General features: G+C 38.7%; 41 protein-coding genes and 2 pseudogenes (2 of these 43 cut by a window edge). 21 read left to right on the top strand and 22 right to left on the bottom strand.

Translation table 11 applies throughout. The annotated features are described in order from the left end of the window. On the bottom strand, nucleotides 1-963 hold the 5' portion of the coding sequence (atpD, locus tag ACM03V_RS20315) for a F0F1 ATP synthase subunit beta (RefSeq protein ID WP_414622608.1). The gene continues 489 nt to the left of window position 1, outside the view; only the first 963 of its 1,452 coding nucleotides appear in the window; the start codon lies at nucleotides 961-963; its stop codon lies off the left edge, out of view. Nucleotides 964-2,066: 1,103 nt separating this feature from the next. Between atpD and ACM03V_RS20320 the strand changes: the two genes are divergently transcribed. Further along, a complete protein-coding gene (locus ACM03V_RS20320) occupies nucleotides 2,067-3,131 on the top strand; it encodes an NAD-dependent epimerase (protein WP_414622609.1) in 1,065 nt (354 codons plus the stop codon). 45 nt (nucleotides 3,132-3,176) lie between these two features. Here ACM03V_RS20320 and ACM03V_RS20325 read toward each other — a convergent pair whose 3' ends face one another. Then, nucleotides 3,177-4,061, bottom strand: coding sequence for a polysaccharide deacetylase family protein (locus tag ACM03V_RS20325; protein WP_414622610.1), 885 nt, complete (start codon nucleotides 4,059-4,061; stop codon nucleotides 3,177-3,179). Nucleotides 4,062-4,964: 903 nt separating this feature from the next. Here ACM03V_RS20325 and ACM03V_RS20330 point away from each other — a divergent pair. After that, nucleotides 4,965-5,789 (top strand): SirB1 family protein, encoded by an 825-nt coding sequence (locus ACM03V_RS20330; RefSeq protein ID WP_414622611.1) that lies wholly within the window; start codon nucleotides 4,965-4,967, stop codon nucleotides 5,787-5,789. Between the two features lie 115 nt (nucleotides 5,790-5,904). Here ACM03V_RS20330 and ACM03V_RS20335 read toward each other — a convergent pair whose 3' ends face one another. Continuing rightward, the gene (locus tag ACM03V_RS20335) at nucleotides 5,905-6,351 is read right to left on the bottom strand and encodes an SRPBCC family protein (protein WP_414622612.1); all 447 of its coding nucleotides are present in this window, start codon (nucleotides 6,349-6,351) and stop codon (nucleotides 5,905-5,907) included. A gap of 350 nt (nucleotides 6,352-6,701) precedes the next feature. On the opposite strand from ACM03V_RS20335, the gene ACM03V_RS20340 reads away from it, so the two are divergent. Continuing rightward, on the top strand, nucleotides 6,702-8,345 hold the full coding sequence (locus ACM03V_RS20340; protein WP_414622613.1) for a mechanosensitive ion channel: 1,644 nt from the start codon (nucleotides 6,702-6,704) through the stop codon (nucleotides 8,343-8,345). Between the two features lie 270 nt (nucleotides 8,346-8,615). Here ACM03V_RS20340 and ACM03V_RS20345 read toward each other — a convergent pair whose 3' ends face one another. Beyond that, entirely contained in the window at nucleotides 8,616-10,055 is a 1,440-nt protein-coding gene (locus tag ACM03V_RS20345) for a GTP-binding protein (protein WP_414622614.1), read from the bottom strand. Between the two features lie 272 nt (nucleotides 10,056-10,327). Here ACM03V_RS20345 and tpiA point away from each other — a divergent pair, with 272 nt between their 5' ends. Beyond that, the gene (gene tpiA / locus ACM03V_RS20350; RefSeq protein WP_414622615.1) at nucleotides 10,328-11,053 is read left to right on the top strand and encodes a triose-phosphate isomerase; all 726 of its coding nucleotides are present in this window, start codon (nucleotides 10,328-10,330) and stop codon (nucleotides 11,051-11,053) included. 145 nt (nucleotides 11,054-11,198) lie between these two features. Continuing rightward, on the top strand, nucleotides 11,199-12,029 hold the full coding sequence (gene folP / locus ACM03V_RS20355; RefSeq protein WP_414622616.1) for a dihydropteroate synthase: 831 nt from the start codon (nucleotides 11,199-11,201) through the stop codon (nucleotides 12,027-12,029). A 118-nt stretch (nucleotides 12,030-12,147) separates the two neighbouring features. On the opposite strand, the gene ACM03V_RS20360 is transcribed toward folP, so the two are convergent. The 4 genes from ACM03V_RS20360 to ACM03V_RS20375 all read right to left on the bottom strand — a co-directional run bounded on the left by ACM03V_RS20360 (nucleotide 12,148) and on the right by ACM03V_RS20375 (nucleotide 18,359). Beyond that, on the bottom strand, nucleotides 12,148-13,005 hold the full coding sequence (locus tag ACM03V_RS20360) for an SPFH domain-containing protein (RefSeq protein WP_414622617.1): 858 nt from the start codon (nucleotides 13,003-13,005) through the stop codon (nucleotides 12,148-12,150). A 336-nt stretch (nucleotides 13,006-13,341) separates the two neighbouring features. Next, nucleotides 13,342-15,000: an alpha/beta hydrolase gene (locus ACM03V_RS20365; RefSeq protein WP_414622618.1), complete on the bottom strand. Its 1,659-nt coding sequence runs from the start codon at nucleotides 14,998-15,000 to the stop codon at nucleotides 13,342-13,344. 483 nt (nucleotides 15,001-15,483) lie between these two features. Further along, nucleotides 15,484-16,932, bottom strand: coding sequence for an SLBB domain-containing protein (locus ACM03V_RS20370; RefSeq protein WP_414622619.1), 1,449 nt, complete (start codon nucleotides 16,930-16,932; stop codon nucleotides 15,484-15,486). A gap of 461 nt (nucleotides 16,933-17,393) precedes the next feature. After that, complete coding sequence (locus tag ACM03V_RS20375) at nucleotides 17,394-18,359, bottom strand: ABC transporter ATP-binding protein (protein WP_414622620.1); 966 nt, start codon at nucleotides 18,357-18,359, stop codon at nucleotides 17,394-17,396. A gap of 279 nt (nucleotides 18,360-18,638) precedes the next feature. On the opposite strand from ACM03V_RS20375, the gene ACM03V_RS20380 reads away from it, so the two are divergent. Then, a complete protein-coding gene (locus ACM03V_RS20380) occupies nucleotides 18,639-20,039 on the top strand; it encodes an AAA-like domain-containing protein (RefSeq protein ID WP_414622621.1) in 1,401 nt (466 codons plus the stop codon). Nucleotides 20,040-20,123: 84 nt separating this feature from the next. Here the strand turns inward: ACM03V_RS20380 and ACM03V_RS20385 are convergent, their stop codons facing one another. Beyond that, nucleotides 20,124-20,549, bottom strand: coding sequence for a hypothetical protein (locus tag ACM03V_RS20385; RefSeq protein WP_414622622.1), 426 nt, complete (start codon nucleotides 20,547-20,549; stop codon nucleotides 20,124-20,126). Between the two features lie 113 nt (nucleotides 20,550-20,662). Between ACM03V_RS20385 and ACM03V_RS20390 the strand changes: the two genes are divergently transcribed. After that, nucleotides 20,663-24,214: an AAA-like domain-containing protein gene (locus ACM03V_RS20390; RefSeq protein WP_414622623.1), complete on the top strand. Its 3,552-nt coding sequence runs from the start codon at nucleotides 20,663-20,665 to the stop codon at nucleotides 24,212-24,214. Nucleotides 24,215-24,220: 6 nt separating this feature from the next. On the opposite strand, the gene ACM03V_RS20395 is transcribed toward ACM03V_RS20390, so the two are convergent. The 4 genes and pseudogenes from ACM03V_RS20395 to fabI all read right to left on the bottom strand — a co-directional run bounded on the left by ACM03V_RS20395 (nucleotide 24,221) and on the right by fabI (nucleotide 27,438). After that, the gene (locus ACM03V_RS20395; RefSeq protein WP_414622624.1) at nucleotides 24,221-24,610 is read right to left on the bottom strand and encodes a hypothetical protein; all 390 of its coding nucleotides are present in this window, start codon (nucleotides 24,608-24,610) and stop codon (nucleotides 24,221-24,223) included. A 325-nt stretch (nucleotides 24,611-24,935) separates the two neighbouring features. Then, nucleotides 24,936-25,548 (bottom strand): annotated as a pseudogene (locus ACM03V_RS20400) (restriction endonuclease subunit R). A 65-nt stretch (nucleotides 25,549-25,613) separates the two neighbouring features. Then, a complete protein-coding gene (gene hisB, locus ACM03V_RS20405; RefSeq protein ID WP_414622625.1) occupies nucleotides 25,614-26,255 on the bottom strand; it encodes an imidazoleglycerol-phosphate dehydratase HisB in 642 nt (213 codons plus the stop codon). A 406-nt stretch (nucleotides 26,256-26,661) separates the two neighbouring features. Next, nucleotides 26,662-27,438, bottom strand: coding sequence for an enoyl-ACP reductase FabI (gene fabI, locus ACM03V_RS20410; RefSeq protein ID WP_414622626.1), 777 nt, complete (start codon nucleotides 27,436-27,438; stop codon nucleotides 26,662-26,664). Between the two features lie 374 nt (nucleotides 27,439-27,812). On the opposite strand from fabI, the gene ntcA reads away from it, so the two are divergent. The 3 genes from ntcA (at nucleotide 27,813) to ACM03V_RS20425 (ending at nucleotide 31,019) form a co-directional block, all read left to right on the top strand. Then, complete coding sequence (gene ntcA, locus ACM03V_RS20415; protein WP_010998529.1) at nucleotides 27,813-28,484, top strand: global nitrogen regulator NtcA; 672 nt, start codon at nucleotides 27,813-27,815, stop codon at nucleotides 28,482-28,484. Between the two features lie 386 nt (nucleotides 28,485-28,870). Next, nucleotides 28,871-30,403, top strand: coding sequence for a DUF3084 domain-containing protein (locus tag ACM03V_RS20420; RefSeq protein ID WP_414622627.1), 1,533 nt, complete (start codon nucleotides 28,871-28,873; stop codon nucleotides 30,401-30,403). 181 nt (nucleotides 30,404-30,584) lie between these two features. Then, on the top strand, nucleotides 30,585-31,019 hold the full coding sequence (locus tag ACM03V_RS20425; RefSeq protein WP_414622628.1) for a pre-16S rRNA-processing nuclease YqgF: 435 nt from the start codon (nucleotides 30,585-30,587) through the stop codon (nucleotides 31,017-31,019). A gap of 111 nt (nucleotides 31,020-31,130) precedes the next feature. Here the strand turns inward: ACM03V_RS20425 and ACM03V_RS20430 are convergent, their stop codons facing one another. Both ACM03V_RS20430 and ACM03V_RS20435 read right to left on the bottom strand, forming a co-directional pair. Beyond that, nucleotides 31,131-31,394: a DUF3146 family protein gene (locus ACM03V_RS20430; RefSeq protein WP_414622629.1), complete on the bottom strand. Its 264-nt coding sequence runs from the start codon at nucleotides 31,392-31,394 to the stop codon at nucleotides 31,131-31,133. 366 nt (nucleotides 31,395-31,760) lie between these two features. Next, nucleotides 31,761-33,914, bottom strand: a complete 2,154-nt coding sequence (locus ACM03V_RS20435; protein ID WP_414622630.1) for a polyribonucleotide nucleotidyltransferase — start codon at nucleotides 33,912-33,914, stop codon at nucleotides 31,761-31,763. Nucleotides 33,915-34,640: 726 nt separating this feature from the next. Here ACM03V_RS20435 and ACM03V_RS20440 point away from each other — a divergent pair. The 3 genes from ACM03V_RS20440 to ACM03V_RS20450 all read left to right on the top strand — a co-directional run bounded on the left by ACM03V_RS20440 (nucleotide 34,641) and on the right by ACM03V_RS20450 (nucleotide 39,862). Further along, a complete protein-coding gene (locus tag ACM03V_RS20440) occupies nucleotides 34,641-38,468 on the top strand; it encodes an SNF2-related protein (RefSeq protein ID WP_414622631.1) in 3,828 nt (1,275 codons plus the stop codon). 64 nt (nucleotides 38,469-38,532) lie between these two features. Next, nucleotides 38,533-39,372 (top strand): SWIM zinc finger family protein, encoded by an 840-nt coding sequence (locus ACM03V_RS20445; RefSeq protein WP_414622632.1) that lies wholly within the window; start codon nucleotides 38,533-38,535, stop codon nucleotides 39,370-39,372. Between the two features lie 190 nt (nucleotides 39,373-39,562). Next, the gene (locus ACM03V_RS20450) at nucleotides 39,563-39,862 is read left to right on the top strand and encodes a CU044_2847 family protein (RefSeq protein ID WP_414622633.1); all 300 of its coding nucleotides are present in this window, start codon (nucleotides 39,563-39,565) and stop codon (nucleotides 39,860-39,862) included. Nucleotides 39,863-40,599: 737 nt separating this feature from the next. Here the strand turns inward: ACM03V_RS20450 and psbC are convergent. Beyond that, nucleotides 40,600-41,985 carry a photosystem II reaction center protein CP43 gene (gene psbC, locus ACM03V_RS20455; protein WP_414622634.1) on the bottom strand — a complete coding sequence of 462 codons (1,386 nt, stop codon included), beginning with the start codon at nucleotides 41,983-41,985 and terminating at the stop codon, nucleotides 40,600-40,602. After that, nucleotides 41,969-43,027: a photosystem II D2 protein (photosystem q(a) protein) gene (gene psbD, locus ACM03V_RS20460; RefSeq protein WP_414622412.1), complete on the bottom strand. Its 1,059-nt coding sequence runs from the start codon at nucleotides 43,025-43,027 to the stop codon at nucleotides 41,969-41,971. Before psbD ends, psbC begins: the two co-directional genes overlap by 17 nt. A 421-nt stretch (nucleotides 43,028-43,448) precedes the next feature. Here psbD and ACM03V_RS20465 point away from each other — a divergent pair, with 421 nt between their 5' ends. From ACM03V_RS20465 to ACM03V_RS20475, 3 genes are all read left to right on the top strand, one after another. Then, nucleotides 43,449-44,018, top strand: a complete 570-nt coding sequence (locus tag ACM03V_RS20465; RefSeq protein ID WP_414622635.1) for a photosystem I assembly protein Ycf4 — start codon at nucleotides 43,449-43,451, stop codon at nucleotides 44,016-44,018. Nucleotides 44,019-44,229: 211 nt separating this feature from the next. Then, complete coding sequence (locus ACM03V_RS20470; RefSeq protein ID WP_414622636.1) at nucleotides 44,230-44,976, top strand: peptidylprolyl isomerase; 747 nt, start codon at nucleotides 44,230-44,232, stop codon at nucleotides 44,974-44,976. 190 nt (nucleotides 44,977-45,166) lie between these two features. After that, on the top strand, nucleotides 45,167-46,369 hold the full coding sequence (locus ACM03V_RS20475; protein WP_414622637.1) for a beta-ketoacyl-ACP synthase: 1,203 nt from the start codon (nucleotides 45,167-45,169) through the stop codon (nucleotides 46,367-46,369). Between the two features lies 1 nt (nucleotide 46,370). Here the strand turns inward: ACM03V_RS20475 and ACM03V_RS20480 are convergent, their stop codons facing one another. Beyond that, the gene (locus ACM03V_RS20480; protein WP_414622638.1) at nucleotides 46,371-47,582 is read right to left on the bottom strand and encodes an RNA-guided endonuclease InsQ/TnpB family protein; all 1,212 of its coding nucleotides are present in this window, start codon (nucleotides 47,580-47,582) and stop codon (nucleotides 46,371-46,373) included. Nucleotides 47,583-47,986: 404 nt separating this feature from the next. Between ACM03V_RS20480 and ACM03V_RS20485 the strand changes: the two are divergent. The 3 genes and pseudogenes from ACM03V_RS20485 (at nucleotide 47,987) to ACM03V_RS20495 (ending at nucleotide 52,081) form a co-directional block, all read left to right on the top strand. Further along, nucleotides 47,987-49,416, top strand: a pseudogene (locus tag ACM03V_RS20485) (folate/biopterin family MFS transporter). 199 nt (nucleotides 49,417-49,615) lie between these two features. Beyond that, nucleotides 49,616-49,909, top strand: coding sequence for a hypothetical protein (locus ACM03V_RS20490; RefSeq protein WP_414622639.1), 294 nt, complete (start codon nucleotides 49,616-49,618; stop codon nucleotides 49,907-49,909). 648 nt (nucleotides 49,910-50,557) lie between these two features. Next, nucleotides 50,558-52,081, top strand: coding sequence for a carotenoid oxygenase family protein (locus ACM03V_RS20495; RefSeq protein ID WP_414622640.1), 1,524 nt, complete (start codon nucleotides 50,558-50,560; stop codon nucleotides 52,079-52,081). Nucleotides 52,082-52,502: 421 nt separating this feature from the next. Here the strand turns inward: ACM03V_RS20495 and hemN are convergent, their stop codons facing one another. After that, the gene (hemN, locus tag ACM03V_RS20500; protein ID WP_414622641.1) at nucleotides 52,503-53,885 is read right to left on the bottom strand and encodes an oxygen-independent coproporphyrinogen III oxidase; all 1,383 of its coding nucleotides are present in this window, start codon (nucleotides 53,883-53,885) and stop codon (nucleotides 52,503-52,505) included. Nucleotides 53,886-53,979: 94 nt separating this feature from the next. Further along, a complete protein-coding gene (locus ACM03V_RS20505) occupies nucleotides 53,980-54,678 on the bottom strand; it encodes a heme oxygenase (biliverdin-producing) (protein WP_414622642.1) in 699 nt (232 codons plus the stop codon). 421 nt (nucleotides 54,679-55,099) lie between these two features. Between ACM03V_RS20505 and ACM03V_RS20510 the strand changes: the two genes are divergently transcribed. Next, the gene (locus ACM03V_RS20510) at nucleotides 55,100-55,300 is read left to right on the top strand and encodes a hypothetical protein (protein ID WP_414622643.1); all 201 of its coding nucleotides are present in this window, start codon (nucleotides 55,100-55,102) and stop codon (nucleotides 55,298-55,300) included. 57 nt (nucleotides 55,301-55,357) lie between these two features. Here ACM03V_RS20510 and ACM03V_RS20515 read toward each other — a convergent pair whose 3' ends face one another. Continuing rightward, the gene (locus ACM03V_RS20515) at nucleotides 55,358-55,618 is read right to left on the bottom strand and encodes a hypothetical protein (protein ID WP_414622644.1); all 261 of its coding nucleotides are present in this window, start codon (nucleotides 55,616-55,618) and stop codon (nucleotides 55,358-55,360) included. Nucleotides 55,619-56,062: 444 nt separating this feature from the next. Here ACM03V_RS20515 and acsF point away from each other — a divergent pair, with 444 nt between their 5' ends. After that, nucleotides 56,063-57,136, top strand: a complete 1,074-nt coding sequence (gene acsF, locus ACM03V_RS20520; RefSeq protein WP_414622645.1) for a magnesium-protoporphyrin IX monomethyl ester (oxidative) cyclase — start codon at nucleotides 56,063-56,065, stop codon at nucleotides 57,134-57,136. Between the two features lie 199 nt (nucleotides 57,137-57,335). Here acsF and ACM03V_RS20525 read toward each other — a convergent pair whose 3' ends face one another. Continuing rightward, on the bottom strand, nucleotides 57,336-57,671 hold the end of the coding sequence (locus ACM03V_RS20525) for a cytochrome P450 (RefSeq protein ID WP_414622646.1). Its footprint extends 1,002 nt past the window's final position; the window shows 336 of its 1,338 coding nt (coding positions 1,003-1,338); its start codon lies off the right edge, out of view — the gene reads right to left on this strand; its stop codon occupies nucleotides 57,336-57,338.

A 57,671-nucleotide genomic window follows, 5' to 3' on the forward strand; every position in this document is an offset into this window, starting at 1 on the left:
CGCAGGTACGTATACTGCTTGAATCGAGGTAATAGATCCTTCGTTGGTAGAGGTGATTCGCTCTTGTAAAGCACCAACGTCAGTACCCAATGTAGGCTGATATCCCACAGCAGAAGGCATTCTTCCCAACAGCGCCGACACTTCGGAACCTGCTTGTACAAAGCGGAAGATGTTGTCAATAAACAGCAGTACGTCCTGCTTGTTTACGTCGCGGAAATATTCTGCCATTGTCAAAGCTGACAAACCAACCCGCATTCTTGCACCGGGTGGTTCGTTCATCTGACCGTATACTAAAGCAATTTTTGATTCGTTTAAGTTATCGGGGTTGATAACTTTGGATTCGATCATTTCGTTGTAGAGGTCATTACCTTCGCGGGTACGTTCCCCTACTCCACCAAATACGGATACACCACCGTGTTGGGTAGCGATGTTGTTGATCAACTCCATCATAATAACGGTCTTGCCCACACCAGCACCGCCGAACAGACCGATTTTTCCGCCGCGTCTGTAAGGAGTTAGCAGATCCACAACCTTAATTCCGGTTTCAAAAACGGAAGGTTTGGTTTCTAAGTCGGTGAGTTTTGGAGCTGCGCGGTGAATCGGAGAGCGTTCCGAGGTATTAACGGGGCCTTGGTTGTCTACGGTTTCGCCGAGGACGTTGAAAATTCGACCCAAGGTAGCTTTTCCTACAGGTACGCTGATAGGAGCGCCAGTGTCGCTAGCTTCCATTCCTCGCACCAAACCATCGGTGGAAGTCATGGAAACAGCCCGCACCTGGTTGTCGCCCAGCAGCTGCTGTACTTCGCAGGTAACGGACATTTCTTGTCCTGCTTCGTTGGTACCTTTAACTATCAAAGCGTTGTAGATTGCGGGCATTTTTCCGTTAGGAAATTTAACGTCTACAACGGGACCAATAATTTGAGTAATGTAACCAGTTTGTGTTTTTTCTGCGGTGGAAACCATGCTGAGCCTAAATTATACGAAGCTATATTTTTTGCTAAAGAGTCGTAGAGACTTTTAAGATTAACTCATGTCATCTTCAAGATTAGCACCGAACGGGGCGATTTTTAGGCTTATTTTGAGCAACATTTAGAAGTGGGATCGGGGAAGATGGGGGAGAGGGGGGATGAGGAGATGGGGAGATGGGGAGATGGGGAGATGGGGAGAGAAGGATTATTTTGTGCCTGCTCCATTGCCCTTTCAGGAATACACGTTAAATCATGTATTTGCAGACATCAATGCAGTTGAGGGCGTTAAGCGTTACCCTAACGGGTCGTGCCGCGCTGAACACGAAGTGAGTCGTTAGACTAAGCTCTACCGTTAGCTCCGCGTGTCCGTTAGCGTTCACGCGGAGCGTGCGGCGAGCGCGTCTCCGAAGGAGATAGGACATAGGTAATCGCCAAAAATATAGGACGTATGCTTACTGCTTCCAACCCCACAAATTAACAGGGTGTTGGGGGGGGATCTTTAATGTTAGGTGTTTAGTTGAAGCCCCGATTAAATCATTGCCATCCCAAGAGATCGATCAAAGTAATTATATTAAGCCGTATAATAGTTGTCATTCCCACATCCGTACAAAAATCGGAAAACCTCTTTCATCGCTCTTTACTTTCTACTTCCTACTCCCTGCTTTCGTGATGATAATTCTTTTAAAAAAGAAAATAGCTCTCTTCGCTATATCCCGAAGAGAGCATACGCCATGCCATTTCACTTACTGTCTCCATCACATTCTCCCGATTGGATTCCGCAAAATTAAACGGTTTGTTATTATTTTCTCAAAGATTATTTTTTTGTACTTTAGCTGATTTTAATTAGATAATTTAATCAAGACTAATTTTAGTTTTTCCTCCTCCTAAAGGCTGATTATAAAGCAAATATTTAAAATTGTTGAGAAACAACTAGAATTAGTTACTTATTAATTCTAATCGGTTCGTAGTTGGGCTTGATCTCTTCGGGAAGCTATCGAATAAAGCGAAGACAGTGCTACTACGAACCTTAACAATTCCCTACTCTCTTTCCGACATTTTTAATTTAGACAGCACAATTATTTAATAGGAGAATTCGCGATGAAAATTTTAATAACTGGAGTTGCAGGTTTTATTGGATATCATCTAGCACAAAGATTGCTTGCAGATGGCTCACAAGTTTACGGAATTGATAATCTCAATGATTATTATGATGTTAATTTAAAAAAAGCTCGGTTGGCACAATTAATTCCTAATACTAATTTCCAATTTCAACTTTTAGATTTGAATAATCGCCAAGAGATATTAAAACTTTTTCAAGACCAAAACTTTAATTGTGTAGTTAATCTTGCTGCTCAAGCAGGGGTACGCTATTCACTCGAAAATCCCTTTGCTTATGTCGATACTAACTTAGTTGGATTTGCAAATATTCTTGAAGCTTGTCGTCATACTCAACCGCAGCATCTTGTTTTTGCTTCGTCTAGTTCGGTTTATGGTACGAATGCAAAAATTCCTTTTTCTGTTAGCGATAATGTAGATAATCCCGTTTCACTCTACGCAGCCACCAAAAAAGCTAACGAATTAATGGCACATTCTTACAGCCATTTGTACAGTTTACCTATTACTGGATTGCGCTTTTTTACAGTATATGGCCCTTTGGGCAGACCTGATATGGCTTATTTCAAATTTGTTAGAGCAATTGAACAAAACGAGCCGATTAATATATTCAATTACGGTAAAATGCAGCGAGATTTTACTTATATTGACGATGCGATCGAAGGTGTTGTAAGAGTAATGCATCAGCCTCCAAAACCACATTCTAATAAAGAACATAGCAATGCTCGCTATAAAATTTACAATATTGGGAATAACAAGCCTGTAGAGTTATTAACCTTTATTAAAGTAATTGAAAAAGCAATGGGTAAAGAAGCCCAAAAGAATTTTTTACCGATGCAGCCCGGAGATGTTCCCCGTACTTATGCTGATGTTGACGAATTAATGCAGGATGTAGGATTCAAACCGACTACAACTATTGAGGAAGGAATTGAGAAATTTGTCCAGTGGTATAAAGATTTTTATCCGTCTCAAGATAGCTCTACCGAATTCGTTTTGGAAAATAAAGAGGGGGAGATGGGGAGAGGGGGAGAGAGGGGGGAGAGGGGGTAGAAATAAAATTCCTAACTCCTAACTCGTCATCTTCCCTACTCCCTCTTATTTCTTTTCTTCTAATTCTAAAAGTTCGGGGATAGTTACGAAGCTATAACCTTGCTGCTTTAATTTAGCGATTATAGTCGGTAAAGCTTTTATTGTGTTAGTGCGATCGCCACCGCCATCATGTAGTAATACAATACCACCGGGACGTGCGTTTTTTAACACGGTATTGACCATTGTAGCAGGTGCAGGTCTTTGGAAGTCGCGAGAATCAGCAGACCACATTAAAGTTGCATATTTGTTTCTTTTAGCATGAGCAACCAAGCCATTGCTTAAATGTCCTCCTGGTGGACGAAATAAATTTGTTTTAACTCCCGTGACTTTATAAATTAAATCGGTCGTTCTATCGATTTCCATAGCAGCAGCTTGGGGATTCATAAAATGATACCAATGATTCCAGGTATGATTGGCTATGGCGTGCCCTTCAGCTATTATCTGCTTTCCTAATTGAGGATTATTTTGTAGAGCGCTACCGACGACAAAAAATGTTGCTTTAATATTATTTTTTTTGAGTATATCTAATGTCTGTTGAGTAGTCTTTTTCCAAGGGCCATCATCAAAAGTTAAAGCGATAACTTTTTTATTTCCTTTTTGTTTAATTTCATAAATAACTTTTCCATTAAAACTAGATGGAGCAGCAGAAAGTAAGCTTTGTCTTTTTAACTGCTCGTTTAAAGTTGCTTCCATTGCGGTTTTAAATTCCGCAACTTGCTGCTGACTATTTGCAGAAGCATCAACAATTTTTACTTTCGGTTTATTTAGAACTAATAGGTGCATTAAATTCAAGTTTGCCGGAGCTACTAAACTTAAACACAAAATAGTAGTAAATATAAGTAAAGCGATAAAATATTTATGCGGTATAAGAGAAGATTTACTGTTTTCCACTTGATATATCTCTTAAGAATATAATTTAGACTAAAATTTATGTCTCCATAAATTGGGAGGCGAACAGTTACCTAGACATATATCGTGAGATGTTCGGTTCCCGCTACGATAGATTTGCAAAAAATGTGATGCTTCCCTATAAATTGCACATTTATAAGTTTTGAATTATTTATTGATAGTGAATATATTCAACCTTCCATAAGGGTAAACACTTGTTCTTATATCAATTCTGTTGAATAGCTTCAATTTCGGGAACATTCCGAAAGTGCAAACAGTTTTTTTTTGTAGCAACACCAGAAAACTGTTCGGCTTCCAGACTTGTCAATTAATTGGACGGAATGTTCCCTAATATTTTGGTTTTACCGACTCTTTACCTCATCCCGATCCTCTCACCAACGAAAGAACGCCGTCAGCGGATGATGTTTTCTACCAAACTAATTAGTAATTGATAATGGTGGATGTCCTACCCTGCCTTTCTCTTATGCACCAAATATTCATACATCCCGAATCGATCTTAATAAATATCTGCTAAAAGTGAAGTTTTTTAAGTCACTTATAGATGATAAAATCACATAGCTTAATTATAAATAAATAACTCTGTTCAAATAATATTGTCTTGGTTAGCGATCGCCGATATCTCTGAGTATTTAAACTTCTAATAGTATACCTTGTTACAAAAAAATATAAATTCCCTTTGTATTATCACGGAGTTACAGAAATAATTGCTGCATAATATCCTCAAAACAGAGAATTTGTACTACTTGTGTGGATTAAAAATTTTTCTTATCATTTGAAAGATTCAGCCACTTCACGGCTGATTCAATTATTTATAATTCTATAAAGCGTTTTATAGACTTTATAGCCATTATTAATAATTCTAGAAGTTTCGCAAAATTAAGATTTATGAATTTATCGTCAGCGCGAAAATTTTTTCATCACGAGATTCAGCAACCTGACGAGTATATTGACTTAGCAAAAGCAGCTTTATACATCGCTCAAGAGGAATATTCCGAATTAGATATAGAAGAATATTTGAATGCACTTGATGCGATGGCAATCGAATTAGAAGAACGCTTGCCATTAGAAAAATATCCTTTAAAGATTATTCAATGCATTAATAAATATCTTTATGATGATTTAAACTTTACAGGCAATACTCAAAATTATTACGATCCGCGAAACAGTTTTTTAAATGATGTCATAGAGCGCAGAATTGGAATTCCTATTACTCTAGCGTTACTTTATATTGAAATTGCGCGTCGTATAGATTTCCCGATGATAGGTATAGGAATGCCGGGGCATTTTCTAATCCGCCCAAATGTTTCAGAAATAGAAATTTTTGTAGATGCTTTTAACAGCGGTGAAGTATTGTTTCCCCAAGACTGTCAGCAGCGCTTAAGTCAAATTTATCAGCAAAACATAACACTACAGCCAGAATTTTTAGCACCAGTCACTAAAAAGCAATTTTTAGCAAGAATGCTGACTAACCTTAAATATATTTATCTTAAGCAACACGAATCAGAAAAAGCTTTATTTTGTGTCGAGAGGATTTTACTATTATTTCCCAGTGCAGCATTAGAATTGCGCGATCGTGGTTTATTATCTTATCAAATCGGACGCTTCAACCAAGCAGCAGATGACTTACAAGCCTATTTAATGCAAGCTCCCGACGCACAAGACGCTTCCACCATTCGGCAACTGCTCGCGAAATTAGGGAAGAATCAATAAGCAGTTAGGAGTTAGGAGTTAGGAGTTAAGAATTGGGAATTGAGTTAGGAGTTGGAAGTGATATTTCCCCCTTGTCCCCTTGTCCCCGTGTCCCCTTGTCTCCCCATCTCCCCATCTACCCAACACTCTCTGCAACGTGCTTCAAACGACGTAGTTGTGCTTGCATATCTTGTTTTGTAAATTTTTCGGCGAAAATTTTAAAACCCAAACTCACTATGGGGTTAGGAATCTCGAATTCAAAACGATTAACTAAACAAGTTCCATTATTTATTGGTTGACATTCCCAACGATCGCATCCTTTAAAATAGCCGTCAAATCCCCACACTATCAGACCAGGTTCTCTTTCTACTACTGTACTAATCAATGTAGGTTTTATTACTGGTATTTGAATCATAAACTTAGTTTTACTACCTACCTCCGTACTCCAATCTCCAAGTGGCTCGCAGCATAAAGCAGGATTTAACCATCGATGCATTAAATCACGGTCTGTGATACATTGTTCTACTACTGCGGATGTAGCATTAATTTCAATTGATTGCTCAAAAACTTCTGTGTTGGGCATTTTAAATTTTTAATGTTATCTGTTGCTGCTCGACTATAAAAAAACAAATAGTTTAAAGGTTGACCTTTGGGCAATACTGGGAAATTTCTAGATCATTTATTTTAGTATAAGAAACAACACTGGTTTAAGTAATTTTCAAGTATTGAAATTAGTTCTTTTAGATAAATAGCAAATAAGAATAATAAAAGTAAAAATTAACCTTGATATAAATTATTTGTAAGATTTACTGGTAAATTAAGTTGCAAAACATAAACGAAGTTGTCAGGGTATGGTATTGTCTCAGGCAATACACTACCTTATCATCTAAGGTGTTTTTTTGTGATAACACTAAACTTTAAAACTGGAAAACTATGATTTCAACTTGGCAAGATATAACCCAAGTAGCAGGTACGGATCTGTCAATAAGAATAGGGACAATTTTGGCACAATCGCCTTCATTGGCACAAGATGGAGTAGAGGGATATCAGAATTATGCCGAGAATGCTCTTGGACAAATAGTAGATTTATTGCCTCGCTTGTTGGGTGCAGTTCTTATTTTGTTTGTTGGTTGGCTGGTTGCTTATATAGCTAAAGCTATAGTCGAAGGGCTACTTAATCGTACTAACATCGATAACCGTATTGCTTCGGGATTAACGGGTAGTGACTCTATCAAAGTCGAGAAATTTATCTCTGGCTTGGTTTTTTGGACTATTCTGCTGATTACCGTAGTTGCGGTTTTAGATACGTTACAGCTAAGGGTTGCTTCTCAACCGCTGAATGCTTTTCTTGGTGAAATTGGGGCATTCTTACCTAAGTTATTGGCCGCAGGTATCCTCTTAGGAGTGGCTTGGGTTGTAGCGACTTTAGTTAAAACCTTGGTGGTAAATGCTCTCAATGCTCTTAACGTAGACGAAAGGTTAAACGCACAGCAAGACGCTACTGCTGATAGTAGTAACCAGCTTTCTATTGCACAGACTATTGGTACAGCGCTTTACTGGTTCATTTTCTTACTGTTCTTGATGCCAGTCCTAGATACTTTGGGCTTGCAACAGGCTTTAGGACCTGTAAATACTTTAGTTTCGGAAATTCTGGCAATTCTGCCCAATATTTTAGGAGCAGTAATCATCGGCGTGGTTGGCTGGTTTGCAGCTAATATCATCCGTCGGATTGTAACTAACCTGCTTGCTACAACTGGAATTGACCATATAGGCAGCCGGTTTGGGCTTTCAAGCGCTTCCACAAGCGGACAGTCTTTATCTTCGATATTAGGTACGATTGTCTACGTTTTGATTTTGATTCCTGTTGCGATCGCAGCGCTCAATACTTTGCAAATTCAGGCTATCTCGGTACCTGCAATTGCAATGCTGCAACAGATTCTCAACGCTATACCCTTAATCTTCACCGCAGCAGCAATTCTAGCTGTTGCCTATTTCTTAGGAAGATTTGTATCGGAGTTGGTAACAAATATTCTCACCAGCATCGGTTTCAACAATATTTTCTCTATTCTGGGTTTACCTGCACCTGCTAGAAGAACAACAGTTACAGCAGAGGGAGAAATTCCTTCAGCAACATCTCGTACCCCATCTGAAATCGTCGGCTTCATTGCCTTTATTGGCATTATGCTTTTCGCTGCGATCGCGGCGATTAATATTCTGAATATTCCAGCTTTGACAGCGCTGGTGACAGGTATCACGATTATTTTGGGACGAATTTTAGCTGGATTAGTAGTATTTGCTGTTGGTTTATTCTTAGCGAATTTAGCATTCAGCATCATCACCAGTTCCGGTAATGCTCAAGCTCGAATTTTAGGTCAAATAGCAAGAATTGCCATTATCGTTTTAGTTTCGGCTATGGCACTACAACAAATTGGTGTTGCTCCCGATATCGTTAATTTAGCCTTTGGTCTGTTGTTGGGTGCTTTAGCAGTCGCTCTTGCCCTTTCTTTCGGACTTGGCTCTCGCGAAATTGCCAAATCTCAAGTACAGCAATGGATAAATTCCTTTAAGAGCAGATAACTATAAAGGATTAAGTCTGAAGTATGAAGTTTGAAATTAAAAGGAAATAATTTAATTTATGGTTCCCTATTTCCCGTTTCCTATTCTCACGCGCCAGTTACCTGGATTGAGAACTTTCATCCTTCATACTTCAAATAATGCCGGTTGGAGCGTTGTTAGTGGTTAGTTGTTAGTTGGTAGTTGTTAATAGTTATGAACAGACGGTTCATAGTCTACAAAGAATGAAATAAACATATTTTTCCTGTTCCCCACTCGTTACTTGCTATATCCTCAAACTTTTTTCAGCTTGAGAAGCAATTCACTTTTGATGCGATTCAAAATTGAAGACTCATCAAGATTAGCTAAAATTTTACCAATTACGGCTTTTGGTCCATCTGGTCCCCAGGTAGCCCCTGCTTGTAAATATGTTTTAGTGACTTGTCCGATACCGTAAGAAGAAACACCAGCTACACCGGCTTGAGTAAGCGCAACCGATACATAAGGACCAAGTGTTGCTCCACCAGTAGCAGGTGCAGAAATACCAAGTAAAGTTTTTAAAGAACTCAATCCTAAATTTGCTAGCAGTTCGCTGGCACTGATACCGCCCATACTAAAGGCAATTTTTTGTAGCAATTTTATCGCTCCAGTTTCCGTCATGGGAATGCCGTAAAGCCTGGATAAGCCGAGAACTAAGAAAACATCAATGGTAGCAGCACTGAGAATATCTAATACAGTCACCGGATTAAGAGCAACCGCTAAAGCTTTAGTCATTACGGATTTCCAAATTAAGCGATCGGCAGCAGTTTCGCGCAATTTTAATTTACGCTGCACTAATTGGTCATTCACGTCGTCAGCATAAAGCATAGTATTAAGAGCAACTAAAGCTTTGCCTTCACGATGCAGAATTTCCAGTATTTTTAATTTCAATTCCTCAACTTGAGGCTTCCCTTTACGCAACTGCACCCCCTTAGTACCATCATCGCGACGAATTAACGTTCTAACCAAAGGTGAAGCAGCAGCAGTAACAATTTCATCCGGTGAAACCAATTCCTTTACACGTTCATCGCGAATCTTTTCATAAACCGCGATTCTGTCAGCTTGAGGATATTGATCAACCTTATTAAATACTAATAAAATTGGCTTACGCGCTTCTCGCAACTGGGAAAGAGCTTCGTGTTCGAGTTTCGTCATATCCCCGCTTATCACAAACAAAATTAAATCTGCTTGTTGGGCAATTTGTTCGGCTAATGCAGTTCGAGTTTCACCATCAACTTCATCCAAACCAGGTGTATCAATCAACTCCACCCGCGATTGCCCGCTACTGCTAGAGAAAGTTACTCGTAAAGCACTTTGAGAATCACCGACAGTTTCTTCACTAATAGTCCAATTAACAGTTTGAGCATCGCGAGTTACACCATGCAAAGGGCCGGTTTCAAAAACGGAGCGTCCAACCATTGCATTGAGCAAAGAAGACTTACCTCGCCCTACCATACCGAAAGCAGCGATTTGAATTACCATACTTTCCAACTTGGTCAGCATAGCTTCTAAATCGGCGATTTCCATTTCCAGCCCTTGAGTTTCCGATAAACTCAAATCTAGATTCGCTACCATCTCACGCAGAGCCGTTTGTGCCTGCTTATAATGAAGTTCCGTTTGAATCTCTTCAAAAGTAAAAATCGCTTTATCTAGTTCTTCCGTACTATAATAATTACTGCTATGGGGTTCAGTCATATAAATTTTAGATTTTAGACTTTAGATTATAAATTTTGTTACGTCTTCTTCTATCCTAATGATTTTTGGACAAGGGGATGGGGAAAGGGGGAGTGGGGAAGAGGGGGAAGAAAATTTATAATCTAAAATTTATAGTCAGTACTAAGTGAAGACGCTCCCACCAATTTCTAACTGATAACTGATAACTGATAACTGTTCGCTGGTTATGGTTCCGAAAAAGTCATAAACTAAATATTGCATTTAGTAGCTATTTGGACTTGACTTAATCACCTGTGCGAAAAATTGTTATTGCTGGCAACTGGAAAATGTTCAAAACTAGGGCAGAATCCGAGGACTTTTTACGAGGATTCATGCCTTTATTACAAGAGACTCCTGACGATAGAGAAGCGGTATTGTGCGTTCCTTTTACCGATCTAAACGTTTTGTCTAAGAACCTGCATGGTGGCCGCGTTATGTTGGGGGCGCAAAATGTTCACTGGGAAGAAATGGGAGCTTATACGGGTGAAATTTCCGGTTTAATGCTCTCTGAAATTGGGGTACGTTATGTAATTATCGGTCACAGCGAAAGACGGCAATATTTTGGTGAAACGGATGAAACCGTTAATCTGCGCCTCAAAGCCGCTCAGAAGTATGGTATGACACCTATTCTTTGCGTTGGAGAAACCAAACAACAAAGAGATAAAGGAGAAACCGAATCAATAATTACCAACCAAATCAAGCAAGACTTAATAGGTGTTGACCAAAATAATTTGGTAATTGCTTACGAACCTATTTGGGCAATTGGTACCGGAGATACCTGTGAAGTTACCGAAGCCAATCGGGTTATCGGTTTAATTCGCAGTTTGTTGAGCAATAAAAATGTCACTATTCAATATGGAGGTTCCGTAAAACCGAATAATGTTGATGAGATTATGGCTCAACCCGAAATTGATGGTGCTTTAGTTGGTGGAGCAAGTTTGGAATCGCAAAGTTTTGCTCGAATTGTCAATTTTAAATAGAAATTGGGAATGGGGAATGGGGCATGGGGCATTGGAGAGAGGTAAAAGGTATAATAACTCCTAACTTTCCCCTTGTCCCCTTGTCACCTTGTCTCCTTGTCCCCCATCACCCCTTCCATTTTAAAAATTCAAAACGGAGCAAGCGATGCTTAACTTCAATTGGGGTAAGCGCACTTATTTAATGGGCGTTTTAAATGTTACGCCTGATAGTTTTAGCGATGGTGGGGAGTTCAATAAACCACTCTCCGCTTTAAATCAAGCATTAGCGTTGGCTGCTGGTGGTGCGGATATTATTGATGTGGGCGGACAATCTACTCGCCCTGGTGCGGAACAAATTTCTGTAGAGGAAGAACTCGAACGAGTGCTTTCGGTTATAAAAATTATTCGTCCAAAAATTGATATCCCAATTTCTGTAGATACCACTTCTTCAATTGTTGCGGATCGAGCTGTTAATGCTGGTGCGGATATAGTTAATGATATTTCTGGAGGCACTTTTGACTCGTCTATGTTTTCTACGGTTGCGAGCTTAAATGTGCCCCTAATATTAATGCATATCCGAGGAAATCCTCAGACTATGCAGCAAATGACCGATTATCAAGACGTAATCGAAGAAATATCTAATTTTTTATTACAACAAATAACCTACGCTGTTGCTGCGGGAATTAAAAGGGAAAAAATCATTATCGACCCCGGTATTGGCTTTGCTAAAAATTTAGAACAAAATTTAGAAATTCTACGGCGCTTAACAGAATTAAAAAAGCTTAATTGTCCGATTTTAGTCGGCCCATCTCGTAAAAGCTTCATCGGTAGTATTTTGAACCAACCAAACCCTAAAGCACGAGTTTGGGGAACTGCTGCGGCAAGTTGTGCTGCGATTCTTAATGGTGCCGATATCATCAGAGTTCACGATGTCGAACAAATGCGCGATGTTTCAATGGTTGCTGACGCTATTAAACGTCCGCATCAAAGCAATTAAGACAAGAGTATTGGGAAAATTGGTAAATTAAAGCTGATTTACCAATCTCCCAAATCAAGAAAGAACCGCTTTAATTTTGACCTATTCATCCGAAAAGTGGATTCATGCAAATTTTGGCTTAAGATTCCGAACCATTGCCATTACCGTTTTTAGGTCTTCTTGCAGTATCTTCAGCTATGGTTTCAGCGCTTATTTGTTCGATAATGTCATTTTGACCGGAACCGGGATCTACAAAAATAACTTTGGAATTAGGGCTTTCACCTAATCTGTAACTAGCATTGATATAATCTTGAGCTACAAGATATCGCAGAATTTCCTTATTTTCAGGGGCGCTTCGCAAAGCTTCGGAAAGAATCTGCATACTAGTACTAGTACCTTCAGCTTTCTTGATTGCAGCTTGACGTTCCCCTTCAGCTTCCAAAATCGCAGCACGGCTTTTAATTTCAGCAGCCCGTTGATCTTCCATTGACAATCGCACGCTTTCGGGAGGTGTAATTGATTGAATATCTACCCTTTGAATTTCAACTCCCCAATCTGCGGTTGTTTGATTCAATCGATCCAACAGTTCTTGATCCATATCTACTCTTGAGACATTGGTTTCCTCGAGAGTATTTTGAGCGATAATTTCCCGTAAAGAAGTTGCAGTAATTTGATTTAAACCTTGCGCTAAATCATCGATTTGGTAAAAGCTTTTTTCCATATCTTTGATGCGCCAATACACAACTCCATCAATTTCTAGGTAGATATTGTCCTTAGTAATTACGTTTTGGGGTTTAATATCCAATATCTGTTCCCGCGTCGTATCTTCCATTACAACCTGGTCGACAAGGGGAACGATAAAGTTGAGTCCGGGTCGTAACTTACGATGATACTGCCCCAAGCGTTCTACTAAAGCTTCATTACCTTGATTAATAATCTTTGCCGACCCTAATGAATAACCTATAAGCACTAAAGCTATAGCAATAATTGGCTCCATTTATGCTCCTTGCACAGCAATAGGGAAATTTACTTTAACGAAGTTGTAGCGATCCAAAAAATGATACTACTTCTTCTTACCTTTAGTTTAATTAAAAAAACAACGTGTAATTTTATTATCACGATGCGGCGACTTCAGACAAGGTATTGCCTGCACCAGCACATATGATACAGGTATCTTATTTCAAATGGCACGCTTATTAAAGTATTATTTTCGCAACAGGGAACACTGGACAGTTAGGAGTAACTGAGGTTAAAGGTTAAAGGTCAAAGTTTAAAATTCTCCCTCTCCCTCTTCTCAATGACCAATGCCCAATGCCCAATGCCCAATTCCCAATTACTTATTACTTAATTCTAACCAAGGTTGAATGCTTGCTGGTAATGAGGAATTTAGACGCAATTTAATTTGTGGTGTGGAGAAAGATTGAGCGTAAGCGGAAGTTAAAAATGGTTGATATTGTTTGGCTTCGGGTGCAAGCTGTTTGACGAATGCTACGCTGACACCTTGAAGTAATTCCCGTAAAGGTTTAGCTTCTATTCCTTGTCGCTCTTTAATTATTGTTGTGGCTGAATTTGCAGGCAAATACAGGTCACTTATACTTAAGTGCGTTCCACCTATTGCTGTTAACAAATACTTTTCTCCGCCTAACTCGTTAAAAGGCTGTATCTGATGTGTCAGGGCTGGTGTCAGTGAATCGTCAGTTCCACTTAGGATCAAAACTGGCTGATTGATTTTGCTTAAACCTTTGTCACCGAAGAGTTTACCAATCATCGGATTTAAGGCGATCGCACTTTTTACTCGTGGATCTTGCAGTTGTAATGTTTTTTCTGATAGGGAAGCCGCCGAACATTGCAACCAGTCAGCGGGTGCGGAAGATATATTTAAAGATTTGTTACAAAATTTCCGCAGCTGCTCGATGTTGACTTCTCCTCCTGCTATGGCTAATGCGGTGTAACCTCCTAAAGAATGTCCGATAACGCTAACTTGTTGAGTATTTAGTTTTCCTTGCAATCTTCCCGGTTGAGTATTTAGTTTTGCTAATTCATTCAATGAAAAGCTAATATCTTTGGGTCGATCAATAAATTCTTGAGGACTAATTAAATTTTTTAAATCCGACGCACTTGCAGCTCGATTAATCGCGCTGATGTTGCTACCTGGATGTTCGATAGCTGCGACGCTAACACCGTAAGAAGCTAAATGACGGGCTAAATAACTTAAGCTCGATCGACTTGCGCCAAAACCGTGGGAAATAACTACTAATTGCTGTTGCGATTGTTTTTCTCGATTTGAATAAATATCTATGGGAATAGTACGATTGCGGTTTGGATCTTGCAGCGTAATTGTTTGCTTTTCTACTGCGAGATTTCCCATAGTTGCTGGATTGAAGTTTTTAAAATTTTGAGAAGAACTCGATCGATTGTTTACATATAATTCTCTTGCGAGTAAAGAACCAAAAGCTTTACTTTGCAAGCGTTCGGGGTTGAATCTTACTGCTAAGCTAATGGCTCGTGTCGCATCAACGGTAACATTTTCTTGGGGATATGCCTGCAAAAAACCCACTACAGTCAAACCGTTAACTTGTCTTAATGCCAAGCTAATTGCACCTTGAACGCTTTCAATACTCGAACCTGGTAAAGCTGTTCTTAATGAAGTGATGAATTGTTTACCGAAGGAGGTTTTTTGTAATTCGTCTGTAAAATTCTCGGCTGTTTGGGGATCTATCTCTAAACGTTTTTGTAATATGCTTCGCGTTTCTTTTGGTAGTAAGGGTGATAAGGCTTGTAGCGATAATGGTAATTTACCTGTATTCGCAAACTCTTCTAAATCTGCTACTTTTATTGACTGTTCGTAAGGACCAAAGCGAATAGTAATTGTTTGAGCCGCGTTCGCCGAAGGTATACTCAATGAAGTACAACAAGCAAAGGTTAAGCCGCACAATAAACCTTTTACACCAAATATCTGTTGAGAAAATCTTCGTTCGGCTTTGAATAACATATTGCTTTTGGTTAGTATTTTTACGCTGACTAAATTAATTATGATTGCTAAAAAAATTGCGTTTTAGCGTAAACATTAAAGTTAAATAAAACATAATCCCCTGAACTGCACCTGAGTCACACTTAAGTATGAACGGTGAAAAATAAATTTTGGAAAGTATTGCCGTTTAAAAGTAATTTAAAAGTGATTATTTATTGGTCTGGCGTTGCGCTATAGCCAACATCATGCTTTGAAATCGGCGGCGCAAAGGCAATCTAACCGGGAAGACGGCAGTTTTACGGGAGAAAATCTACACTAAAATTTGACTCCCTTACAAATGAAGAAAGAAAGTTCGGTAAAGTTCCTTTAAGTTACACAAATCTTGCAGTAAGAACCAGAGTCTAACGATTATTGCAACTACTACATTCTGGTTACTGCTCACTGATAACTGATTAAAGAGACGTTGCAATGCAACGTCTCTACATTTTCCGTTTTTTAGATCAGTTAAAAACCAATTCCGAAGAATCTCAAAATGCCCAAAATACTGCCTAAAGGTCCACCAACAGTATTGATAGTGTCACCAGTTTTAGCTAAACCAGAACGGCTGACTAACAATACATCATTACTACGGAGTATAGGATTAGTTTGTTCGTTGATTCCCGCTTTCAAATCAACTTTTACCAAACGTTTGGTAACGGAACCATCGGGATTCAAACGAATCAAATCGATTCTACCGCTACTAGCTCTAGCATCGTTAAATCCACCTGCTGCAAGTAAAGCTTGGTTAAGCGAGCTATTAGGTCTAATATCTACTTGTCCTGGTCTTTTAACTTCCCCTACAACATTTACCTGAATTTGTGAAGGAGACAAAGTTGTTGTCGCTAACTGGGTGGCTTCTGCTGGATTCACCTCAGTTGCAGTTGGGAATACGATTGTATCTCCATCTTGAACAATAACGTCTTGGTCAATATCGCCGCTTGTTAATAACTTCCACAAGTCAACATTGATAATTTGTTCGGTACCCGTTCTTGTCGCTCGTCTAATTATGACGTTACGAACATTCGCTTGTGGTGTAATTCCTCCAGCTTGTTGCAGCGCTCGCGTTATAGTCGGCTGACCGCTGATAGTCGGCGCACCAGTGTCTTGATTGCCACCAGCTTGTGTTTCTCCCGAAGTAATTAAATAAGAACCAGGGCGTTGAACTTCACCAACTACCGCTACCGTGCGCGGTCTGGTGGGGTCAGCCGCAAAGTTGGCTGCTGCTATATTTCGCGCTGTTGCAATGTTAAAGTTCTGACTAGTTGGGACATAAACGGTGTCACCATCGCGCAAAGTAATATCTTGAAAACTTCTACCTGTTTTGATCAGATCGTCTAAATTAAGAGTGACTGTTTGCTGTCTTCCATTCCCAAGCTGACGACGTAACTCCACTTCCGTGATGTCGGCACTAAGGGTAACACCCTGAGCGGTGGTTAAAGCCGCTAAAACTGTGGGATATTGAATACCTGGATCTTGACCCGCACCACCCTGCAAACTGAGTGTATAAGCCCCCGGACGAGTCACTTCCCCAGCCACAAACACGTTAATCGGACGAGGAGATAGTAAATTTACGGAAATAATTGGTCGTCTGAGAAAGCGAGCATATCTTGTGGCAATTGCCTCAGCAGCACATTCTGCTGTCAGTCCTTCAACAGCAACGCTACCAATCAGAGGTAGGTTCACTGCTCCACCAGGAGGAATTACGTATTCACCAGTATAATCTGGAACTTCAAACACATTTACCCGGATGCGGTCGCCTCCGCCCAATGTGTAGCTTGACCTTGATTGATTTCGGCTACAATCTTGTTGTGCGAAAGCTGGATTAACTGGTTCCAAAGCAACGGTAGCGGCAGTTAGTAGCATTACACCCACTAATGGTCGCGCAAAGAATTTTAATAGACCTGTGTTAAGCATATTCACCATTCATATTCAGATTTGTAAACCGCCGTCTTAACATTTTATATTCTTGACTATACTTAAGTATTCAAGTTCCATTACACTTTTATTTTCTAAAATAACCGGAATTTGACATAGGGAAATTATTTCCTATATTTGAATTTTTAATAAAGTTAATATAAAGTTTGATTTCTCCTGATAGCGAATAATTACGGATTAGTCACAATAAACACTTTGTATTGTATTGAGATTGATGAGCTAACTATGTTTTTTATAATATACAAGTGGTTCTCTTATTTTATAAATAAGATTTCATCATAATATGAACTGTCCTTTGTAGTTTCAATGAAGATAAATCTGGTTTTTTAGTGTATATAAAATAAAAATTTAGAATAATTCTTATTTAGAATCAATTTGAATGACCATCTTTATAATTTAAGACCGAAATTTGAAACTACATAAGCCAACTCGAACCATTACTAAAGCCCCTGAATTTTTTGTATAAAAAACTCTTCTAAAGAAGGTCGGTAGGTAGTTAGAGTAAGTAAATATCCCCCCATTAAACGAAGACTAGCGAGAAAATCGTACATTTCTCCTTCCAATTCACCTTGCCAACAGCCGTCAGTTAAAGGTTGAAGATTGGGCATCCATTTTTGCAAGCTTTCCCAATCGCCACCTTTACCTTTGACTCGATATGTGTTTGGTGTTCCTAATAGTTGGGAAACATTGCCAGAACAAATTAACTCACCTTTATTGAGAATTGCAATGCGATCGCAAATTAATTCTACTTCGTTAAGAATGTGGCTGTTGAAAAAAATTGTCTTACCTTGCTTCTTCAGGTTTAAAATAATTTCACGCATCTGGTAACGCCCAACCGGATCTAAACCAGACATTGGCTCGTCGAGAAATATCAAATCTGGATCGTTAATTAAAGTTTGCGCCATTGCAACACGCTGCTGCATTCCCTTACTGTAACGACGCATTTGTTTTTTGCGAGCATCAAATTTGGATAACCCAACCATTTCCAGCAATTGAGGAATGCGTTGCTTTTGAACTTTTTGGGGAATTTGGAATAAATTCGCACTCCAAACCAAAAACTCCCAGCCGGTGAGAAAATCATACAGATAAGCATTTTCTGGTAAATAGCCAATGCTTTGTTTTGCAGCGCGATCGCCAAGCGGTTTACCTAATAATAAACCTCGTCCGGAAGTTGGACGGATAATCCCTAGCAATAATTTGAGTAAGGTAGTTTTACCAGCACCATTTCTTCCCAGCAATCCAAAAGTCTCTCCCCGGTAAACTTGCAAAGAACAGCTTTTGAGAGACACGATTTTTTGATTCATCCAAAAACCAGTGCGGTAAATTTTTCGTAGTTCCGAAGTCAGAACTACCGGAGAATCTTGAGTTGTATCGGGAGAAAACGCAGCTTTTTCAACAGACTTCATTACGAACACACACAGCCCTAAACTAATTACAAGATACCCAGTTATATGGCGAGAATAACAATTTAATCTGAGAAAAGTTTATTTGGGAGGTAGGAGCGAGCAGTAAACAGTGAGTAGTTAAAACCTTTAACCTTACATTTTATAAAGCTTTGTATAAATAAAAATACATAAACGTATAGAGAATGTAGATAAGTAATCCAGGAGAGTATTGCTAATAATCAGTAATGCTCACTTGTCACGCTGTATGTAACAACATTGCGATGAGGCAGGAATAAATTTATGCTTCAAATAACAGATAGACTACGTGACTTAAAGGTGAATATTGATTCTAATTCTGATTTTCCTTGGAGCGATGTAAAAGAAGTTGCGGATTGTGCTTTATTTAAAACTACGGGGAAATATCTTAGCGATATTGAAATTAAAGTACTTCAGGGTTCTTGGAATCAGAAAACTTATGATGAAATGGCGATTGATTACGGCTATAGTGCTGAATATCTAAATAAAGATGTAGGTAATAAATTATGGCATAAACTTTCTCAAGCTTTGGGAGAAAAAGTTACTAAGAAAAATTTTCAAGCAGCATTAAGAAGAATATGGGAGAAACAAGATAATTTTATAGCAACTGGAGTTAAAGAAGATTTACTTGTCACACCACAAATTAAGCAGATACCTTTTCCAGAGAGTTCTGTAGCACCAAATTCTGATTTTTACATCAAACGAAATAATGTCGAAAATCTTTGTTACGAGACAATCATCAAACCCGGTTCTTTAATCAGAATAAAAGCACCGAAGTTAATGGGTAAGACTTCTTTAACAAATAGAATTATCGCTTATACTAATAATCAAAATTATCACACTGTTTATTTAGATTTAAGTAGTATAGAGCGAAAAATTTTAACAGATTTAGATAAATTTTTACGTTGGCTTTGCTGTATGGTTAGTAGGCAGTTAAAGTTAGAAAATCAATTAAATGATTATTGGGATACTGAAATTTTGGGCAGTAACGATAATTGTACAGTTTATTTTGAAGAATATTTACTTACAGAAATAGATACTCCCATAGTATTAGTATTAGATAATATAGATAAAATTTTTTCTTACACAGAAATTATTGAAGACTTTTTTGGAATGCTGCGAAGTTGGCATGAAAAAGGTAAAATTTACGATATTTGGCAAAAACTGCGTTTAGTTTTAGCGCACTCTACCGAAGTTTATGTTCCCCTAGATATTAATCAATCACCATTTAATGCGGGGGTACCTGTAGAGTTATTAAAGTTTGATAAACAGCAAGTAAAAACTTTAGTTGATATACACGGCTTAAATTGGAATCAAACGCAGATAGAGCAGTTGATGAAATTAGCCGGGGGACATCCCTTTTTAATCAGGTTAGCAATGTACGAGGTGAGTTTTAAAAACTTAAATCTGGAAGAATTATTGCATGAGGCTTCCACGGAAGCAGGTATTTATAGTAATCATTTGCGAGGATATTTAGAAGTATTACAAAAATGTCCAAAACTGGCTCAGGCTTTCAAGCTTGTCGTTGATTCACCCGAACCAGTGGAATTAGATTCAATCCAGATTTATAAATTGCACAGCATGGGTTTAGTAAAAACACTGGATAATTGTGTGATACCTAGCTGTAATTTGTATCGGGAGTATTTTCAAAGAGTTTTGGTTTGAAAATACTGTAAGCTTAAGAAAACTGGGGATAGTTGGTGGAGTATAATATATTCCCACTTTCTTCAATGCAGTTAAGAAATTTACCTAATTAAAGCATTCTTCGGTACAGACACTTTGTTGACCTTCTTCATCCTCCCAGCACATACAACCATTCGACTTGAAATACCAAGATCCTTCACCAGTAGTATTGGAACCTCCCAAATTATCCTGCTTAATTCTTAACTTAGAAGAACTTCCGTTTTGTGTTTTCAGAATCATCTCAGTCACATAATCACCTTTTACTTTCATTTCAACCCACTCGCGTGAATTTATTGGTAGACGATTAATACCCTGTTTTAGATTTCTTCGTGAAAATGTAAGTTTTCTTGCAGTAGTAGAACCTTGATTTTTAACTAATGTAGACTCAGCGTTTTTTGAGCTTTCAGCTACAGTTTTTGTAACTTGTACAGCTTGTGAAAAAGTGATGCACCCAAGCACAAAAGCAATAGATATAATTGATTTGAATTTCACGTCAATTATTCTCCTTTGAACGATTGATTTGGTATATAACAGCAAACTTACTTGCTCTATATGCAAATCATGAATGTAACTGTTGAAAATACCAATAGGAATAAATCAGGTGTTTGGAAATATCAAAAGCTAATGGAATAGGAATAAATCAGGTAGTCATGATCGAATCACCATCAAACTATGAATATCAAGTTGGTGGAAGCCTTCCTATTAATGCTTCAAGTTATGTAACGCGGCAAGCAGATACAGAACTTTACGAAAGTTTAAAAAAAGGTGAATTTTGCTATGTACTTAATTCGCGACAAACTGGTAAATCCAGCTTGCGAGTACAAACGATGCAAAAGTTGCAAGCAGATGGTATGGTATGTGCTTTTATTGATTTAACTGGAATTGGAAAGGAAGATGTAACTGCGGAAAAATGGTACGCCGGAATTGTGCAATCTTTAGTTAGTAGCTGTCAGTTAAGTAAAAAGATAAAATGGCGAAATTGGTGGAAAGAAAGACGAGATTTACTATCACCAGTACAGCGGTTAAATTTATTTATTGATGAAGTACTATTAATTGAAATTGAGCAGAATATTATTATTTTTGTAGATGAAATTGACAGGGTTTTAAGTCAAAGCTTTTCTCTTGATGATTTTTTTGCTTTAATTAGATTTTTTTATAATAAACGAGTTGATAACCCAGAATATAAACGTTTGACTTTTGCACTTTTAGGAGTAGCAACTCCTAGTGATTTAATTGCTGATAAAACTCAAACTCCTTTCAATATTGGAAAAGCAATAGAATTACAAGGTTTCAAATTTTATGAAGCGCAACCGCTAGCTAAAGGATTAGCAGGAATCGATCATCCTCAATCTGTAATCGAAGAAATCTTAAAATGGACTGCTGGGCAACCTTTTTTAACTCAAAAATTATGTCAATTAGTTATTAAAACCGAAACTCAAAATAATATTCCCGCAAATAGAGTCATTGAAGAGATAGTACAAAAATTGATTGTTGAAAATTGGGAAGCGCAAGACGAACCAGAACATTTAAAAACTATTCGAGATAGAATTCTTCGCAACGAACAAAAAGCGGGACGATTATTAGCAATTTATCAAGACATTTTACAACAAACAGAAGTATTTGCAGATGCGAGTCCGGAACAAACAGATTTACGTTTATCCGGTTTAGTTGTGCAGGAACAAGGTAAATTAAAGATATATAATCGGATTTACAGACAAGTTTTTAATAAAACATGGGTTGAAAAACAATTAGAAAAATTACGTCCCTATTCCCAAAATTTTGATATTTGGGTTAATTCTAATTATCAAGATGAATCTCGCTTATTACGAGGTCGAGCATTGCAAGATGGTTTAACTTGGGCAAATAACCACAATTTAAGTTGCTTGGATTATCGTTACTTAAGTGCCAGTCAAGAATTAGAACAGCGTCAAATTCAACAAACTTTAGCAGTCAAAGAAAAACAAAGTCAAATATTAACTCAAGCCCACAATCAAGCTAAAAAGATTATACTTTTAGGCAGCATTTTTTTAGCAATCTCTTTTGTAGTAGCGTTATTCACAAATATACAACTTAATAAAGCAAGACTAGAACAAACACAAGCCGATATACTTTTAACAAGTGTTTACTCTCAAAGAGCTTTTGATACAAGTCCTTTTCAATCATTGCTTTTAGCATTGAAAGCAGGAAGAAAATTACAAAAATTATCCAAATTATCTTCAGTTAACCAAGAAACTCGCTCTTCGGTAGTTTCTGCATTACAGCAAGCAATTTACAGTATTAAAGAAAAAAATCGCTTACAAGGACATGATGATAAAGTAAAAAGTGTTAGTTTCAGTCCGGATGGAAAAATTATTGCTTCTGCTAGTGCGGATAACACTATCAAACTGTGGAATGCGAAAAATGGTACTTTATGGCGATCGCTAATCGGTCATACTAACAGCGTTTGGAGTGTCAGCTTTAGTCCGAATGGAAAAATTATTGCTTCTACTGCTAGCGATGGCATGATTAAAATATGGAACGTCGATGGTAGTTTGATCAAAACGATTAAAGGTCATAATTCCATATTATTAGATGTTAGTTTTAGCTTCGATGGTACAATCCTGGCTGTAGCCGCAGCAAATGGTAAAGTCGGACTTTTCGATCTTGATAACGGCAATTTAATTAAAATTATCGACGCTCATCGCGAACCAATATGGAGTATAGATTTTAGTCCTGACGGTAAAATCTTAGCTACCGCAAGTCTTGACTATACGCTCAAATTATGGAATATTTCTAATGGTAGTTTAATCAAAACTTTCACGGGTCATACTAATAAACTTGCTGGTGTCAGCTTTAGTCCTAACGGAAAAATCTTAGCTACTGCAAGCTTTGACAATACCATTAAATTGTGGAACGTATCGGATGGTTCTTTAATCCATACTTTCGTCGGTCATACCGCTCCAGTTCACAGCGTTACCTTTAGTCCCAACGGTAGAAAAATCGCATCAGCTAGCGAAGATAGGACGATAAAACTGTGGGATATCAAGCAAACAGCAATACAACCGCAAACTTTCAAAGGTCATAGCGGTCATGTTATGGATGTAAATTTTAGTCCTGACGGTAAGACTTTGGCAACTTCAGGCAGTGATTCTACTATCCGCCTTTGGAATATTTATGGTATTGAACCTCAAATATTAGAAAACCATAATGCTGAAGTATGGGATGTTAGTTTTAGTCCTAATGGTAAGACTTTAGCCTCTGCAAGTGCGGATAAAACTATTAAGCTGTGGAATCTGGAAAAATCGCTTTTACAAACCATTCATAATAACGAGCAAGTCAGAAGTATTAGTTTTAGTCCGAATGGTAAAACTCTAGCCTTTAGCAGTGATGATGGTTTGATCAAATTATGGCATTTTGATAATAGCAATTTTCTGCAAACTTTTAACTATCATGGCGATCGCCTATCAAGAGTAAGTTTTAGTCCCGATGGTAAAATCCTTGCTTCTACTGGTGATGATGAAATTGTCAAATTATGGAATCTTTCTGATGGCAGAGTATTACAACTTCAATCCGATGATGATATATTCGCAGCAGCAGGTAGATGGACTAGTATCAGTTTCAGTCCAGATGGTAAAATGCTCGCTTCGATCAGCGATGAACCAGCGATCAAAATCTGGAATGTCGAAAATGGCAGTTTAATCAAAACTTTTCCCAAAGCTCATAGCGATCGCATTACAAGTGTCAGTTTCAGCCCAAACGGTGAGTTAATTGCTTCCGCTAGTGCAGATAATACAGTCAAGTTGTGGAGTGTAAAAAATGGTAAATTAATCAGACCTCTTAAGAAACATAGTAACTGGGTTACTAACATCAAATTTAGTCCTAATGGTAAAATTCTCGCTTCCGCAAGTCTTGATAGTACGATCAATTTGTGGAACGTCGATGATGGTAACTTGCTGCAAACCCTTGAAACTGATCGAGATGGGGTATGGGTGACAAGCGTCAGTTTTAGTCCCGATGGAAAAACCATAGCTTCAGCAAATAGAGACGGTACCGTTAAGCTATGGAAATTAAATTTAGATTTAGATGATTTCATGAAAATGGGTTGCAATTGGTTGCAAGGTTATTTAGTGATTCATCCCGAAGAAAAGGAAATACAGCAAATCTGCAATCAACCTTAAACATTATTAATTTGTGATTTTCATTCTACAGCTACCCCATCCTAGAGTTTTGCCCATATTCAAACCATTTTCAAAAACCGTACTTCCGGTTCCTGTAACATTTTTACTTCCCTGTTTACAAGTAAGCTTTCCTTTATTCAAACCATTTACTTTGTAATCTCCCCATTCTGCTTTATCCACACTTTGCCCGTTATTTAAAACTTTAGTAAAAGCAGTAAAACAAGCTTTCTCTACACTGTTAACAGTCCACGTCCACCAAGTATAACCTTGATTTGATGTTGCTGTACAATAAGGTCTATTGGAGGATGATGCTGTCGCTGGATTCGTATTTACGGCTGGTGATAAAGCAACAACACCCAATAATATGACTGTAGATACAATTGATTTTACTTGCATTTCTATTACCTCTCGATTTGATAACTAATGTGATATTTAAAAACAAATTAATTTGCTTTATATGCAAATAATGACTCACATAAATCTCAATACCAATAGGAAAAAATCAGGTGTTTTCTACACCATAGATTCTGAATATTGTATTCAATATAGGGTAAAATCAGGTATAATATGTTGAGCTTTTTATAAATAATTTAACCACCAATATTTATCCTGAGACTTATAATTAGCAAATCAGTTATATAGGAAGTATCCCAAATATTTAAATTGGTTTAGGATGCTCCCGTTATATAACCTTCAACTTTCACACACTCGCTATTTCTATTCAACACTTCAAAATCCTAAGTACATCATATAATTCATTCTCTGGGTTACGCATTAAATAAACCCTCTGATAAAGCATAACGAGGTCTATTTGTTTTCACTAATTTAACGAAAATAAACTCGCTACCTGTAGCAATCATGCCAAAACACGGTTTATTTTCTACCCGACTACCTAACATATAAGCAAGAATTTGTGCTAGTCCTTTTTCAATAGAATAATCTGCTTTTTTCGATTCAATAACCATTATCCATAATTTATCTTTTAGCACTAATGTATCAATTTTACCTTTGATGATAATTCCTTCATCTTCATCAGCAATATCTATAGACTCTTCCGATTTAACATAAAAAGGATTAAGAAAAAAATCTCAAATAAAAAGTATTGGGTCGATCATTGCCATTCTGACAACATCTTCTAGCAAAGGAGGATAGTTAAGCAAATTAAAATAGCCCGCTTTGACTTTATTCAAAAGTTGTTTATCTAAACTGCTGATTTCTGGTAAACTTTCCTGCCATTCGTAGAAAAATTGGTCATCTAAAACTAACTCAATACCAAAATTATCAATTAAGTAACGTAAATTAATCTCTTTTGCTTGAATTGTTTGCCCCCTAATTATTTAGGAATAAATAAAAATTGTAATAAGAGTGGCGCGAACGCGCCATAGACCTGAATTACAAATTACAACACTCCCTTAGAACTAGGTATAGTACTGGCACGTCTTGGATCGATTTCTGTAGCCATTCGCATCGCTCTTGCAAAAGCTTTAAATGTCGCTTCAATAATGTGATGGGAATTGATACCGTCAAGCTGACGAATATGCAATGTCATCTGGCTGTTGTTAACAATTGCAACAAAAAATTCCCGCACTAATTGAGTATCGTAAGTTCCCACTCTTTGAGTAGGAATTTGCAAACCGTAAGTTAAATGAGGTCTTCCCGAAAAGTCCAAAGCTACCTGAACCAATGCTTCATCAAGGGGAGCCATAAAATGACCGAAGCGGACAATACCTTTGCGATCGCCAAGTGCTTGTGCCAAAGCTTTTCCTAATGTAATACCGACATCTTCGTTGGTGTGGTGGTCATCAATCTCTATATCTCCCTTAGCAATGACTTCTAAGTCAATCAGTCCGTGGGAGGAAATTTGATGCAGCATATGGTCTAAAAACGGAATGCCGGTTTGAGCATTACAGTTACCAGTACCATCTAAATTCAGGGTAACTTGCACGTCCGTTTCCCCGGTAGTACGGCTAACGGTAGCGGTGCGAGGATTAAAAACAGTATTGTGATTTGAAGAGATTGCAGGACGTTCAATTGAGCGCATAGTAGCCGTACTGATTAAAAATACTTTGATTCTATTATCCCTTGATCAAGCCACTTTTGGATTGAATCACAGCAGATGTTGGGTTACAACGCTTTGAGCAATTTCTTGTTAAAAACCAATATCTTTCGTGCGTCTAACCCAACCTACAAACTACAAACTAAAACGGTATTAGTTCGTAGGTTGGGTTAAAAGCGCACGACCTTCATTATGGTTTATCTTCGGATTGAGATGCGCTTTTAGCCCAACATTTAGTTTTAATCGCTAATAGAGAAGATGTTGGGTTACGACGCTTCGAGTAATTTTTAGTTGAAAACCAATGTTTTTCGTGCGTCTAACCCAACCTACAAGTTAATAGACTATTGCAACTAAGAAAGAAAATATTAAAAAAATCGGAAATTTTGCCATATTACATTCCCATGATTTCGTATCCTGCATCAACATACAGAACTTGACCTGTAATTCCACTTGCTAAATCGCTACACAAGAAGGCTGCTGCATTACCAACTTCTAGCTGGGTAACAGTACGTTTGAGGGGAGCAACTTCTTCTACATGATGAATCATATCTAAAATGCCACCCACCGCACTTGAGGCTAAAGTACGAATGGGACCTGCTGAAATTGCGTTGACGCGAATCTGTTGCTCTCCGAGTTCTGCTGCTAGATAACGCACGCTCGATTCTAATGCTGCTTTAGCCACTCCCATCACGTTGTAATTAGGAATTGCTCTGACACCACCCAAGTATGTAAGAGTTACAATGCTTCCTCCTGCGGACATTAGAGGTTTGGCTGCACCTGCTAATTGGGCTAGCGAATAAGCGCTTATTTCCAAAGCTAAATTAAAGCCTTCACGGGAAGTTTCGCTAAAACCTCCGGTTAAGTCGTCTCTTTTGGCGAAAGCAAGACAATGAATCAAAATATCTAAAGAACCCCATTTTTCCTTGATCGAATCAAAAGTAGATTTTACTTGCTCGTCATCTTGGACATTACATGGCAAAAACAAACTAGGTTTAATGGGTTCGACTAAATCTTTAACCTTTTTCTCCATTTTTCCTTTCTCGTCTGGTAAATAGGTAACACCAATATTTGCTCCTGCTTTATGCAGTTGTTGGGCTATACCCCAAGCAATAGAACGGTTATTAGCAATACCTGTAACAAGCGCGTTTTTCCCTGTCAGATCCAGCATAAAAATCACCTATTCAAAAATGGTTCATGGTTGAGCATACTAGATATTAGACCGATCAAGATTATTTTTTAAATCCGATTTATGGGATGGAATAATAAATGTTGTTAAAATTCTGCTACATTAATTACCATTTTTTTTATGATATTTTAAATATTTCTTCATCTAAATAATTTACTTCTATGAACTAACTGAATAGTGTTAAAAATTAGTAGCTTTAAGGGTTAGAATTTATGTATCATGTTGAACAAATAGTAATGAGGTAAAGAGGTTAAGTATAGGAAAGTACAAAAAGGTTCACAATGTAATCTTGATTTTTCAAGTGTATTATACGGTAATCTGTTTTATTTATTCCGGCATTGGGTAGGGGAAGGGAGATGATTGTGACACAAGATAAAGCCCTAGCAAATGTGTTTAGACAAATGGCAACTGGAGCTTTTCCACCAGTTGTTGAAACATTTGAACGCAACAAAACTATATTTTTTCCGGGCGATCCAGCTGAACGAGTTTATTTTCTTCTCAAAGGTGCCGTGAAGCTCTCCAGGGTGTATGAGGCAGGAGAAGAAATAACGGTGGCATTGCTACGAGAGAATAGTGTTTTTGGAGTTTTGTCCTTATTAACAGGAAACAAATCGGATCGGTTTTATCATGCGGTAGCGTTCACACCAGTAGAATTGCTTTCGGCTCCAATTGAACAAGTAGAGCAAGCGCTCAAAGAAAATCCAGAATTATCTATGTTGATGCTGCGAGGACTTTCTTCGCGAATATTGCAGACAGAGATGATGATTGAAACTCTTGCTCACCGAGATATGGGTTCTAGATTAGTGAGCTTTTTACTAATTCTGTGTCGAGATTTTGGAGTTCCTTGTGCTGATGGAATAACTATCGATTTAAAGTTATCCCATCAAGCAATTGCTGAAGCGATTGGTTCTACTCGCGTTACCGTTACAAGATTATTAGGCGATTTACGAGAAAAAAAGATGATTTCAATACACAAAAAGAAGATTACCGTACACAAGCCAGTAACTTTAAGTCGGCAATTTACTTAAAAATGTGTTGAAGGATTTAACGTCTAATTATGTTATTAGGAGGTCTATATTGATTATTGCGATTTAATTTTTGAAAAAATACATCTGAAATGATTATACCGGCAATGACTAAATTATCTGGTTAATATTACAGATGCTTTCCTAACGGTAGCAGATGAATGATAATTAACGCTGCTACCAATTAAACAGCTTTGTTCCGAAAGGCAATGTTTTGAGCCTTATTGAATAGGCGGAATGTAAAATCCGGTTTACTCCGCCCTTTTGACCACGAATTTTGACACGCTTGGAAATTAAGTATATTCAGCTCTTGCATTATTTGCCTTTTCTCACACACAATAACTGAAAGTAGTAGCCTGTATGTGTAGGGATAAATTCGGCACGATTTTATGACCACCGCGTTTATCCTGATAACAGCAATTTTAATTTTGGGAGGCGTAATTGCTACCGTCGGCGATCGCATTGGCACGCGGGTAGGTAAGAAACGTCTCTCACTTTTCAACCTGCGTCCCAAAAAGACTGCTGTTTTAGTGACGATTTTAACGGGAGTTGGTATTTCGGCATCAACTTTAGCAAGTTTATTTTTAGTTGATGAAGGATTGCGTGATGGAGTATTTAAGCTTGAGGATATTCAAAAAGATTTACGAAGCAAGCGAGAACAACTTGAAGGTACGGCGAATAATTTAGAAATTACTAAAAGAGAGTTAGCAGAAGCTAGGAACCAACAAGCACAAGCACAGAAAAAGTTAGAGGCAATTAACCGCTCCTTGGAAGCTGCAAACACCAAGCAACGATTAACCCAAGCTCAACTTAATAAAACCATCAAGCAGCAAGCCCGTACAGAAGCTTTACTGCAAGGTACCCAAAAGAAACTAGATCAAGTAGCCACTCGTTACAAAAGCGCTATTGACGAGCTGCAAACCATAATTGATGAAAGAGACAGCAAAATCAAAGAGATCAAGCAGCTAAGGGCAGAAAGCCTACAGCTCAAGGAAGACAGAAAGCGATTGATTGCAGATGCTAATAAAGCCCTAGCCCAAGCTGAAGCTGCAATTAACAAACGCGATCGCGAATTAGCCAATCGTCAAGAAGCGATTGAAAAGCGGGATGAAAAAATTGCTCAACTCGATAAACAAATTCAAAAGCGTAATTCTGAAATTACCGCACGCGAGAAAATGATTGCTCAGCGTCAGAAAGTGATTAACGAAAAGCAAGCGCGTCTTTCAGAGTTGGAAAGTCAGCAAGCTTCTTTAGAACAGCAACTGGCAAAATTGGGGCAATCCAATCGAGATTTACGTTTGGGTAAGCTAGCTTTAATCAGGGGACAAGTTATTGCTGAAGCAGTAGTTCGCGTTGAAAAGCCTGAAGCGGCAAAACAAGCAGTAATTAAACTATTGCAGGAAGCCAACCTTTCTGCTCTCAACAAACTAAGCGAGCCTGGAAGTGATTTATCAAAAGATGAGAAATCACCAATTCTATTTGCTACTGCAAAACAAATTCAGCAATTGAGCAAGCAGATTGATGATGGTAGAGAATATGTGGTGCGAATTTTTTCTGCCGGAAATTATGTTCGGGGAGAAAAGCGCATCGAATTTTTTGCCGATGCAGCACCGAATCAAATAGTCTTTCAAAGAGGTGAGGTGCTAGCAACTACTACAGCAGATCCTCAAAACATGACACCAGAGCAAGTAAGCCAGCGACTGGAATTGTTGATTAGTGCTTCTCAGTTTCGCGCTCGTAATGCTGGTATTTTAGAAAGTATTCAAATAGATGGTACTATTATTCGATTTGTAGCTTTATTGCGACAGTACAATCAATCATTAGATATCAAAGCTGTTGCCGCACAAGATACTTACAGAGCCGGGCCGTTAAAAGTTAAACTAGTAGCAATCTTGAATGGAAAAATAGTTTTTAGTACGTGAGATGATGTAGGGAGTAAGGAGTAGGGAGTAGGGAACAGCATCAAAAGAACTTTTAAAATTAAAAGCTCCACCGCTATTAGTTGGCAATTGGATGGGGATTTAAACCCGTTAAAAGCTAAAAGCTAAAAGCTGGATAAATTATTTTAACGATATTTATTAGTAATATTTCAGCAGTATTTATATGACTTCCCGCAAATTTTCACCTTCCGATTCGGTGATTTTGGGTTTCGATCCAGGAAAAGATAAATGTGGTGTCGCCGTGATGGGACTTGATAGACAACTCCAGTATCACGAAGTCGTGTCTTCTGAGGAGGCGATCGCCATTATTGGAGATTTGTATAAAAAGTATCCCATTTCCTTATTAGTAATGGGAAATCAAACCACATCAAAGCGTTGGAAACAGCAAATAGAAGAAAAATTATCCCCGACGGTAAATATTATTTTAGTCGATGAGCGCTATTCAAGTTTGGAAGCACGCGATCGTTATTGGCAGATGTATCCACCCAAAGGATTGACTAAACTATTACCCAAAGGAATGCGAACACCACCACGCCCAATTGATGATATTGTTGCTATTTTGCTGATCGAAAGATATCTCAATCGCTTGACTGAGTGATTTGGGAGGGGGAGAGGGGGGAGAGGGGGAGATGAGGAGATGGGGACAAGGGGACAAGGGGAGATGGGGAGGCTTGAATTGATAATTGATAATTGATAATTGTTAACTGATTCAAATGTCGGCTCGAATTGTAAAAGCGTAATCTCCACCTGGTTCTAATTGATAGTCTTTTTGTTCTAAAAAGCGGCTGAGAGGTTCTTTGATTAATGCTCTTCCTTGGGAGGGTGTAATTGACAAATCTCCTTGACGAAAATGCCATTGAAATTGCCACTGAAATTCACCTGCTCTTACTTCTCCTTTAAGCAAACCGTCTTCCCATGATTGTCGGGTAATCCTCACATGGGCTTCTGTTTTCGGTAGTGGTTTGGAACTCACGATTTATGCAATACCGCAGTGTTGATTACTTGTACTGTTAAAAGGATCTACGCAAAACCGCCTTTTTTGTAAAGGGGAGCCACTGCGTTGCCGTTCACCGGGGCTGTGCGGCTCGGAACACGACAGTTGTAGCAAGTGCCGTGGGTAAGGGGGAGATTAATATTACTACTGCCTTAGCCCTATACTTAACATAACTTAATTTTTAATTTGCTTAAAATTGGTTTAATATTTTTTTTCTTAGTCATTTAAGTTGAACCACCAAGCAATCCTGGTGGTCGATCTTAATTAATATTCATTTTTCAAATTGCAGCGCGGATTTTAGATTTGTGCATTCACAATCTAAATCTAAAATCCTTGCTTGGGGCGTTAACTGTTTGCGGCTGCTTCTCGCGCAGCAGTTGCTTGTTCTGGGTGAATGCCCAAGCGGGTAAGGTTTATTCTACCTTTATTATCAATTTCTCGAACTTTGACGATTACTTCGTCGCTAACTGCAACTTCATCCTCAACTTTACCAACTCGGTAATCTGCTAGCTGGGAAATATGAATCATCCCTTCTTTACCGGGTAAAAACTCCACGAAGGCACCGATTGGTATAATTCGAGTTACTCTACCAACGTAAACGTCGCCTTCATTTAGTTTGCGTGTCATTGACTGGATAATAAAGCGGGCTTTCTTAGCTTTATTTTCATCCAAAGCGGCAATTGTCACGGTACCATCATCTTCAATATCAACTGTGGCACCCGTCTCTTCGGTAATTCCCTTGATCGTTTTACCTCCAGGCCCAATCACCAAACCAATCATATCTGAGTCAATCTTGATGGTTAACAAGCGTGGAGCATAGGGTGACATTTCCTCACGCGGTTTTTCGATGCAGGCAAGCATTTTTTCTAAAATGTGCAATCTAGCACTTTTAGCTTGATGAACTGCTTGAGCAACAGTTTCCAAAGATAAACCAGTGATTTTCATGTCCATTTGCAAGGCAGTGATACCAGTATCGGTACCGGCAACTTTGAAGTCCATGTCGCCTAAGAAGTCTTCAATACCTTGAATATCAGTTAAAACACGGAATTCATCATCTTCTTTAATTAAACCCATTGCCGCACCACTAACAGGTTTTTTGATTGGTACGCCGGCATCCATCAACGCTAAGGTGGAACCACATACAGAACCCATTGATGTAGAACCGTTGGAAGAAAGTACCTCAGATACTACCCTAAGTACGTAAGGGAATTCACTTTTTGGTGGTAACACGGGTAATATGGCTCGCTCTGCTAAAGCACCGTGACCAATTTCTCTTCTTCCTGGTGGACGTAACGGCTTGGTTTCTCCAACAGAATATGGTGGGAAGTTATAATGGTGGAGATAATGCTTTTGCTGGTTTGGTTGCAAATCGTCGTTTAGATTTTGAGCATCTCCGGGGGTTCCCAAAGTACAAATAGAAAGTACCTGAGTCAGTCCCCTGTTAAACAAGCCGCTACCGTGAACCCGTTTTGGTAAAACATCTACTTGACAGGATACCGGACGAACCTCATCAAGCTTACGACCATCCACCCGAACGCCATCTTCAACGATTTGACGGCGCATCAGCTTTTTAGTAATACCTTTAAAAGTATTGCCGAGTGCTTTAGTATTCTCAGTTGCAGCTACTCGGATTGGATCTTCTTCCGATAACTCTTCAATCTCAGCCGAGATTTTGTCTTTGATCAGATCCAAAGCTTCATCGCGTTCGGCTTTAGTAAACTCAAACTGCGCCAGAATTTTTTTGATTCCATCAGTAGCGCGATCGCTAATAAAGTTTTCCAGAGTGGTGTCTACTTCTGGTGGTTCTTCGCTAACAATCTCAATACCTAATTCTGCAATCAAATCCAGTTGCGCTTGGATTAAATCTTGTACCGCTTCGTAACCAAACTCAATGGCTTCGATAATATCTTGTTCTGGTAGCTGATTCGCTCCCGCTTCCACCATGATTACGCCATCTGGGGAACCAGCAACAATCAAGTCCAAATCTCCAGCAGTGATTTCTGCGTAGGTGGGGTTAATAATAAAATCATCTCCCACTAAGCCAACTCTTACCGCAGCCATTGGTCCTTTGAAGGGAATTTTTGCCAGCAAAGTAGCAATACTTGCGCCCGTCACGGCTAGCACATCCGGCGGCACTTTTTCATCTACCGAAAGAGTTGCTGCGATAATTTGCAGGTCATCTCGCAACCATGAAGGGAACAAAGGACGCATGGGACGGTCAATTAAACGACTAGTAAGAGTCGCTTTTTCTGGAGGTCTTCCTTCTCTTCTTAAGATACCTCCAGGGATTCTACCTGCTGCATACAATCTTTCTTCGTAATCTACAGTCAAAGGTAAAAAATCAATACCTTCTCTACCTTGCGATCGCGTCGCCGTCACCAATACTGCTGTGTCCCCAGATTGTATCATTACAGACCCGCCAGCCTGGGGAGCTAACACGCCAACTTTCAGTCGAATATCCCGTCCGTCAAAGGATATTGACTTTTCAAATTCTTCCATTCAGTTCTTTTTCCTTCTATGCACTATTCGCTCTCAGTGGCAATCCTAACATTTATGCCCGATTCCTTGCCGGAGTAGCGATTAAAATCAGTTACTAGTTAACAGTGAAGAGTAACTTTTATTTAATTTCTTTGAGTTTTATTTATAATTCTTAACTATGGTTAAGGAGGGAGTAGGGGACAGGGAGATGGGGAGATGGGGAGAATTTTGACCTTTAACCTTAATTACTATGGTGTTAAGTAGTTTTCTTACCTGCTCGGATTCCGAAGGATGCATATAGTCTAATTCTACCTGTATCCCATTTTTTAAATTTAGCACTTACGCAAAGCCCCCCCTTTTTTAAGGGGGGTTGGGGGGATCTCAATGTTGTGGGAATACCTAATTTATCGTTACAGTTGCATAAGTCCTAAAATTTTTATAAATCACGGGCTGCATTTTTGTTAATCTTAATTAAGTATTAAGTTAAAATCGGATAAAATAGCTTTTTCAGATGTTTTTGCACGCAAGGCAGGAGGATAATAAAATTTATTGAGTTTGAATTATTTTAAGAATAAGATGTTTTAATGCCCGTAATATTAGGAAGATTATTAATTTTGATTGCATATGATTAATTTATTTTTAAAACATTTTACATTCAATCAGTTTTTATATACTCAAAACAATATTTAATTAAAATAAAGTAGTCGAAAATTAAAGTTATACAAGAAAAAATAATGTAGTGGACACATGGGAATTTTACACGGTAGCTGGTTACTACAAGGTCAAAGCAGTTGTTTTTTTATCTGGGGAGAAACTTGGCGTTCTATAGATAGCAATTCGGCTGAAGATGAATTAACTAAAGTACAGTCTCATCCTTTCGGTATGACACCGTTAGAATTGTTTAAGTTGTTGCAAGAACGCAATCTGAAAATTCCTAATTCATGGGGGATTCAAGCCGATAATTCCAGCACTAAATCTAAGAGAAAACTCAAAGCTACAGCGACTAAAGAAGATATAGATTTTATAGATTTACCTTCTTCATCTGTCGTAATTGCCTTACCTACCCATATTCCTCAAGAGAAGAAAAAGAAAAATAAAAAGGATATTGATTCGATACAACCCTTCCATTCGGGGGTTGTCAACGAAGCAGTAAACGAGCAATATCTTTACTCTTGGCAAGTTGAAGGTTTTTGTTTGAACTCTATAGAAGCAATAAAATTTTTAACTTCATTGCCGATGAATGTTGCTTCGGAGGAAGAAGATTTTATTGGAGGAGATTTACGTTTTTGGTCGCAAATCGGCCGTTGGGGTTTAGATTTGATTTCAAGGTGTAAGTTTTTGCCTGGAATTAAGAATGTATCGGATGATTCTAAAATCGCTAGTTGGGAAGCACTTTTAGATAGTGCCGTTGACGGAAGCCGTTTGGATAAATATTCGCGATTAATGCCTTTATCTTGTCGGCTGTATCAAAAACAAACTCAGGCACAAACTGAACAAGATAATTACCAAGCAATAAATCTACCTCCCGAATCGGAACAATTACTGTTAGATTTTTTGAATAAAACTGTAGATGCTCAAGTACGAGAAATGGTAAATTCTCTGGATGCAGCAGAAACTCGATTGTTGGCATCCTTACCATCTGTAGTCAAACAATGGTTGCACTCTTTAACAAGTAAGAAAAACTCACTTGGCGAAAATACTCAGGAAGTTGAAAGGTTAGAAGCTGCGCTGAATTCTTGGACTTTACCTTTACAAAACCAACTTGGAACCAGAAGTCTTTTTCGCACTTGTTTTGTATTGCGTACTCCAGAAGAAGGTGAAACACAATGGTTGTTGGAATATTATCTACAAGCAATTGATGATGAAAAATTTTTGTTAGACGCACAAACGATTTGGAAGCATCCAGTTGAAAAGTTTGTTTACCAAAATCGCACGATTGATAAACCCCAAGAAACCTTTTTACGAGGTTTGGGTTTGGCTTCGCGGCTTTATCCAATCATGGCACCGAGTTTGGATACAGCTTTACCTCAATCTTGTCGTCTCGAACCTATGCAAGCGTATGATTTCATCAAGTCGGTAACTTGGCGATTTGAAGATAGCGGTTTGGGTGTGATTTTACCAGATTCCTTAGCAAATCGCGATGGTTGGGCTAATCGTTTGGGTTTGAAAGTTAGCGCTCAAACCCCCAACAAAAAAACCGAACGTTTGGGTTTGCAAAGTTTGCTCAATTTCAAATGGGAATTAGCAATTGGCGGACAAACTCTTTCCAAACAGCAGTTTGACAAACTTGTGGCTTTAAAAAGTCCCTTAGTGCAAATCAATGATGAGTGGGTAGAATTGCGTCCCCAAGATATCAAGACAGCACAGACATTTTTTACTGGTAGAAAAGAAAAAATGTCGCTGTCTTTAGAAGATGCTTTGCGATTGGGTTCGGGTGATACTCAAACGATTGAAAAATTACCCGTAGTTAGCTTTGAAGCTTCCGGAGCTTTGCAGGAATTAATTACAAATCTCACAGATAATCAAGATATAGAAACTTTATCCACACCGGAAAGTTTTCACGGAGAATTGCGCCCCTATCAACGACGAGGAATGTCTTGGCTGTCATTTTTAGAACGTTGGGGTTTAGGTGCTTGTTTGGCAGATGATATGGGTTTGGGGAAATGCGTTGCACCAGATACTCAAATTTACATTAATGGTTGTCTAGAAACGGCTGAGAACATTTGGCAGAAATATGCAGGAGAAACACAGTTTGACGGCGAAGGATTTTGGAGCGAATCTACCAAGCGATTAATAGTTAATTCCATAAATGAGTCAACAGGTAAAATTATCCAAGCTCCCATTCGACGACTTTACCGACAACAAGTCAAAGAAAAGTTAAGAAAAATAAACTTACAAGATGGTAGCAGCATTACCATTACCCGTCGTCACAAGTTATTAACTAATAAAGGTTGGACAAATCATCTTGAAATAGGAAATTACATTGGAGTAAGTGCAAATAACACCTCAGCGAACCTCCGCGAAAACCTCCGCGTACCTTTGCGTTTAAAAAATACAACTCCTCTTCCTCCAGAAGGCACCATTGCTTTAAAAGAAAAACCAAAAATCGGCAAAGAAGTCTCCTACTGCAAAATTGAAAGTATTGAAGATGTAGATTACGAAGGATGGGTTTACGATTTCGAGGTTGAAGAACACCATAATTTTGTTGCGAACAATATTATTTGTCACAATACGATCCAATTCATAGCCTTCCTACTTCACCTCCAAGAAGAAGAAGCCTTAGAAAAACCCACATTATTAGTTTGTCCAACCTCCGTACTAGGAAACTGGGAACGGGAAGTTAAAAAATTTGCTCCTAATCTCAAAGTTTTGCAGTATCACGGTGATAAACGTCCGAAAGGAAAGGCTTTTCAAACTGCCGTCAAAGATAAAAATATTGTAATTACAAGTTATTCCTTAGTTCATCGCGATTTAAAATCATTACAAGATGTTTCCTGGCAGATAATAGCTTTAGATGAAGCTCAAAATATTAAGAATGCAGAATCAAAACAATCTCAAGCAGTACGACAGTTAGAACCAGATTTTCGGATTGCTTTAACGGGTACCCCGGTAGAAAATAGACTGCAAGAATTGTGGTCGATTATGGATTTCTTAAATCCGGGATATTTAGGAAACAAACAGTTTTTTCAAAGACGGTTTGCAATGCCAATTGAAAAATATGGCGATACCTCTTCATTATCGCAATTGCGTTCCTTGGTTCAACCGTTTATTTTACGTCGTTTGAAAACCGACCGCGATATCATTCAAGATTTACCAGAAAAGCAGGAAATGACTGTTTTTTGTGGTTTAACTCCCGAACAAGCAAAGCTTTATCAAAAAGTAGTAGAAGATTCCTTAGCCGCAATTGACGATGCAGAAGGATTGCAGCGTCGGGGAATGATTTTGGGTTTACTTGTGAAATTAAAACAAATTTGCAATCACCCAGCCCAGTATTTAAAGAAAAAGAAATTAGACGAACATGATTCAGCCAAACTTCAGCGTTTAGATGAGATGTTAGAAGAAGCAATATCAAACGGCGATCGCGCTTTAATTTTCACTCAGTTTGCGGAGTGGGGTAAGTTGCTCAAACCCCATCTAGAAGAAAAGTTGAACCGAGAGACTTTGTTTTTATATGGAAGCACAACCAAAAAGCAGCGTGAGGAAATGATCGACCGTTTTCAACACGATCCACAAGCTCCACCAGTAATGATTCTTTCCTTAAAAGCTGGTGGCGTAGGATTAAATTTAACTCGTGCAAATCATGTATTTCACTTCGATAGATGGTGGAATCCCGCAGTAGAAAATCAAGCTACAGATAGGGTATTTCGTATCGGTCAAACAAAGAATGTTCAGGTACATAAATTTGTTTGTACCGGAACTTTAGAAGAAAAAATTCACGACATGATTGAAAGTAAAAAGCAATTAGCAGAACAAGTTGTAGGTGCTGGTGAAGAATGGTTAACTGAAATGGACACCGATCAACTTCGTAATTTGTTAATACTCGATCGCGATGCAGTTATTGAAGAAGAGAGTTAGGAGTTAGGAATTAGGAGTTAGGAGTTAGGAGTTCAGAGTTAGTTGTTCATTGTTAATTGATATCATGCAAGCAAATTACGATTTTCAAGCATCAAGAGAATGGTGGTCACAACGGTGGTTAGAATTATTAGATTCGTACCGCTTTAAAAAGCGTTTAGAACGTGCGAGAAATTATGCTCGTCAAGGAAATATTCTCAGTATTAAATTTGCAAATGCCAAAGTATTAGCTAAGGTACAGGGTAGCGAACCGGAACCTTATAGTGTATCTCTTGCTCTTGATTCCTTCAGCGATGAAGAATGGGGTTTTATTGTTGAAACAATGTCCCAAAGAGCAATATTTGCAGCCAAATTATTAGCCGGAGAAATGCCGCAAAATATAGAAGAAGTATTTACAGCAAATGGTTTGTCATTATTTCCTTTCACATTACCTGAAGTTCACAGTAAATGTTCGTGTCCCGATAAAGCCAATCCCTGCAAACATATCGGTGCTATTTACTATCAATTAGCCGACCGTTTCAGCGAAGATCCATTTGTCCTATTTCAATTACGAGGACGTACTAAAGAGCAAATTATTAGCGATTTACGGAAATTACGCAGTGCTAATATTTCAGATGCAGAAGCACAGACTTTAGATGTTCGAGAGTCAATAAATAACCAACAAACATCCTTAAATATAGATAATTTTTGGCAATACAATCAACCATTGGAATCATCATTAGTAGTAATTGCACCATCAACCGGCGAAACTGTTTTAGATGTATTAGGCTCCATTCCTTTAGCAAAAGAAGATGAAAATCCTGCAAGTATTAATTCTACAGATATCGTCATGAAATATCTTAATTCACTATATAAAGATGCTAGTCAGAAAGCATTTTTAGCCGCGATGAATGTGGGTAATCAGTGAACAGTTAGCAGTGAACAGTGAACAATGAATACCTATTTTTGAAATTAAAAAAGTATCATAATTTATATTTCATAGAAAAAAAAGCTATTTGTATTACAAAAACTATGTAAAATGAACTTTAAATGATTATTATTAACTGGTCACTGATTACTGATATCCTATTACGGCAGGTTCACCCAGTTAAATGAGAATGGAACTTCAAAGCAAAATTATTACTGTAGAGTTGAATGATGGCACAAGTATAAGAGTTGAAGCTACTCTTATTGGGGATCGAAAATTAACTTTCCAAACCCGACCATTTAGTGAAGCTACTGGGGCTATAGAGTCTTTGACAAAGGAAATTGCTGATATTGTGCAAAAAGTAAAGCCGGATAAAGCTTCTGTCAGATTTGGGATAGACTTAGGTATTGAATCTGGTAAACTTACACCTTTGCTTGTTAAAGATGCTTCCACTGCTAATATCGAAATTACTTTGGAATGGGGTAATTAATCTAATTCGATCTTGTATATATCTCAATTACAAATATAAGTGAATATTCTACGATTAAATTATAAAAAAATACAAACAAGTCGAAAAAATTGAAGATAGCGATACCTTTGTTGAGCTTAGTCTAACGACTCACTGCGTGTTCAGCGCGGCACGACCCGTTAGGATAACGTTTAACGCACTCTTTGGGCCAATATTAAATAAATAAATAAATAAATAAATAAATAAATAAATAAATAAATAAATAAATAATTATCTAAAATCAAATATATTTATCTTTTTTCAGTTTCTTATTCAATACAGTTTTCACTAAAGGATGCGGCTAAGTTAGCCCAGGTTGCCCACTCTTATAGAGCTACGGTGTACACACAAGTTCTTTGAATTTGCTCCATAACGTATCGATCCCCCCTAGCCCCCCTTAAAAAGGGCGGAATCGGAATTAAAGTTCCCCAGTTTAGCGGGGAATTTAGGGGGATCTTACAAGATGTGTGTACACGGTAGCTCTTATAGAGTCAGGACGATTAAGCGCAGCATTACACACAATTGCCACAACTAATAATATTCGGTGCGTGAAACTGAAAATAGAAATCGACCGTACAGCCCAAATTATCAAAGCTTCACACACCCTACAAAAATCTAAAATCTAAAATCTAAAATCTAAAATTCCTGCATAAAAAAAGCCCCCGCTTTTACACGGGAGCAATCGATTGTCAGTAATTAAACTTTACAAACAAGAGAACCTAATCTAAATTCGGCATGAACATTACTGGTTCGGTTTCGCGGTTAATACCTCTCTCGAAACCACCAGCAGCCGCACGAGCGCGACCTGCGTGCCATAAGTGACCAATTAGGAAGAAGAATCCTAATACGAAGTGAGATGTAGCCAACCACGCACGAGGAGACACGTAGTTAAAGGAGTTAATCTCAGTTGCAACACCACCTACAGAGTTCAATGAACCCAAAGGAGCGTGGGTCATATATTCAGCAGCACGACGAGCCTGCCAAGGCTGAATGTCATTCTTAACTTTTTCTAAGTCAAGACCGTTAGGACCGCGTAGAGGCTCCAACCAAGGGCCACGGAAATCCCAGAAGCGCATGGTTTCACCACCGAAGATGATTTCACCACTAGGAGAACGCATCAAGTATTTACCAAGACCTGTAGGACCTTGAGCAGAACCTACGTTAGCACCTAAGCGTTGGTCGCGAATCAAGAAGGTCAAAGCTTGTGCTTGAGAAGCTTCTGAAGCTGTAGGACCAAAGAATTCACTTGGGTAAGCGGTGTTATTAAACCAAACGAAGGTGGAAGCAATAAAGCCCATCAAGGACAACGCACCCAAACTATAAGAAAGATACGCCTCACCAGACCAGATGAAAGCACGACGCGCCCAACCAAAAGGCTTGGTAAGAATATGGAAGATACCACCAGAAATAGTGATGATGGCAACCCAAATATGACCGCCAATGATATCTTCTAAGTTGTCAACGCTGACAATCCAACCTTCGCCACCGAAGGGGGATTTGAGTAGATAACCAAAAATTACCGCAGGGTTCAATGTAGGGTTGGTTACGACGCGGACATCACCACCACCGGGTGCCCAGGTATCGTATAAACCACCGAAGAACATTGCTTTTAGCACCAACAATAAGGCTCCACATCCCAAAATTATTAGGTGGAAACCAATGATGGTGGTCATTTTGTTCTTATCTTTCCAGTCATAACCGAAGAAAGAAGAGTATTCTTCTAAGGTTTCTGGACCGCGAACCGCGTGATAGATACCGCCGAAACCTAGTACGGCAGAAGAAATTAAGTGAAGTACGCCAACAACAAAGTAGGGGAAAGTATCGATAACTTCACCACCAGCACCAACACCCCAACCTTGGGCTGCTAGGTGAGGTAGCAGAATTAAACCCTGCTCGTACATGGGCTTTTCAGGGATAAAGTGAGCAACCTCAAACAAGGTCATTGCTCCAGCCCAGAAAACGATTAAACCAGCATGAGCTACGTGAGCGCCCAGTAGTTTACCGGAAAGATTGATTAAGCGAGCGTTACCCGACCACCAAGCAAAGCCTGTACTTTGTTGGTCGCGTCCACCTGATGCTATTGCTTGATTAGAGAGCGTTACCACGTGGGAGAACCTCCTCTGGGAATACAAATTGTTCGTGGGGCTGATCTTGAGGAGCCATCCAAGCACGGATACCCTCATTCAGCAAAATGTTTTTCGTATAGAAAGTTTCAAATTCTGGGTCTTCTGCCGCTCTCAATTCTTGAGATACGAAGTCATAAGCACGTAGGTTCAGCGCTAAGCCTACTACACCTACTGCGCTCATCCATAACCCGGTAACTGGTACGAACAACATGAAGAAGTGCAACCAGCGTTTGTTGGAGAATGCAATACCGAAAATCTGCGACCAGAAACGGTTTGCTGTCACCATTGAATAGGTTTCTTCTGCTTGGGTTGGTTCAAATGCACGGAAGGTGTTAGAACCGTCACCGTCTTCAAACAAGGTGTTTTCTACGGTTGCACCGTGAATTGCACACAACAGCGCACCACCCAATACTCCTGCTACTCCCATCATGTGGAAGGGGTTCAAAGTCCAGTTATGGAAACCTTGGAAAAATAGCAAGAAACGGAAGATTGCTGCTACTCCGAAACTAGGAGCAAAGAACCAAGAAGATTGACCCAAGGGGTACATCAAAAATACGCTGACGAATACCGCAATAGGTGCAGAAAACGCGATCGCATTATAAGGACGAATTCCCACCAAACGGGAAATTTCAAATTGACGCAACATGAAGCCAATCAAACCGAAAGCTCCGTGTAACGCAACAAACGTCCACAATCCGCCCAACTGACACCAACGGGTGAAGTCACCTTGAGCTTCAGGGCCCCACAAAAGCAATAGGGAATGTCCCATGCTGTCTGCGGGTGTGGATACTGCCACGGTCAAGAAGTTACAACCTTCTAAGTAAGAAGATGCCAAACCGTGGGTATACCAGGAAGATACAAAGGTTGTACCTGTGAGCCATCCACCTAGAGCCATGTAGGCACAGGGGAAAAGCAATAGACCCGACCAACCGATGAAAACGAATCTGTCTCGCTTTAACCAGTCATCGAGTACGTCAAACCACCCTCTAGTGCTAGGGGCGCGTCCAACTGCGATGGTCATTTGGACAAAAATCCTCTTTTACTAAAATTGCTACGTTTCTAATGAAACAAAGTTTTTATGCGGCACTTTCAACAGTACTGTCTATTTTATGAGAAAATACTACCAACTAGGTAAACATTTCTCAGGTTTGTGCCAAAACCTAATCGTACACTGCCTTGACAGAGTACGATCGCTTAATAATTCTTAATTTATCACATTAGTCCAGGTTTGTGACCAATTTATACTGATTTTTTCGGCATTAAGTGCAAAGCCACTACATACCATCAATATCAGAATATTTACAATTTGACACAAGTTTTCTCATAAAACTTAATCATAAAACTTAAATTGTATTAGGAAATCTAAAGAATTTGTGCGGAGTGACCGTTAGGATGGCAGACTTGATTAATAGAGAATTTCTCACAACCTCTTAATTTGTTCCATGACGGCATCAACAACAATCTCCAAAAGCAATAACGTCCTTACACAAACGGTTCTGGGTTCTCGTAGGTTAAGTAATTATTGGTGGGCAACAGTAGTTTTTCTTGGAGCCGGAGGTTTCCTGCTCGCCGGATTGTCAAGCTATTTTCAGAAAAATTTACTTTTAGTCACAGATGCAACTCAATTAGTATTCGTCCCCCAAGGTTTAGTGATGGGGTTATATGGCATAGCAGGATTGCTTTTAGCTTTATACCTATGGCTAGTAATTTTATGGGACTTAGGAGGCGGATACAACGAGTTTAATAGCGAGACAGGTAAGATAAAAATCTTTCGCTGGGGATTTCCTGGAAAAAACCGGCGAATTGAACTCGACTGTCGTACCGAAGACGTGCAATCGGTGCGAGTCGAAATCAAAGAAGGAATTAACCCCCGTCGCGCTCTTTATTTACGTGCCAAAGGTCGTAGAGACATTCCTTTAACAAGAGTCGGTCAACCTTTATCGTTAAAAGAATTAGAGACTAAAGGCGCTCAGTTAGCGAAATTTTTAGAAGTACCCCTTGAAGGGTTGTAGGGGGATGGGGAGATGGGGAGATGGGGAGATGGGGAAAGGGAGCAAGATGCTCCCACTACTTCCTACTCCTAACTCCTAACTCCTAACTCCTAACTCCTAACTCCTAACTCCTAACTCCTAACTAATTATTCTTAATGCCCTATTCCCAATCTAAAATCTAAAATCCAAAATCTAGTAGGCTAAGATACTTGGGTTGAGTTTTGTAGTGGAAATGCTGTTGAAAGCTCCTAAGTATTTTTTGGTTACGCTTTTGGTTGTCAGTGCTTTGATGTTAAATGGATGTTCTGGTGGGGAAGTGGCTTCGACTACAACTTCTCCAGACGCTACAGTAGCTGAAGCAGACAGCGATACAACCGCACAAGCAACTCTTGCATCTGAAGTAAAAAATGAGGCTGTTCCTGGAATGAACGATTTACCCAGACTTGAAGGCAAAGCTACTGTAGTGATGACCGTTAATGGTTCTCCTATCACTATCGAATTAGATGGAGAAAATGCTCCCATCAGTGCCGGTAACTTTGTAGAATTGGTTCAGAAAGGCGTATACGATGGCTTGAGTTTCCATAGAGTAGTAAAAGATCCTCAACCCTTTGTAGCCCAAGGAGGCGATCCTAAAGGGAATGGAACTGGTGGGTATGTTGTGAATGGTAAAGAACGTACCGTTCCCTTAGAAATCAAGCCACAAGGTGAAGAAGAGCCAGTTTACGGTCAAACAATCAAGAAAACACCAGTATTGCAACACAAAGCAGGCGCGATCGCAATGGCGCGATCGCAATCTCCAAACTCTGCTTCTTCGCAGTTTTATTTCGCTTTGTCAGACTTAGCCTTCTTAGACGGTAACTACGCAGTATTCGGTAATGTCACTGAGGGAATGGATGTTGTAAATAACATCAAGCAAGGCGACAAAATCGAAAACGCCAAAGTTACCAAAGGCGCGGAGAATTTGAAAAACGCCGAGTAGTTTTGATAGGGAGATAGGGAGATGGGGTGATGGTAAGCCACTCTCGTGCGCGGGTTCCCCGCGTTGAGAGAAGTGGCGCAACCCGAAGGGGGAGATAAGGGGACAAGGGAAAAATAACTATTCCTAACTCCTAACTCCTAACTCCTAACTCTCTATCCCCAATCTAAAATCTAAAATCTAAAATCTAAAATTGAATCGGGTTGTAGTTACTGGTATTGGTTTAATTTCTGCTTTGGGTAATAACTTGGAAGATAGTTGGGGGCGTTTAGTTGCGGGTGAATGTGGAATTAAACAGCGTCAACTTTTTCCAGAATTGCAAAGCCTTCCTTTTGGTTTGATTGGCGATCGCCCAGCACAGTTAAAAAACCTTACTCAACAAGTTGTCACTTCGGCTTTGCTAGATGCTTCATTAGTTCCACCTTTACCCGACTGCGGAGTTGTAATTGGTTCAAGTCGCAGCTATCAAGCGGAGTGGGAAAAGATGGCAAGGTGGATGTATGCGGACAAGGAGACAAGGAGACAAGCGGACAAAAATGAAAAACTTTCTCCCCCTCCCCCCCTCTCCCCCTCCCCCCCTCTCCCCCTCCTCTCCACCCTTCCACACATGAACGCGATCGCGGCAGCGCAACTCGTAGGTGCAACTGGAACTGTATTAGCGCCGATGGCGGCTTGTGCTACTGGTATTTGGGCGCTTTTTCAAGGTTTTAACTTAATTAAATCTGGTCGTTGCGAGCGAGTAGTTGCCGGTGCGGTGGAGGCTCCAATTACGCCTTTGACGATTGCTGGTTTTGATCGAATGGGCGCTTTGGCAAAAACTGGTGCTTACCCTTTTGATGTCAATCGGGAAGGCTTGGTTTTAGGTGAAGGTGGAGCAGTGTTTGTTTTGGAGTCGGCGGAGTTAGCACGTCGGCGGGGAGCAAAGATATACGGTGAAATACTCGACTTTGGCTTGACTGCTGACGCTTATCATCCAAATCAACCGCACCCTGAAGGAAAAGGCGCTATTTCTGCGGTTAAAGAATGTTTACATCGCGCTCATATTTCTCCAGAAGATATTGATTACATTCATGCTCACGGTACTGCTACGCAGATGAATGACCGTGTAGAAATTAAGGTTATACAAACAATATTTGACAAAAGAGTGGCGGTTAGTTCTACTAAGGGAAGCACTGGTCATACAGTTGGAGCTTCTGGTGCTTTGGGGGTAGCTTTTACTTTGATGAGTTTTAAGCATCAAATTTTACCGCCTTGTGTTGGTTTAAAGGAATCAGAATTTGATTTGAATTTAGTTAGAGAAGCGCGTCAAAGTCATATTCAGCGAGCGATGTGTTTTAGTTTTGGCTTTGGGGGACAAAATGCGGTTGTAGTTTTAAGCAATCGGAATGGCATGTGAACTACCCAACACCGACCTGAGTACAGGTACGGTGTGGGCTTCCAGCTTCACGGACAGTAGCCTCTACGGAAGTCTTGCGACCTCGATGCGGTCTTACACTCTCTCCACTGGCAGTAGCGCTAGTCCCTAACGCTAATAAACGCAAGCCTTCATCCCGAATATTGACAGCCGCGTTGATATCTCTATCGTGCTTAGTTCGGCAATTAGAACAAGTCCAGCTACGCACTTCTAGAGGCAAGCTACCTATTTGATTTAGACATACGTTGCAAGTTTTACTTGAAGGGAAAAAACGTCCTATTTCTAGGTAAGTTTTACCTTCTTTCTCCGCTTTGTATTTTAGTTGCCTGGTAAATTCTGACCAGCCACAATCGCTAATTGCCTTAGCAAGATTGTGGTTCTTTACCATGTTTTTAACTGCTAGATTCTCGACAATGATGACTTGGTTTTCGTTCACCAGTTTGCGAGACAGTTTATGTTGAAAGTCTTTGCGAGTATTGGTTATTTTTTCATGTACTCTTGCAACTATTCTTTTAGTTTTGCTTCTACGATTAGAACCTTTTTCTTTGCGTGATAGTTTTTGTTGTTTGCGCTTGAGATTTGCTGCGCGTTTTTTTAGGTGTCTAGGGTTATCAAACTTTGAACCATCGCTGGTAATTGCAAAATGAGTCAATCCAAGGTCAATCCCTATTGCTTTTCCTTCAATGCTAGGTGTCGCGTCTGGTTGTCCATCATCAAACAACAAAGCAGCATAATACTTGCCAGTACAAGACATACTGACTGTAACGGTTTTTAGCTTTCCCTCAAAAATGCGATGAAGCCTTGCAGCAACTTCGCCTATTTTTGGTAGCTTTATAGCGCCATCTAATAGCTTGACTGACTGAGGATATTGAATAGACTGCTTGCCATGCTTGCTTTTGAAATTGGGGTATTTTGCCCTACCTTCAAAGAAGTTGATAAATGCTCTAGACAAATTGAGGCTCACAGACTGCAACACTTGCGAGTAACAATCTTTCAACCAAGGAAATTCAACTTTGAGCGCAGGAAGAAGATCATTATATCCTTGCCTAGAAATTCCTTTTCCTGTTGCCTTATAAGTTTCGTTGTTCAAATTCAAGGCGCGATTCCACCACCAACGAGCGCAACCAAAAGCTTGAGATAAAGCTTCTTTTTGAGCAGCATTTGGATAAATTCGGACTTTGACAACGTTTCTCATTCTTCAATAATACCATAAATCTTGTTCGTGGTAAAATAATCAAATATAGAGTTGCCGATTCCCTATGGGTCATCGGCTGCCTATCCATCCCGGCGCTGAATGAGTACATTACAGCGCGGGACTTCCGGCAAAGAAAGTTAAAAAATTGCAAAACAAAAAGAACATACCTTCGCAGAATTTTTGGAAATATCTTTTGATTTATCGTTTATGTAAACAACCACCAGCACGTTTTATGCAAATTACTTTTGAATGCATAAGTGAACCTGCGCCGGTAATATCCCATAATCTACCTATTTCTAGACAAAAGTAATTAATATCTCTGGATATTCCATACCTGAGACAGTCGCTAGTGTTATTACCAGATATCATAATAAAAGTAGATAAATCTTAAAAAATATTTACCAATGCAGGTATCTTCCTCTGGCTGGTCTAAACTCAAACATTTAATACAAGAAAAAATTCTTTTCGGTAATGAACCGACACCAGAGTTGTTCGCAATTCTCACCGTTTATTTCGTCCAAGGTATTTTGCGGCTGTCGCGTTTGGCGGTTAGCTTTTTTCTCAAAGATGAACTTGGGCTAAGTCCTGCGGAGGTTTCAGCCTTATTTGGTATTATCGTTTTACCTTGGATTATTAAGCCTGTATTTGGGTTCTTTTCCGATGGTTTCCCCATATTTGGTTATCGAAGACGACCTTATTTAATTTTGTCGGGGATTCTCGGAACGTTAGCCTGGGTAGCTATGGCGACTGTAGTTCATAGTAGCTGGGCTGCGACAACTGCTATTTTGTTAAGTTCGCTTTCGGTAGCGGTGAGCGATGTAATTGTAGATTCATTGGTAGTAGAAAGAGCAAGAGCAGAATCGCAAGCTGAAGCAGGTTCTTTACAGTCCATTTGTTGGGGTGCTTCGGCATTTGGGGGTTTGATAACCGCTTACTTTGGCGGATTATTGTTAGAATATTTCACTACGCGCACTGTATTTTGGATTACTGCGACATTTCCATTGATTGTTTCTGGAGTTGCTTGGTTAATTGCCGAATCTCCCGTAGAGCATAATCCCGAAGACGATAAAAACGGCAATTTCGAGGATGTTAAACAGCAAATAAAGTTACTTCGTCAAACTGTAACCAAAAAAGTAATTTGGCTACCTGCTGCTTTTCTGTTTATTTGGCTAGCTACACCAAGTTCGGAATCGGCGTTTTTCTTCTTTACTACTAACGATTTACATTTCCAACCAGAATTTTTAGGAAGGGTACGTTTAGTAACGAGTATTGCGGCTTTAGTTGGGATTTTTATTTTCCAACGTTTTCTCAAGAGCGTTCCGTTTCGGGTGATTTTTGGTTGGAGTACGGTAATTTCAACTGTATTGGGATTAACAACGCTGATATTAGTAACTCACGCTAACCGTGCTATAGGAATAGACGATCATTGGTTTAGTTTGGGTGATAGTTTGATTCTGACGGTAATGGGGCAAATCGCCTATATGCCAGTTTTAGTATTAGCTGCAAGAATTTGTCCTCCGGGAGTAGAAGCGACTTTATTTGCACTATTAATGTCGGTGACAAACTTAGCGGGATTAGTTTCTCACGAGACAGGTGCAGCACTAATGCATTATTTGGGAGTCACTGAAAACAACTTTGATAATTTGTGGCTGTTAGTAACAATTACCAATCTCAGCACTTTATTACCATTACCATTTATTAATTGGCTACCAGAGAAAGGAGAAGAAACTCCCAAGGTAGAACAACCAGCCTTAGAAAGCGAAGAATTAGAAACGATGCCTATTTGATGTCAGAATTAATGATGAAACAACCAGAAGAAGTGGTTGTTGATTGATTAACAAGTTAAAAATAACTAATTACACATTGTAATTGCAAATGGAGAAGAATGCAGCTATTAGGGTTTCTTTCTGATCCGTCTAAAATCATAACTACACGTCAGTATTCTTCATTGTATCTTAACTATAATTGGGGTATAAATCAGGATGACCCTCGCGGGAAAAGCAAGTGAAATTGTATTAACGCGAGGTATTTTTATGTTGAAAAAAATTGCTGCTGTGATAAGTACATTTGCTTTAATGGTTCCTGTCATAGAACCTGCTAATGCTTCTGTTAATCGAACTAAAGTTATTGCACAAGTAAGTTGTTCTAATGAAGGATTTGTAATTGTGAATCCAGAATACTATGGTCGAACTCGTTCAGGGTTAGATATCTGGATTTGTATTGAAACAGGATATGGCAGGCAAGCATTTACTATGTATAATCCAGGTCCTTATCCAGTCCTTGCTTGTAATATGATTGAATGCAGAATGATTGATATGACCTATTAAATGTATCGAAAATTAAATTGTAAGAACTATATCACAATTGAAATTTTTTACAAAGTTTTTAGAAAGTACCTAACCAATATAGCAATCCGGATTAAAGTATAAAACAATACGTGCTTTTAATACTGACTTTGGAAGTTAAATTTTATTCATACCTGGCGACTATAAGTCGCGGCTATACAGGCAAAACCCGCCTGCGCGGGTTGTTTCATAAAGTCCACGAAGGTGGACTTTGTTTGTGTAGCAGCGAATTATATTCGCCAGCTATTTTAATATTTTCACTTTTCATGGTTAGTGTAAATTATAATACGTCTTTCATTTCCTGAATAACTTAGAGCAATATTTTTTATTTATCTTTTAGATACGATTCGGAAAATAACTATAAATCAGATTCTATTTTACTTTTACCATTGGGTTTCCCGCCTTATTCAATAGGTCTTATTAGTCAGTTTTTAAGCTTATCAATATAATTACCAGTATTTCAAAGCTATGGTGGTAAACTTTTCGCTTAACTAATTAAAATATAAATAGCTAAGTCATATTAAACATATAGTTGTTATTATTTAGTAGTAAGAACTTAATTGCTTACTACTAAATAATCCGTATTTACGTCCACTTAGTTAAAGAAAAGCTATAGTTAATTAGATACAAATGCAGAATTTTCAAATTGACGAAAGAGATTCAATTACAGAAAAGTCTTATTCTCGCGAAGATTGGCGGGAAGGGTATCAATCTTTAAAGGAAGAATATGATTATTGGATTGATGATATAGAAGGAGAAATCCCGCCAGAGTTGAACGGTACGCTGTTTAAAAATGGTCCTGGTTTGCTTGATATTAACGGACAAAACATTCATCATCCTTTTGATGGTGATGGAATGATTAGCCGGATTACTTTTACTAACGGACGCGCTCATTTTCGCAATCGTTTTGTTCGGACTAAGGCTTATATTGAAGAACAAAAAGCCGGAAAAATTCTTTATCGCGGTGTATTTGGGACGCAAAAAGGCGGCGGTTGGTTGGCGAATGCTTTTGATTTTAATCTGAAAAATATTGCTAATACTAATGTGATTTATTGGGGTGGTAAACTGTTAGCTTTGTGGGAAGCGGCAGATCCTCATAAACTCGATCCAAAAACGCTGGAAACTTTGGGTAAAGAACATTTTAATGGTGTTTTATCCGAAGGTGAAGCTTTTGCAGCCCATCCACGTTTCGATCCTAGTTGCGAACAAGATAATGGCGAACCTTGTTTGGTGAATTTTTCGATCAAACCGGGATTATCTACAACTATTACTATTTTTGAATTAGATACTGCGGGTAAAATTGTTCGTAAGGATGCTCATAGCGTTCCCGGTTTTGCTTTTATTCATGATTTTGCAATTACCCCGAATTACTGCATATTTTTTCAAAATCCCGTTGCTTTTAATCCGATTCCTTTTGCTTTAGGAATGCGTGGTGCTGGGGAATGTATTAAGTTTCAGGGAGATAGAGCTACTAAGGTTTTGATAATTCCGCGAAGATCCCCCCTAACCCCCCTTGAGAAGGGGGGGATTCAGAAGAAGGTACAAATTTTAGAAACGCAATCGGGATTTGTGTTTCATCATACCAACGCTTTTGAGAAAGGTGATGAAATAATTATTGATTCTATTTGCTACGAAAATTTACCGGAAGTGCAACCCGAAAGCGATTTTCGAGATACTGATTTTGAATCTTTAAAACCAGGGCAATTATGGCGGTTTTATCTAAATATTAAAGATAATACGGTACGGCGAGAATTAATTGAAAGCCGTTGCTGTGAATTTCCGAGCGTGCATCCGGAGAAAGTCGGACGCGAACATCGTTATTTATACATGGGTGCGGCTCACTCTACTGAAGGTAATGCACCACTGCAAGCATTTGAAAAAGTGGATTTAGAAACTGGTGAAAAACAGGTTTGGAGTGCTGCACCTCATGGTTACGCTAGCGAGCCGAATTTTGTACCGCGCAATCGCAATGGTAATGAAGATGATGGTTGGCTAATAGGTTTGGTTTATGATTCAACTCACCATCGCTCTGATGTGGTAATTTTAGATGCCAAGGATTTGAATAAAGGAGCAATTGCAAGGTTACATCTTAAACATCATATTCCCTATGGTTTGCATGGGAATTTTGTTGATGATGTTTTTGTTGATTGTTAGTTGAATTATAGATATTTAGAAACCCGGTTTTTTGAAAAAATCGGGTTTCTTTTTATTTACTAGATGCACAGAGCGTAAAGAAAAGAAATAAAGAGAGGTAGATAATTTATCTAATATAAACAAGACTTACGCAACCGCAACTAAAAACTAGGCATTCCCAATTCTGAGATCCCCCCAACCCCCCTTAAAAAGGGGGGCTGTTTCATTCGTCAAGGAAGTAAAATTGTCAATATGATTTGAGAGCAATTTTAAGAGCTTAAGTCATAGATAACTAATAATTTGGGCAAGAATAATTGAATATAATTCCGAAATTTAATTCTCAAGCCCTTGACTTTACAAGCTTTTGAGGGAATGAATCAGCCCTGCCCTTAAAAAGCAGGGCTTTGCGTAAGTCTTGTTGATAACTGGTAACTGTTAACTGTCAAATTGCGCGGGAAAATTTATTCTGTTGGGTAGTTTTGCGAGAATCAAAAATGACCGCGATATTTCTTACTAACAACCTACCAATTTCTGTAACGTCAATTTGATTGCTTGATAATTTAATCAATCCATCTGCTTCTACTAATTTTAATGCTTCTAATTCGTGGGAAAAGTACTCAGAGAAATTAATGTTATATTTAGCTTCAATGTCTGAGAAACGTAAAATTCCACCAGACATGATCGACATAATTACATCTCTTCTAAGAATGTCATCCCAACTTAATTGAAATCCTTTACTAATTGGTAAAACTCCGGCTTCCACTGCTTGATAATAATCTTTGAGTTTTTTATGATTTTGGGCGTAAGCATCTCTAAGCAAACTTACCGATGTCGAACCAAAACCGAATAACTCTGTTTCTGCATGAGTTGTGTAACCTTGGAAAGTGCGTCCCAAACTGCCATTGCTTTGCGCGATCGCTAATTCATCGTCGGCTTTTGCAAAGTGATCCATGCCGATAAACTGATACTGATTTGCGGTAAGTTCTTCAATAGTCATTTGAAAAATTTCCAGTTTTTCATGAGGTTTAGGAAGCGCGTCTACTGGCAACTTCTTCTGTAATGGTTTCAGCCAAGGTACGTAAGCAAAGTTAAATACGGCAATGCGATCGGGATTTAATTTGATAGTTTTTGTAATCGTCTTCCAAAAACCATGCAAAGTTTGGAAAGGTAAACCATAAATTAAGTCTACATTGACACTTTTAAATCCAGCTTCCCGAATCCAATCCATCACGTTAAACAGCATTTCTTCGGGTTGAACGCGATTTACAGCAGCCTGCACTTCATAATTAAAATCCTGAATCCCAAAGCTAATCCGATTAAACCCAATTTCTCGCAGAAACAAAATGTAGTCTCTATCTACATATGTAGGATTAATTTCAATCGAAATTTCTGAAGAAATATCAAGATTAAAATATTGATTGATATTTCCCCAAAGTTGTTTCACCTGGTGTACGTTCAAATAATTTGGGGTTCCTCCTCCCCAATGCATTTGCACAACTTTTCGATCCGAATCAATCAAACTAGCTGTTTGCTGAATTTCTTTAACTAAATGTTTGACGTAAGGAATAGCAATTTCTTTTTTCTCAGAAATAATAGTATTACAACCGCAGTAATAACAAGCACTTTCACAAAAAGGTATATGAAAATATAAAGATAGCGGAGTTTTTCTACTATTTGAAATAGAAATAGCTGATGCAAAATCCTTCGCCGTAAACGCTTCGTTTAACTCCGTAGCGGGTGGATAGCTAGTATATCTCGGTGTCGGAGTATTGTATTTTTTAATGATGTCTAAGTCAAATTTAACAGCCGGAAATTGGAATACCATTTTTGTGGATAGTTGTTAGTGGATAGTTGTTAGTTGTTAGGAATGGGCATGGGGCATTGGGCATTGGTAATTGGTAATTGGATTTCTCCCCATCTCAATTCGCCGTCGTGGTTTCGTTACTAATCAGCTTGCGAAACTTTGCTTCGCCGATAGATTGAATTAAAATTTCTTCTAATTCTTTGGCTATCTGCATATTGAAAGAGAATGATTTGTTGGCTTCTGCGACGATTTTGTCGGCTGTTGTGTCGTCAACTGGTACTTTATCGAGAGCTTCGCGATACTTGTTTTTGAATGCTTGTTTGTCGGGGATTTGCTCGAAGTTATAAAAAGATGTGCCTTGATAACCCGATAAATCCAAGGTTGATTGGACTACTTTTTGTAACATCTGTCCGCCGGATAAGTCGCCCATGTAGCGGGTGTAAGCGTGTCCTATCAATAATTCTGGCTGTTTTTCAGCTACTTCGCGAATGCGGGAAATGTAGTTTTGAGTCGCTGCTAACTTTGTAATTTGATTTTGCCAATCCGTACCGTAGTAAAACTGTAAATCTTTTTCTAAATTGGCTTTGCGATTAAGTTCTCGAAAGTACAGAATGCCAACACGAGGATGATTTTGATGATTTTCGAGTGCTACTTCTAATTCGCTGTAGACAAAATATAAGTTGCTCAAAAATTTTGCAAAGCAATTTCTATCGACAACGCCTTTGACGAAACATTTCATAAAACCGATATTTTCCGTTGCAGCGTGAGATTGCTGGGTTCCTTCTCGGAGTTTTATAGCTAGATTGTTACTCATTTATAATCCTGCATTGATGAAACGCTATCTTCAACAGGATTTACGCAGATTAAAAGCAACACGTTAATGCCCAAACGAGCATCGATCGCGATCTCTAGAATACTCGCCGTAATATTTATTTTTTGTATCCGTATATAGCTATAAACATTTCTTTATATCTTGAGGAAATTAAACAATGTCAAAATAATTAACATTTAATTATTGCAAATCATAGCCTAAGCAGACATTTATCTAATTAGGCTTATTGATAAAATACTGTAACATATATAAGTAATTACTATGGATTATTTTCGTCTTGACTACTTGAAAAAACGCTAAGATAAATTTTAAGTTAAGGAAAAGTTAAGCTATACATCGGTTATTGCTTGTATTCTTTTTAAAGTAATAAATTTTGATCTGAAGTTTATATATGGGGGTGTAATTGGCTAACTCACAAGGTATACGAGTCGGAGATAAAGTAATAATTTTGCGCCCGTCGCACATCGCAGGAAAAGTTGGTTTTATCTACGCTAAAGAAATATTGTCGGATCAAGAGGTTAGCAAACGTTGGATTATCCACATAGATTCGGAAAATGTGATGGTGTCGCTGTCTCCAAAAGAGTTTGAGTTGTTATCCAAGTAAATGTAAGTTTTTCGGATTACTTCGCAGCAATAAAGTCGAAAAACTTACACAATTGCTTTAATCCTCAGATGAAGGTTCATCGTTAATCCCGAGTTCCTTCTTACTATGCTTCAACTTCTTCCACAGTGCCTTAATTTGCGTATAGGCTTCTTCAGAAGTTGTTTTTCCTGAAGTTTGCAAGTTAACTATATAGCCTACCTTTTGAGCAAATTCTTGTAAATTGGCATTAAATACCAAGTTTTCTGGCTTAAACTCACCGTGATAACGGCTGCGAGGGTAAAGAAAATTCTCTTTGTCTGCTTTGTCCAAATTTTTCATAATTCTCCTGAGTCTCCTGGTTATAACCTTAAATTAATCCTTTTTTAACCTGAAATTAACCTTAGTCGTAATAATTTTTACAATTTATCTCCGATCAAATCTTTAGACATCTATCTTAGGGGTGAGACAAAAGTTAGTTTACTGTAAAAAAAAACACATTATTTACCGCTCTAAGTGGTGCTTTTACGTATAAAATAAGATAAAAGAGAATAGTCAATCTATCTTTGGTTACTTTGGTTATATGTAATAACTAAGCATAAAAAGTTATTGATTATTATTCTTAAGATAATCGCAAGTTAGCTTAAAGGCAATGTACTTAACGCCAAGCAAGTAAGCCTAATTAAAAGCTTGTTTTTGTAAATCAATTTAAATATTTTTGCAAAAGATGAAAATATTCTTCTATTAATGGATATATAGGTGAAAGTGAATGATTAAAGAATTTTTATGGCAAAGTCTCTTCCAACCCCACAGCCATCGCTTAAAGAAGGTGTAAAAGCGCCGGTGCAGGAAACCCTGTTAACCCCCCGGTTTTACACCACAGACTTTGACGCTGTGGCATTGATGGATATTTCGGCGCATGAGAAAGAGTTAGGAGCGATTGTAGACGAGTTGAAAGCCGACTATAATCGCCATCACTTCGTGCGCGACGAGGAGTTTAAGCAGGTTTGGGATAGCATTGAGGGTGAAAAGCGCGAAGCTTTCATTGATTTCTTAGAGCGCTCTTGTACTTCTGAGTTTTCCGGATTTTTGCTATTTAAAGAGCTATCGCGCAAATTAAAAAACCGCAATCCGATGTTAGCGGATGCTTTTAACTGTATGGCGCGAGACGAAGCACGTCATGCTGGATTTTTAAATAAAGCGATGGCGGATTTTAATCTTTCTTTGGATTTAGGTTATTTAACTAAAAGCCGTACATATACCTTCTTTCCCCCAGAATGGATTATTTACACGGTTTACCTATCCGAGAAAATTGGTTATTGGCGCTACATTATTATGTTTCGCCATTTGGAATTATATCCAGAAAACCAATTTTATCCACTATTCCGCTACTTTGAAAGCTGGTGTCAGGATGAAAACAGACATGGAGATTTCTTTAAAGCGCTGTTAAGATCCCAACCATCACTTTTCAATAATTGGAAAGCGCGTTTATGGGTGCGTTTCTTCTTACTAATGGTATTCGTAACCCACACGCTAACGGTATTTGAACGAGTCAACTTTTATCAATCCCTTGGTATAGACGCTCGCGAATACAACAAAAGAGTTATTGAAGAAACCAATAAAACATCCGCACGAGCATTTCCAACAATTCTCAATACCCAACATCCAGAATTTTTCCAGAGAATGGAAGAATGTTCCGACAGTAATTTACGGTTAGCGGAGATTGATAAAAGCGATCGCCCTAAAGTTGTCAAATTACTGCAAAAAGTGCCTTGTTTTCTTTCAATTGCCGGACATATGGTACGGTTGTTCATGATGAAACCAATTGATACTGAAGCAACAAGAGCGGCAGTGCATTAGTACGTTAAATAGATTTACTGGCTAAATAATCACAGGGAATCAGCGTAAATCCTTTTTTTTAAGAGGGAATAGGGAACAGGCAACAGGCAACAGTAAAATATATTAGAGAAGTAATCCTGTATCTTAAGCGATAAATAAATATTAAGTAAGAAATAAAAAATAATTTATTCCCCATTCCCCATTCCCCATTCCCTATTCCCTATTCCCTATTCCCTATTTTCTTAAATTTAACTTTCAACTTATCTTTGGGATAAGGAGTAGGCGCTGGGATTATATTCAAATCTTGCCCTGGTAAAAGTTCCCATTCATAATTGCGAACTAAAAGCGCCGCAAAAAGCTTCATTTCCAACTTAGCGAACTCTTTACCGATACATTCGCGCATTCCGCCACCAAATGGAATGTGAGCAAAAAGTTTCGATTTATCTTCAGCGCGAGAAGGTGAAAAACGTTCGGGATCGAATTCTAACGGCTCGGTATATACACTGTCATCTTGATGCGTTTTAGGTACTTGATACAACACAGACCAGCCTTGAGG

The organism is Calothrix sp. CCY 0018, assembly GCF_963920925.1.
In the GTDB taxonomy this organism is placed as follows: Bacteria; Cyanobacteriota; Cyanobacteriia; order Cyanobacteriales; family Nostocaceae; genus Rivularia.

Bases quoted from the DNA above. Each gene is read 5' to 3' on its own strand.
- ACM03V_RS20320 (WP_414622609.1), top strand. From the start codon at position 2,067: ATGAAAATTTTAATAACTGGAGTTGCAGGTTTTATTGGATATCATCTA.
- ACM03V_RS20330 (WP_414622611.1), top strand. From the start codon at position 4,965: ATGAATTTATCGTCAGCGCGAAAATTTTTTCATCACGAGATTCAGCAA.
- ACM03V_RS20335 (WP_414622612.1), bottom strand. From the start codon at position 6,351: ATGCCCAACACAGAAGTTTTTGAGCAATCAATTGAAATTAATGCTACA.
- ACM03V_RS20340 (WP_414622613.1), top strand. From the start codon at position 6,702: ATGATTTCAACTTGGCAAGATATAACCCAAGTAGCAGGTACGGATCTG.
- ACM03V_RS20345 (WP_414622614.1), bottom strand. From the start codon at position 10,055: ATGACTGAACCCCATAGCAGTAATTATTATAGTACGGAAGAACTAGAT.
- folP (WP_414622616.1), top strand. From the start codon at position 11,199: ATGCTTAACTTCAATTGGGGTAAGCGCACTTATTTAATGGGCGTTTTA.
- ACM03V_RS20360 (WP_414622617.1), bottom strand. From the start codon at position 13,005: ATGGAGCCAATTATTGCTATAGCTTTAGTGCTTATAGGTTATTCATTA.
- ACM03V_RS20365 (WP_414622618.1), bottom strand. From the start codon at position 15,000: ATGTTATTCAAAGCCGAACGAAGATTTTCTCAACAGATATTTGGTGTA.
- ACM03V_RS20370 (WP_414622619.1), bottom strand. From the start codon at position 16,932: ATGCTTAACACAGGTCTATTAAAATTCTTTGCGCGACCATTAGTGGGT.
- ACM03V_RS20375 (WP_414622620.1), bottom strand. From the start codon at position 18,359: ATGAAGTCTGTTGAAAAAGCTGCGTTTTCTCCCGATACAACTCAAGAT.
- ACM03V_RS20380 (WP_414622621.1), top strand. From the start codon at position 18,639: ATGCTTCAAATAACAGATAGACTACGTGACTTAAAGGTGAATATTGAT.
- ACM03V_RS20395 (WP_414622624.1), bottom strand. From the start codon at position 24,610: ATGCAAGTAAAATCAATTGTATCTACAGTCATATTATTGGGTGTTGTT.
- hisB (WP_414622625.1), bottom strand. From the start codon at position 26,255: ATGCGCTCAATTGAACGTCCTGCAATCTCTTCAAATCACAATACTGTT.
- fabI (WP_414622626.1), bottom strand. From the start codon at position 27,438: ATGCTGGATCTGACAGGGAAAAACGCGCTTGTTACAGGTATTGCTAAT.
- ntcA (WP_010998529.1), top strand. From the start codon at position 27,813: ATGATTGTGACACAAGATAAAGCCCTAGCAAATGTGTTTAGACAAATG.
- ACM03V_RS20420 (WP_414622627.1), top strand. From the start codon at position 28,871: ATGACCACCGCGTTTATCCTGATAACAGCAATTTTAATTTTGGGAGGC.
- ACM03V_RS20425 (WP_414622628.1), top strand. From the start codon at position 30,585: ATGACTTCCCGCAAATTTTCACCTTCCGATTCGGTGATTTTGGGTTTC.
- ACM03V_RS20435 (WP_414622630.1), bottom strand. From the start codon at position 33,914: ATGGAAGAATTTGAAAAGTCAATATCCTTTGACGGACGGGATATTCGA.
- ACM03V_RS20440 (WP_414622631.1), top strand. From the start codon at position 34,641: ATGGGAATTTTACACGGTAGCTGGTTACTACAAGGTCAAAGCAGTTGT.
- ACM03V_RS20445 (WP_414622632.1), top strand. From the start codon at position 38,533: ATGCAAGCAAATTACGATTTTCAAGCATCAAGAGAATGGTGGTCACAA.
- ACM03V_RS20450 (WP_414622633.1), top strand. From the start codon at position 39,563: ATGGAACTTCAAAGCAAAATTATTACTGTAGAGTTGAATGATGGCACA.
- psbD (WP_414622412.1), bottom strand. From the start codon at position 43,027: ATGACCATCGCAGTTGGACGCGCCCCTAGCACTAGAGGGTGGTTTGAC.
- ACM03V_RS20465 (WP_414622635.1), top strand. From the start codon at position 43,449: ATGACGGCATCAACAACAATCTCCAAAAGCAATAACGTCCTTACACAA.
- ACM03V_RS20470 (WP_414622636.1), top strand. From the start codon at position 44,230: ATGCTGTTGAAAGCTCCTAAGTATTTTTTGGTTACGCTTTTGGTTGTC.
- ACM03V_RS20480 (WP_414622638.1), bottom strand. From the start codon at position 47,582: ATGAGAAACGTTGTCAAAGTCCGAATTTATCCAAATGCTGCTCAAAAA.
- ACM03V_RS20490 (WP_414622639.1), top strand. From the start codon at position 49,616: ATGTTGAAAAAAATTGCTGCTGTGATAAGTACATTTGCTTTAATGGTT.
- ACM03V_RS20495 (WP_414622640.1), top strand. From the start codon at position 50,558: ATGCAGAATTTTCAAATTGACGAAAGAGATTCAATTACAGAAAAGTCT.
- hemN (WP_414622641.1), bottom strand. From the start codon at position 53,885: ATGGTATTCCAATTTCCGGCTGTTAAATTTGACTTAGACATCATTAAA.
- ACM03V_RS20505 (WP_414622642.1), bottom strand. From the start codon at position 54,678: ATGAGTAACAATCTAGCTATAAAACTCCGAGAAGGAACCCAGCAATCT.
- ACM03V_RS20515 (WP_414622644.1), bottom strand. From the start codon at position 55,618: ATGAAAAATTTGGACAAAGCAGACAAAGAGAATTTTCTTTACCCTCGC.
- acsF (WP_414622645.1), top strand. From the start codon at position 56,063: ATGGCAAAGTCTCTTCCAACCCCACAGCCATCGCTTAAAGAAGGTGTA.